We start from the raw sequence: 41,060 nt of genomic DNA on the forward strand, positions 1-41,060 counted from the left end.
CTTCTTCTGGAGGTATGGCCATGTAAGACCGCACAGCGCACTGGGAGGCAAAACTCCCCATGAGGTCTACACTGAGACCAAACCCTGTTCTTCCCGCCCGGGGTTAACGATGTCAGGGGCCGAATCTGTCCAATAAAAGCCATCCACCTCATGCAGCGTGGAGCCCAGAGAGTTTCTGCCGGCAACTCTCAGTTCCTAGGCTGAACCGAGAGCCCATTGGAGGAACTGAAGCCTGATTCTTACTGGCCTCATTGGCGTCCCTGATCATGCGCTCCTGAGGTTTCCTCAGCGACCGAGAGCCATCGACGAATCAAGCTGCTCCCTGCGACTCCTTCACCGCTCCACTGATTCACTGCTCCACTGCTGGAATCGCGTGGCCAATGGAAACGAGAGAAGCCAATGACCTCTGTGATCAACAGCAAGAGCAAGCTTGCAGATGGTCTGAGCGATTACCTTCGCATGGTTGGGCGTATCCCGTTACTCACCCCCCCTGAGGAACTCCATCTGGGCGGAATCGTGCAGGAGTGGCTGTCGCAGTCCAACGCATCGACAGCGCTGAGGCGAAGCGGGGCCCGAGCACGCAATCGCATGGTGTCGGCCAATCTGCCCCTTGTGGTGATGATCTGCCGCCGCTACCAGAATCGAATCGGCAATCTCCAGCTCGAGATGCTCGATCTGTTGCAGGCCGGCAACCTCGGACTGGTCACAGCCGTTGAGAAGTTTGATCCCAGCAGGGGCTACAAGTTCTCGACCTGTGCCTTCTGGTGGATCCGGCATGGGGTGAGGCACTGCATCCATGAACTCGGGAACGGCATCCGGATACCGAAGCCCCTGCTCTCACTGGCACATCGTGCCGAGTCCCTGCAGGCCTGCGCCGCGGGGACTCTCTCCGACCAGGCGATGGCCGAAAGCCTGGGGGAGGAACCGCAGCGAATCGAGAAGGCCCTGCGGATTGTGGGCCAGTGTCGCCTCGTCTCCCTGGACAAGCCGGTTGGCGCCCTCGATGATGGGCCCTGCCTGTTGGATGTGATCCAGGACGAGCACACCCTCAGCCCAGAGGAAGATTATCGCTGGTTGCATCGGCAGGTTCAGACCCTTGAAGCGCGCGAACAGCAGTTGCTGAACCTGCGCTACATCCGGCAGGAGCCCTGCTCCTTTTCTCAGGTGGCCCAGATCATGGGGGTGAGCAAGAACTACACCCAGAGCCTGGAGCGGAGAACCTTGCGCAAGCTGCGCCAGCGACTGAATCCCGTGCTTGTCCCCGTCCAGTCGGCCTGATCGATCCGCGCTCCGGTGAGTCAGGGCATCCCCCTTCCTGCTCCGAGCTTCCCCCACGGGCTCTGGACGTAGCGTTGTGGTGGCCGCACGGTCGGAGCAGCCCATGAGATCAGTTCTGGCGGTCCTGCTGCTGACACTGCCGCTCACCGTCCTGTCCGGCTGCGGCCTCAGTTCGCAGGAGTTGCGTGGAACGGCCTATCTCGCCATCAGCGTCGAAGGCGACCAGCCGCTGACCAAAGCGATCCTGCAGGAGGAGGTGCTGCAGGCGCAGACGATCGTGGCGGCCTATCGCCAGCTGCATCCGCACGTGGCGATTGAAACGAATCTCTTTCGCGAAAGCACGTTCATCGATGAGGTGCGCCGTCGCCAGGCTGCGGGTCTCGGCCCGGACCTGATGCTGGTGGCTGGCTCCACCGCCCGCAGCCTGGTGGAGGCCAACCTGGCCCGGAGCATCACGATCCCGGAGGGCACCCGCAGCCAGCTGGACCCGGATTCCCGCGAGCGGCTGAAGCTCTCGCCCCGGGACCTGGCTGGCCTGCCCATCCTGAGGCGACCGCAACTCGCCTGCTACAACCGCAGCCGGCTGGCCACCAGCCCTGCCAGCACCGGCGCCCTGATCAACCAGGCCCGCGGGGGGCTGCGGGTGGGGCTGGCGGTGGAATCACGCAGCCTCTTCTGGAGTGCCGGCCCGCTAGGCGCCGATCGCGGCATCATCACCGCCGCTGCAGGCCGCCCCCTCACCGCCAGCGAACGCCAGGGTCTGCAGCGTTGGCTGGAGTGGCTCTCAGCCGCCAACTTCAACCAGCAGATCTTCATCAAGCCAAGCCAGGAATCCCTGGTTCAAGGTCTGCTGGCGCGGCGTCTGGATTGGATCCCCTGCAACAGCGGCAACCTCAGCCGGCTGCGCCGCACCCTGGGGGTCGAGCTCGGGGTGAGTGACCTTCCCAGCGGTCCCTACGGGCCCCCCACTCCGATCACACGGCTGCGGGTGCTGGCCTTTGGCACCGGGTCGACGGCCCAGCAGCGACGCCTGGCGGACTCCCTGGCGCTGTTTTCGCTGAACCCCTGGATCCAGAGCAGCCTCACCACGGACAACCAGGACATGCTGCCCACCAATCGCTTCGTGCCGCCCTCGGCGATGGACACCCCCGTGCTCAAGGCGATGCAGCGATCCGTCCAGCAGGCCGACGCCACCGATGACATCTCCAGACTGCTGCCAGCTGGTGACCCGCGCGACCATGCCCTCAGTCGCCTCGTGTCGGCCGTGGCCTTTGGTGAGCTCACCGCCACGGAGGCAACCGGAGCCGTGATCCGGGCCCTCGCTCCCGCGCCATGAACGACCTGCTCAGTCAGATCATGGGCTGGTTGCCGATGCTGAGCCGGCCCCAGGTCCTCGTCCAGCTCGCGCTCGTGGCCCTCACCATCGTGGGCTCTCGCCTGGTGACCCACCGCTACGGGGGCATGGTCACGTCCTGGCCACTGGAACTCACGGCCACGGTGGTGGTGGGAGGCCTGGGCTGCGGGCTGCTGGCCATCGCCCAGCAACCGATGGCACTGGCCGTCCTGCTGCTCAGCGTTCTGGCCTGCCTGCAGCTGTCCGAGCTGCTGCTGCGCCAGGGTGCGCGCTGGCTCCCGGAGGATCAGATCCAGCCGCTTCGCCATCTGCTGATCCGTCCGTTCCTGGTCGGTGTGCTGCTGTGGTGCCTGATCGAACTGCTGGACACCCGCGACGAACTGGCGCTGATCCCCCTGGGCCACTGGATGGGGGCGAACGTCAACGTGGGCGACATGACGCGCCTGGTCGTGGTGCTGTATCTGCTCATGGTCTCTTCAGGGCCGCCCTCGCTGGGTGTGGCCTGGCTGCTCAAGCGGGGCTTTGCCCTGGAGCGCGTCAGTGTGCGGGCCATCGGCTTGATGGTGCGCTATGCGGTGATCACGCTCGGAACCGTGGCCGTGCTGGAGACGATCGGCTTCAACAGCACGGCCCTGTTCGCCATTGTGGGCGGCCTGTCGGTGGGCCTCGGCTTTGGCGTCAAGGAGGTCTTTGGCAACTTCGTTAGCGGTCTGTGGTTGCTGTTCGAGGGCTCCCTCCGGCCGGGAGACATCGTGGCGCTGGATGGCGATTTCTGTGAGGTGCGCCGGCTTGGCCTGCGGGCAACCCGGCTGTGGCGCGAGCGGGACAATGCCGAGCTCGTGATCCCCAACCAGACGTTCTTCAACACGAGCACGGTCGAATTCGGCGTCGGCCGCACCCTGCTCCACACCCAGATCACCGTCAGCGTTGATCCGAGCCAGCCGATCAGCACCATCAAGGCCCTGCTGGAGGAGATCGCCGCCGCCGTTCCCGGCGTTGATGCCGACCACCCCCCCAAGGCCCACATGCTGGGGATTGGGGACTGTGGAGCCGACTACATGCTGAAGTTCTGGATTCACAGTCCATTCGAGAACCGGACGCTGTGCGGCGCCGTCTTCCAGGCCGTCGTGGAACGGTTCCAGGTGCTGGGCATTGAGCTGCCCAACCCCCACATCGTGGTGGAACTGCCCAGCGATCAGACCTCCACCTGAGCCTCCAGTTCACCATCCGCGATCGCCGCGACGAGACGTTGATGATCGGCACGGGTCTGGTCGGCGTAGGCCAGGGCGAAGTCGGCCAGGGCGTCATCGGCATCCCCCTGGGACTCCAGATGGGCGGCGATGGCCTCGCCCCTGCCCGAGCGGGCATGGGCCTTCGCCAGCACGGCCGCACAGAGGGCTCCATAGTCGGCCAGCGAGTCTGGATCCAGGTTGTCCAGCGGAACCACGGCCTTCCAATCGCGGAATTGACGCCAATAGGTGGCCACGCCACCGGGGGAGGGCTCAACCCAGCCAAGGAAACTGTCACTCACCGTTTGGATCAGCCGCTGGCCGCGCACCACGCGCTCGCCAGGTGAGCCCGCCGTGCTGGGACCCAAGTGGGCCTCAAGCACGGAAGCTCCCGCCTCCTTGATCTGGAGGATCAGCAAGTCGTCCTCGTCGCGACCCTGCAGGAGCGCGATGGCGCAGCGGGTGCCCACCGATCCAACGCCGACGGTTTTGAGGGCATAGTCGAGAACCGTGTAGCGCCCCAGCAGCCACTGCATCTCCGGCCGCAGGGAGGCGCCGTACTGCTCGATGGACTGCTGCACGAAGCGGCGCCACCGACTGGGGTCAGCGGCCTCGGTCGCCAGTGACTCCAGACACCAGAGCAAGGGCGGGTCATGGCGGAAGCGGAGCACGCCAGCGGGGTCCCGCTGACAGAGCTTGCGGGCTGCCCGGCGGTTGTCGTTGTGCTGGGCCTGCTCGGCGATGGCATCGAGGGACTCCCGCAGGGGCCGGTGTTTCACCCCCTCCCGGTAGGCCGCCACGTCGACACGGTGGTACCAGAGGTCCAGGTAACCGAGCTGGATGAGGTCCGAGATCGTGTGGCGGTAGCGGCGAGCGCTCCGGCGCACGATCGAACGGGCGTCATCCCGCTCGAGGCCAAGACTCTCCGCCGCCAGCATCACACTGGCCGCGAGCCGTTTCAGGTCCCATTCGTAGGGGCCCGGCAGGGTCTCATCGAAGTCCGTGAGGCCGAACACCAGCTTGCGCTCCGGGGAGGCGTAGAAGCCGAAGTTCATCAGGTGGGCATCACCACAGAGTTGGACCATCACCCCCGAATGGGGCTGCCGGGCCAGATCGAGGGCCATCAGGGCCGCTGCGCCTCGGAAGAAGGCCAGGGGACTTGCCGCCATCCGGCCGTGGCGAATCGGCAGCAGCCAGGGCAAACGGTGGGCTTCCTGCTCGCGCAGAACGGCGAGGGGATCGGGACGCTGGCTGCTCATCGAAGTCCCTTTCAGGTGGCCGCACTGGAAGGCTGGCAGGACCCAGGGCTGAAGATGTCCGGCGGGGCCGGCCAGAGTCGATGCTGATGCCGTTGCCGTTGCGTCCGAGGCTGCCTAATGACTAGGCACACCGCCCCGGTCACGGACATGCGCTCCTTCATGAAGAGTCGTTGCCAGACGTGAACAGTCCTGACGTTCGCGCCGGGGCCAGAGAACCCAGAGTCAGCGTGATGCCATGGGCGAGACGCCAGACGTACCCAGATTGGGCACCACGCTCCAGGCCGATGGCGTGAGCTTTCGCGTCTGGGCACCCAATGCCGAGCAGGTGTCTGTCATCGGCAACTTCAACGGCTGGAACGGCGCCACCGATCCGATGACAGCCGACGGGCACGGCTACTGGCAGGCCACGGTAGCCTCCGCCCAGGTGGGTGATCACTACAAATACCAACTCACTACATCTGCAGGTGTGCTGCAGCGAATTGATCCCCACGCACGGGAAGTGACCAGCTCGGTGGGGAACGCCGTCATCCATGACCCAGCCTTCGACTGGAAGGATGATCAGTTCTCCATGCCTCCCTGGAACCAGCTGGTGATCTATGAGCTACATGTAGGCACCTTCAACAATGAGAACGCCGGCCAGCCAGGCCAGTTCATCTCGATCACCGCGCGACTTGAGCACCTCAAGCGGTTGGGAGTGAATGCGATTCAGATCATGCCGGTGGGCCAGTTTGCGGGCAGCCGCTCCTGGGGCTACAACCCATCCCATCTGTTCGCTGTCGACTCCGACTACGGCGGCTCCCTGGGCCTGAAGCGATTCGTGAAACGGGCCCATCAGGCAGGTATCGCCGTGATCCTGGATGTGGTGTACAACCACTTCGGCCCCAGTGACCTCGACCTCTGGCAGTTCGATGGCTGGTCGGAGAATGGCAGAGGCGGCATCTATTTCTATAACGATGATCGGGCTATCACGCCCTGGGGGGAAACTCGTCCAGACTATGGCCGCGGTGAAGTAAGGCAGTTCATCCTCGATAATGTGTTGATGTGGCTGGATGAATACCACATGGATGGCCTGCGTTTCGACAGCACGCTCTACATCCGCCACTACGGCGATAGCGGCAACGAGGAGCTGCCCGATGGCTGGAGCATGCTTCAGGCCATCAATGAAACAGTGGCGCGCTCACGCCCGGGTCGGCTCACCATCGCCGAAGACCTTCAGGGCAACGACTGGATCACCAAGGGGGTAGGGGCCGGTGGCGCTGGCTTCGGCAGCCAGTGGGATCCCAACTTCGTGCAGCCGATTCGCGAGGCCGTGATCGCTACCCAGGACCAGAGCCGTTCCCTGAGCAGCATCCGTGACGCGATTCTCTACCGCTACAACGACGACGCCTTCGAGCGTGTGATCTACAGCGAATCCCACGATGATGTGGCCAACGGGCAAGCTCGCATTCCCCAGGAGGTGAGTGGCAGCGACCCCACCGGATGGTATGCGCAGAAGCGCTCCACGATGGCTGCCGCCATGGTGTTCACAGCCCCGGGCATTCCGATGTTGTTTCAGGGGCAGGAGTTTCTCGAAGGTGGCTGGTTCCGCGACACGGTGCCTGTGGACTGGGATCAGAACGCGACGTTCTCCGGCATCGTGCGCCTGTATCGGGACCTGATCGGCCTACGCCTCAATCAGCAGGGGATCTCCCAGGGACTGTGCGGGCAGTTCACTCAGGTGTACCACCTCAACGAGGAGCGCAAGCTGTTGGCCTTTCACCGCTGGGACCAGGGCGGCCCCGCGGATGATGTGGTCGTGGTGGCCAACTTCCTGCATCAACCCCAGGACGGCTACGTGGTGGGCTTTCCTGCCGCTGGCCTTTGGAAACTGCGCTTCAACAGTGATTGGCAGGGCTACAGCACCAGCTTTGAGGGCTACCAGAGCAGTGATACGGAGGCAGGACCGGGCTCGTGCGATGCACTGCCCTGCTCAGCATCCGTGTCGATCGCGCCCTACAGCGTGTTGATCTATTCGCAATAACGGGCGAAGCCAGCCGTGGGTCCGTGGGGGTCCGATCCAAGCTGCTGGGCCACCAAGTTGAGGCCTGGGCTACCACCTGGATGGCGCCCTTACAGATTTCCCCCGAGAATCGGGGCCATGGTCCCTACCCCGCCCCAACCCGAAGCCCAGGCCCGCCAACGCACCGACCCAATGCTCCAGGCCGCAGGGTGGGCCGGGTGGGAGCTGCCCGCGAGGATCCATGCCCACCAGCCTCCTAGGAAGCGGAGCCGTCGCTTCCCCTAGCGTTCCACCCATGACCCAGGAACGGCTGCTGGGCGACGACGATCCACCGGTGTTCCGCATTGAGCGCCCCGACGGCCGCTCGTCTGTCCTGATCACCTGCGACCACGCCGGGCGTGCGATCCCCCGCCGCCTCAACCGGCTCCAGCTTTCGGAGGAGACCCTGTCGACCCATGTGGCCTGGGATCTGGGGGTGGCCGAACTGGGACGGCGCCTGTCGCTGCGGCTCGATGCCTTCCTGATTCAGCACAACTACTCACGGCTGGTGATCGATGCGAACCGACCGCCGGGTGCGGCCGACTCCATCCCCGTGCTCAGCGAGCGCACCCGGATCGCCGCAAACGAGGGCCTTTCGGCCCAGGGCAGACGTCAGCGGCTGGAGGAGGTGTTCACTCCCTACCACCGGCGCATCGGCAGCGAGATCGACCGGCGCAACCGGCAGGGCAGCCCCAGCGTGCTGCTGGCCCTGCACAGCTTCACACCCATCTACCTGGGAGAGGAGCGGCCCTGGCATGCCGGCGTGTTGTTCGGCCGGGATCCACGCCTGGGACGGCTGATGCACAGCCGGCTCAGCCAGGACAACTCCCTGCTGGTGGGCGAGAACGCTCCCTATGCCGTGAGCGACGACACCGACTACACGATCGTGGTGCATGGGGAGCAGCGCAAGATTCCCCATGTGGAACTGGAAATCCGTCAGGATCTGCTTCAGAGCGACGCCGGGGTCGAGCACTGGAGCGAGCGACTGGCCCAGGCACTCGAAGTCACCCTGCCGCAATTGATCGGGCGCAGCTGATCGGGCGCAGCTGAAGGGGCTCAGCTCCACTGGGGCGGAGCGGCGGCCAAGCAGGCGCTTCGATGCCTGTGGCTGAGCGAACGTCTAAGCTGAAGCCAAGGAGGAGAGAGATGCTCAGGGTAAACAATTCACCGATCCGACACGTCTTCAGCTTTTTCAGTCAAGCCTCAACTGCCAAGCTCTGCGTGCAAATACTCATCATTGAGAGCCAATATCATGGGGCCAGCTTTGAACTGCAGAGACGTGATCACTGAGCGAAGCTTGGCCGATCGAATTCCCAAGAGGTTTTGATGGTAAAGATCAGAGTGGGCTACGAGTTGGTGTATCGCTGTCCAAAGCCCACGCCAATGATCGTCACCCTCAGCATCAACTACATCCGGGTCTCCGACATCATCGAGCCCGACCATCTGATTCTCACTCCGTCGGTTCCGGTGAGGGCCTATCGCGACTCTTATGGCAACTGGTGCAGCCGCTTCGTGGCTCCGACAGGGCTGATCACATTGAGGGGCAAAGGCGTGGTGGCCGATAGCGGCGAGCCCGACCCCTTTGTACCCTGGCTGGAAGAGCGAGCAGTTGACGCGCTACCGGATGAAGCGCTGCTGTTCCTGCTCGGCAGCCGCTACTGCGAAACCGATCTGCTCTCGCCCATCGCGTGGGAGCTGTTTGGAACGGCACCCACAGGCTGGGGACGCGTGCAGGCGATCTGTGACTATGTGCACCACCACATCCGCTTTGGCTATGGCCATGCCAACCCGACGAAATCGGCGTATCAGGTTTTCCATGACCGCGAGGGTGTCTGCCGTGATTTCGCCCACCTCGCCGTTGCCTTCTGCCGTTGCATGAACATTCCAGCGCGCTACTGCACGGGTTATGTGAGCGATATCGGCGAGCCACCGCCTTATTCTGAGATGGACTTCGCCGCCTGGTTCGAGGCCTATCTAGGTGATGGCTGGTACACCTTCGATCCACGCAATCACAAATCACGGATCGGCCGCATCCTGATCGCCCGAGGCCGGGATGCCGCCGACGTGGCCCTCACCACAACCTTCGGACCCACAACGCTGGAATCCTTCAAGGTGTGGACGGATGAGCTGACCGGCAGCGAGGATGCCATGACCAGCGGACCGCCACCACGATGACCTATTGCGTGGGAATTCTGCTGCGCGATGGGTTGGTACTCGCTTCCGATTCCCGCACCAATGCCGGCGTGGACGACTTCGCCAAGTTCTGCAAGATGACCACCTTTGAGCGGGCCGGCGATCGGGTGATCGTGCTGCTGAGCTCCGGAACCTTGGCAGGCACCCAGGCAGTGGTGAGCCTACTGAAGCAGCGGGCGACTGTGAGCACAGGAGCCAACACGATCTGGACGGCAGGAACATTGTTCGATGTGGCCATTCTCGTTTCGGATGCGATGCGGGATATCGAGCAACGTGATGCGCCATTCCTGGAGGCAACACCTGTAAAGTTCAACGCCTCCTTCATCCTGGGAGGGCAGATCAAGGGGGAACCGCCGCGGCTGTTTAGAATCTATGCGGAAGGAAACTTCATAGAAGCCGGCGAAGACACGCCCTTCCTGCAGACCGGCGAAGCGAAATACGGCAAACCGATCATCGACCGCGTGATCACGCCCACCACCTCACTTGAGGAAGCCACGAAATGCGTTCTGGTTTCGTTTGATTCCACGATGCGCAGCAACCTGTCGGTCGGGATGCCGATCGACCTGCTCTGCTACGAACGGGACAGCCTGCAGATGCTCAAGAAACGCCGCTTTGAGGAAGGTGACAGCTACTTCGCCACGATCAGCGCCGGCTGGAGCGCCGGCGTCCGCCAGGCCTTCCGGGAGTTGCCTGAGTTGGAGTGGTAACAGCTGGTGGGACGTGGACCCCTACAACCGGACCAGGGTGAATGAGAGTCCTCAACCGGCCAGACTGGGCCGGGGACTCCACCAGGAACAACACCAGCTCACCATCCCAAAGACCATGCGGCAACAGCTTGGCTTGGCCCGCGGCAGTCACGTGGGCTTTGAGCTTGGGGGAGATCATCTCGAAGTGCGCCCCTGCAAGCCAGAACGGGCCACGCCCAGCAGTGGATTTGGTCTTCTCACCAGTCGCCGCCACCCGGTCCCCGTCGACTTTGATTCCGCCAGCCTGCTGAACCTGGGGTTGGGCTCGACACGAACGTGCTGGCCCGTTACGTCGTGGCAGAGGAGGGCGACGATGACCGCGGCATCGCGCGACGGATCCGCCACCTGAACCTCCCACCACGGGTCATTGCTCCCCACGACTACGCAGGCCAGCCAGAGTTGGTCATCCAGATGGTCAACAGCATGCGGCAGGTCACCGTGGCAGAGGCCAAGGGGCCCAGCTCTCCCGCCTGCACGATGTGGTGGAAATGGGCGAGCCCGTGGCGATCACCCGTCGCGGCAAGGCCATCGCCGAGCTTGTGCCCCGTCAGTGTCAATCCGTTCGCGATCTCCTGCCCCAGCTTCAAGCCCTGGGTGAGGCGTTGCCCCAGCAGGCCACCAGCAGTGTCGACACCGTCCGCGCCCTCCGGGATGACGCAGGCGGTTGATGCTTTACCTCGATACCTGCTTGCTCCTGGCGGTTCTCACGCCGGAAGCCCACACGGCCGCCGCCCTGACCGTTCTCGAGCAGGCCCCAGCGCCGTTGGCCATCAGTCCCTGGAGCACCGCGTGCTGCCGATGCCCTCCACCTGGCGATCGCCTCCGGACGCGGTGCCACCCTCTGCAGCCTGGACGCCCCATTCGTGAGGGCAGCCCAGCAACTGGGCCTCGCCGCCCACCTGGTCGGCTCCGAGCCGCCCCCACGCACGCCCGGAACCACTCCATGAGCGCCGAAGCCAGCCGCATCGTCCAGAAGCTCTGGAGCTACTGCACCGTCCAGCGCGGAGCAGTGGGTGACCCTCAGCCCCGACATCAAGGGCGATGCCGACGAGGGCCTGCTGAAGCGCAACGCCCAGGACAGCCAATTCGGCGCCTGCCAGTACTTCCCACCTCGGCCGATGATCGAACCCGCCTGCGGCACCGGCGAGTTCCTGATCGCGATGTTCCTCACCATCGTGGAGCACTTCGCCGAGATGCCGCGGGAGCAGCGCGATCACCTGCACCATCACGCCCTGCACGGCAGCGACATCGTCCACGGTGATCCCGCTCGGCGCCATGAACATGCTGCTCCACAACGTGGGGCCATCGCCGAGCGCTAGCCGACCTGGGCAGCGCCCTCGAGCAGATGGAGGCGAACCTGGGAGGTTCTGCAGCTGACTGGCCCACCAGGGGCCTGAGTCCAGCCGTAACGAGACTCAGGGCCTCAGCTCACTCCTCCTCGTCGCTGCCGCCGGCGGGGATCAGGCGGATCTGCTTCTTGCCCAGCTTGATCTCGAACTCATCGCCGGGCTTGAGGTCCAGCAGGGCCGTGTAGGCGTTGCCCACCAGCAGGTTGCCATTGAACTGCACCTTGGCCACATAGCTCAGGGAGCGTCCCCCTTTGCCCTTGCCCTTACCGCCAGACTCACCAAGGCTCACGCCCTTGGCCTCCAGCAGCGCCTCATAGAAGGCGGTGAAGTTGAGGCGCTCGCTGCCGTCCTTCTTGGTGCTCACGTAGCCGGCGGCCCGCACCAGATCGGACTTGGAGGCATCGGCCAGCTCCTTGACCTTGGCGAGCAGATCGGATCCTGTGAGGGCCATACTCAGATGATGGGATGCACGCACAACCTACAGGCTCAGTTGCTAGCCGCAAGGCATTGTGCCCTGATCTGACATCATCCTGGCGATGCACCTTCCCGGAGGCTTCCCCAATCCTGGCCATCCTGGCCTGGCGCGTAGGATCCCCACAGGATGTCCTGGGTGATCCACCCAATCCCACCCCTTCCAGCCATGCCCCTGCTACCCCGCTGGCGCTTCATGACCGATGAGGCAAAGGCGCTCACGAAGCGCACCGCGGCCTCTGCTGCGATTGTCCTTGTGGTGTTGCTGCTCTTCCGAGCACTGATTCCTTGGGTGGTGCTGGGTCTGGTTGCCTGGTGGATCTGGAAGGCAGTCAGCAAGTGAGCGCGGCCGCCACCCTCAGGACTTCGTCGTCCAGATCCGCTCCAGTGACTGCCTGAAGCGTTCCGTCTGGGATGGTGCTCCCAGCAGGTGCCTGCGGAACAGGGCCGTGATGCGCCAGAACTTGAGCCCAGCGGCGATGGCAAAGAGCGCCCAGGGTGCCAGCATCCAGAGCGGTTCCATGCTCGCGTCCTCTTGCCCAGTCAGTCTAGAAAGAAATAGGTGAGGTGGACGCCCTTACCCACATACTCATGCTTGTAGCCGCCTTCGTAGTAAGTGCCCCTGTAGAATGCAGGAATAGATTTGTCTTTGCCGCTGGGGGTGAGAATCCTGGCGTTGCAGGTCCTTACCTTGTCTGAGGTGTCCTTGCATGACGCCTCGTTTCGCACGACTTCATAGACCGTGTGATCCGCAAAGGTGATTGCGGTGAGGGTCTCAGTCTTCTTGCTGGCGTTGTCCATTGGCGTGATGGCGCAGTAATCCCTCTTGCCGTTTCGTTCGCAGTTCGGCGAATACTGGGCCATCGCCGCGCTTCCCAGAGCAGTCACCACTCCGCAAAGCACTCCAGCGGCGATGAGAACCATTGATCCATGGCAGCTCGTTCGTTGATTCATTGCTGGCTCATCCCAAGGCCCACCATCCGCGTGCCCAATGCGCTGCTCCTGTATCCATGCTAGGGCCTGTGACCGTGGTCGAAAGCACTGCACCACGGCTGCTGAAACACTTCAGGGCTCTGGCTCGTTTCACCCCATCGCCAAGTCACAGGGCCCTTGTGGCCGTCCGATAGCAGCCGGGATGCCTGGCGCAATCAGCTCTCTGATGCCCGGGCATTCATTCCCTACCGGTTCTCTAGCCCCTTGAATTCCTTGAGGAGGGAGCGATTGAGATTGTCGTCACAGCCCACGATCATCTGGGGGTAGATCGTCCCATCTTTGTAGGGTGCATAGGCCTTCTCGCAGACTGCCCTTGTGGCGTCCTGCCATTGCTTGAACAGTTGCCTGGAGATCTTCCTCTGCAACTGCGCATCGGACTGCAGTACGGACTTCTCGGCGCAGTAGCGCATCTCCACCGTGTTGTTGCCAGGGCAGCGGATTGCGGGTGCTTGGGCATGGGCAGCGTGCACGGGCGCCAGCATCACGGCAACGAGAACCAGGCGCTTCATGGGTCTTCTGCCTCTATAGACAGCGTAGGCGTGATCTTGGGCCCTGGCAGACGGACCTGCTGCTCCATCCAGTCCGGGCTGACCACCAGGGCGTGCATCTGCCCAGTTGGCCTCGCCGGTCATCACCAGCTCAGCCGGGTCTCCTGATCAGCTGGGCTCCAGGGCACCGTGGTGTGGCGGCTGGGTTGGCCTGTGTGACTCAGCCGCTTCGAGTTGGAGTGTGCTCTTGCGGATGCCCAGCTCGGCCAGGCGGTGGCGCGCCTGGGCGAGAACCTGATCGGCGTCGAGGCCGGGCTGGATCCGGTACTGAATGTGGGCGGTGAGGGCAGTGCGGGAGCTGCTCACTCCCCAGACATGCAGCTGCTCCACCGCCACCACACCCGGCAGATCGAGCAGCACCTGGCGCACCCGCTCGAGTTCGATGTGCCGGGGAGCGGCGTCGAGATTGACGGCAATGGCTTCCACCAGCAGGCCCCAGGCGCTCCAGATCACGGCGGCCCCGACGCCCATGGCGGTGAGGGCGTCAAGCCACAACCAACCGGTGCTCGCCACCAGCAAGGCGCTCACCAGCACCGCCACAGACACGGCCGCATCGGTGAGCAGATGCAACACCGCAGCCCGCTGATTGAGGTCGTGGTGGTGGTGGTGGCCGAACAGTCGGGCGGAGAGCAGGTTGACCACGATTCCGGCGGCAGCGGCCCAGGCGACTGGGGCGGCGATCAGCGGCACCGGATCGAACAGGCGCTGGATCGCTTCCACCACCACCACCACACCGGCGGAGAAGATCAGTAATCCGTTCACCAGGGCGGCCATGTGGGTGGTCCGCCCATAGCCGTAGGTGAAGCGCCCTGAGGCTGGACGCTGGCTCAGGCGCTCGGCACCCCAGCTGAGACCCAGGCCCACCACGTCGCCGAGGTTGTGGAGGGCATCGCCGATCAGCGCCAGGGATCCGAAGCCGAAGCCAACGACCAGCTGCAGCGCTGTCAGGCCACTGTTCAGCAGGATGCTCCAGCGAAAGGCCCCAGCCGAACTGCCGCCGTGGTGGCTGGGGTGGTGGTGGTCCTCGTCAGCGTGGTGATTGGAGTGGTGATCACGACCCACGGCTCAGCCCTCCCGGTGGGCCGCCAGATAGGCCGCGATCATGTCGGCCATTCCCTGCTGGGTGCGCCCGTGGGGCCGCAGCCCCTTGGCGGCCCAGATCCGATCGAGTTCCATGCGCAGCTCCAGCGGAATCCAGCAGGAGAGCATCACCTTCCCCTCCCGGCTTGAACTGCAGCGTCCTGAGCCCATCGCACGCTCCCAGCATCTTGAAGTAATGTACACAATTACTTCGTGGCCCTGGACTTGGCGCTGGCTGGGCCGTTGCCATGGTGCGCACCGTCCAGGCCCACGGCCCTAGGGTGCCATCTCCTGTAACTGGAGTCTTATGGGGTTGACGGCCGTGGCCATGAAGATCGGCGAGGTCGCTGCACGCTCCGGCCTCTCCGTCAAGACCATCCGCTTCTACTGCGACGAGGGACTGATCCACCCGATCGAGCGCAGCGACGGGGGCTACCGCCTGTTTGACGAGACGGTGTTTGAGGAGCTCCACCTGATCCGCACCCTCAAGGCGATGGAGATTCCCCTTCAGGAGATCGCGCAGATCCTGGAGGCGCGCCGCTCAGGCGTCTGCACCTGTGAGTCGATCAAGGGAACGATCAGCGCCAAGGCCGGAGAAATCGAGCAGAAGATCGCGGCCCTGCGCAACCTGCATGGGGAACTCCACAGCCTGCTGGCGCGTTGGCAGGACTGCGGCGGAGTCAAGTCTCCCGATCTCGATGAACATCGGCATGTCTGAGCTTCTGCGCCTTGCCATCCTCGGCAACTCAGGTTCCGGCAAGTCCACCCTGGCCCGCTGGGTTGCCGATCAGCGCGGCGCCGCCCTGCTGGATCTGGACACGGTGGCCTGGGAACCCGACCAGATCGCCGTTCCCCGCGATGCAGGCGCAGCCCAGGCTGATGTGCTCGTCTTCTGCCAGTCCAACGCCCAGTGGGTGATCGAGGGCTGCTACGCCTCCCTGGTGGCGACTGTCCTGCCCCTGGGGCCCCGGCTGTTGCTGCTCAATCCCGGCGAGGAGCAGTGTCTGCAGAATTGTCGATCGCGCCCGTGGGAACCCCACAAGTACGCCTCCCGCGAGGAGCAGGACCAGCGGCTGGCTGGTCTGCTGGCCTGGGTCAGCGACTACTACCGACGTGACGGTGAGATGTCCCTCGCTGGACACCTGGCCCTCTATGCCGCCTATTCCGGGACCAAACGCGAACTGACAGCCCAGCCCAGCCTGGAATCGCCCCCTGACGAGCTGCTCGCCTGGCTGGGCTGAGGGGGTTGGCCTGAGCGCCAGGCGGAACTGCCCCGCACGCATCCTGGGCTACAGGGCCTGGTCAGCAGAATGGCTGCATGAGCCAGCCCCCCCCTGCTCCCCTTGCACGCCTGCTGGTGGTGGAGGACGACGACACGATCCGCGAGACGGTGAGTGAGGCCATGGAGCTGGAGGGCTTTGCCGTGAGCGCCGCCGCCAATGGACAGAGCGCCTGGGAGTTGCTCAGCAGCGAGCACTTTGATCTGCTGCTGCTCGATCTGATGCTGCCCGGGCTCCATGGCCTCGATCTCTGTCGGCGTCTGCGCCAGAGCCCGGGGGGCCCGATGATCCTGGTGGTGAGCGCCCGCGACACCGAAACCGACCGGGTGCTGGGCCTTGAAGTGGGCGCCGACGACTATCTGGTCAAGCCGTTTGGCATGCGGGAGCTGGTGGCCCGCTGCCGTGCCTTGCTGCGGCGCAGCCGCCAGCAGGAGCTCCCCCCGCTGGATGGACCGCGGCGGCCGGAGCGGATCCGCAGCGGAAACCTGGAGCTGTTTCCAGGCGAATGCCGTGCCAGCCGTGGGGGCCAGGAGCTGAAGCTCTCCCCCAAGGAGTTCAGGCTGCTCGAGCTGTTCATGCTCCACCCCCGCCGCGTCTGGAGCCGGGAGCAGCTGATCGAGCGGGTCTGGGGGATCGACTACATCGGCGACAGCAAGACCGTGGATGTCCACATCCGCTGGTTGCGCGAAAAGATCGAGGACGAACCCTCCAACCCCGTGCGCCTGGTGACCGTACGGGGCTTCGGCTACCGCTTCGGGTAAGGCCATGGACAGCCGTTCCGCCCTCAGCCTGGTGCTGCCCCTGGCCGTGGGTCTCTCGATCGGCTGGCAGGCCCGGGGCCGCCGCGCGCGCCTGGAGGCGCGGTGGCGGCGACGCCCCCAGCCCGGCGCGCCGAGGGAGGTGTCGGATCAGCAGCTGCGCGACTGGATCGAGGCCATGCCCCAGGGCTGGCTCGCCATCGCCCCAGACCTGAGCATCGCCAGCCTCAATCCGCGGGCCGAAAAGCTGCTCGGTTGCGTCAGTGGTACGGCGCTGTTGGGTCAGCCGATCAACGCCCTGGAGCCGAGCGATGAGGTGTTACATCTGATCCAGCTGGCGCGGGAGAAGGGCACTCCCCAGCGGGGCAGCTGGCCGGTGCGCAGCGACACCCTCAACTTCCTCGTGCTGCCGGGCCTCGATGGCTGGGTGGGACTGCTGATGCAGGGCCGCAATCCCCTCCAGGCCCAGCTCGAGCACCAGGAAGGCTGGGTGAGCGATGTGGCCCACGAACTCAAGACGCCGATCACCGCCCTGATGCTCGTGAGCGACAGCCTGGCCCAACGGGTGGACGGGCACCAGGCGGTGCTGGTGGGACGGCTGCAGAAGGAACTGCGTCGCCTGCAGCACCTGGTGAGCGATCTGCTGGATCTCTCGCGCCTGGAGAACACCCCCCTGGCCGAAGGCAGCCCTGGTGATGTGGATCCCCACGCGGTGCTCGCCGCTGTGTGGGCCACCCTGCAGCCCCTGGCCAGCAGCCGGGGCATCGATCTGCAGGTGATCCATGGCTCTGGGGCTCCCTGCATGGCGGCCGTGGAACCGGCGCGGCTGCACCAGGCCCTGGTAAACCTGCTCGACAATGCCCTGCGTTACAGCCCCGATGGCAGCAGCATCGCCGTGGAGATCCGCCAGCGTGAGCGCTGGTGCGCGATCAGCGTGCACGACCAGGGGCCGGGCCTGAGCGAGGAGGATCTGGAGCGCATGTTCCAGCGCTTCTACCGCGGCGATCCCTCCCGCTTCAAGGGGCCCAGCACCGGCAGCGGCCTGGGCCTTTCGATCGTTCAGCAGATCGCCCTCTCCCATGGCGGGCTGGTGCGGGCGGAGAACCACCCCGAGGGTGGAGCCGTTCTGGAGCTGCTGCTGCCGCGCTCCAGGGCGTCCTAATCGCGCGACCTAGTCGCGGGGCAGGTGGCTCACCACCAGCTGGCGCTGGCCGTCCAGCTGCAACCAGCCCTCCTCCCGCAGCATGCCCAGCACGCGGGTCACCGTCACCCGGGTGGTGCTGAGGGCGGCGGCGATGTCCTGATGGGTGAGGCGCAGGTTGAGGCGCAGGCCCTGCTCACAGGGCTGGCCATACTCCTGGGCCAGCAGCTCCAGGAACCCCCGCACCCGCTCCTCCACCCGGCGCAGGCCCAGCAGGGCGATCAGCGCCTCCGACTGGCGCATGCGGCTGGCCATCGCCGTCACCAGGCTGCGGGCGATGTGGGGGGTCTCCTCCACCTCATCGAGGGGGATGCACAGCAGGTCGCTGTCGCAGAGGGTGGTGGCCTCGTAGAGGTCGAGGTTGGTGAGGGGCGCCCCAAAGGGCTCATTGGGTCCCGCCAGCCCCAGCACCAGGTCGTCGCCCTGCTCGGTGATGCAGCTGAGTTTCACCATGCCGCGGGCCACCAGCCAGAGGCTGTTGCGCAGCAGGGGCACCCGGCTACCGGCGCTGAGGTGCACAAGGTCACGGCGTTGGTAGGTGTCTTCGAGGGCACTGCGAAAACCCTGCTGACCACTGGAGGCGTAAACCATGGACCCACTGTGCGGTGGAGTTCACGGAACTGTATGGAGGATCACTGCTCGTTGAGCAAAGCAGGGGTAATGGCCGGGTTAAGGGTGGATTAGCCCTTGCCGAAGTCTTCGCATCGGCCCAGGGCCGCGTCGATCCGCGGCCGCGTCGATCCATCAAAAAAGGGGGCCGAAGCCCCCTGAGTGGATGAATGGAGACAAGCCGTAGCGATCAGCGCCCGATCAGGAGCCGATCTTGCCGACGGCAGCCTTGGCCTTCTTGAGGATGTCGCCGCGCAGGGGCACGTAGCCGAGGTTGTCGGCCAGGCCCTGGGCCTTGTTGCCCAGGATGTAGTTGAAGGCCTCGCGCAGTTCAGCGGCCTTCGGGCCGTTGCCCTTCTCGAAGGCCAGGATCCAGGTGAGCGTGGTGATGGGGTAGCTCTCGGCACCGGCGGGGTTGGGATCCTCACCGGCCAGGCGCGCATCCAGACGGATGTTGTTGAGGGCAGCCGAACCGCTCTTGAAGCCGGGCTTGACGAACTTGCCAGCCTTGTTCTGGAGGGCCGCCGCCTGCAGGGGGGCCTTCACGAAGGACTGGTTGACGTAGCCGATCGAACCGGGGGTGTTGGTGAGGATACCGGCGACACCCTCATTGCCCTTGCCGCCGACGCCGACGGGCCACTTGACGCTCTTGCCCTCGCCCACCTTGCTCTTCCACTCGGGGGAGAAGGACGAGAGGGAGTTGGTGAAGGCGAACGTGGTGCCGGAACCATCCGAACGGTGCGCCACGGAGATCTTGCCCTTGCCGCACTTGAGCTGGCTCCAGTCGCTGATGGTGCCGAGGAAGATGTCGGCCACCTGCTTCTGGGTCAGCTTGAGGTCGCAGCCAGGCTTGTTGTAGGCGACGGCAATGGTGCCGCCAACGGCAGGGAACTGCACCACGCCGCGGCTCACCTTGGCGGCTTCGGAATCCTTGATCGGCTCATCGGTGGCACCGAAGTCCACGGTGCCGGCGATGTACTGGCGCACACCGGCGCCGGAACCCACGGACTGGTAGTTGACCTTGGCGCCGCCGCTGGCTGCCAGATCCTGGAACCAGCGCTGGTAGATGGGAGCGGGGAAGGTCGCGCCGGCGCCATTGAGGGCGGGACCGGCGGAGGCGACCGTTCCCATGCTCAGGACGGCCAGGGCGGAACCGGTCAGGGCCTTCGTAGCGAAGGTCATTGAGCCAGACATCTGGGTGCCCCTAACCTCTAATCAACAGAGGAACCCCCCGTCGTTATGGCTTCGTTAAGAAGCCGTGAAGACGGGGTTAGCGACTGGCTCACCGGGCCTGCCCGCTTGGCTGGCCGGCGACCGCTCGGGGCCTCAGCTGCCGGCCCCGTAGAACCGCCTGCGCAGCCCCAGCGACAGATACACGAGGCTGACCAGAACCGGCACCTCAATCAGTGGGCCGATCACGCCCGCCAGCGCCTGGCCCGAACTCACCCCAAAGAGGCTGACGCTGACCGCGATCGCCAGCTCGAAGTTGTTGCCCGCCGCGGTGAAGGCCAGGGTTGCCGTGTCCGGATAGCTCAGCCCCTGGCGAACGCCCACGGCGAAGGCCACGCCCCACATGATCGCGAAGTAGCAGAGCAGGGGCATCGCGATCCGCACCACGGTGCCCAGCTCGGACGTGATCGCCTGGCCCTGCAGGGCGAACATCACCAGGATCGTGAACAGCAGGCCGTAGAGCGCCAGAGGGCTGATCAGCGGCAGAAAGCGCTGCTCATACCAGCGGCGGCCCTTGACCCGCAGGCCGATCCAGCGGGTGAGAAAGCCCCCCACCAGCGGGATGCCCAGAAAGATCAGCACCGCCCGGGCGATCTCGGCGGTGGAGATGGCCACCTCCTGGCGATCCCAGCCGAACCAGCCGGGCAGAACCTGGAGGTAGAAGCTGCCGAGCAGGGCATAGAGCAGCACCTGCAGGATCGAGTTGACGGCCACCAACAGCGCCGCGCCCTCGCGATTCCCCTGGGCCAGATCAATCCAGATCAGCACCATGGCAATGCAGGGGGCGATGCCGATCAGCACCAGACCGGTGCGATAGGCGGGCTGATCGGGCAGAAACAGCCAGGCCAGGGCGAACATCAGCGCCGGACCCAGCAACCACACCAACAGCAGGGAGAGGCGCAACAGCTTGCGGTCGCCCCGGGAGGAACCCATCTGCTCGTAGCGCACCTTGGCCAGGACCGGGTAGAGCATCAGCAACAGGCCGAAGGCGATCGGCAGGGAGGTCTGGCCGACCTGCACGGCATCGAGCCAGCCCTGCAGCCCGGGCACCAGCCGGCCGAGCAATAACCCGCCGGCCATCGCCAGCAGGATCCAGACCGGCAGAAAGCGATCGAGCAGGGACAACCGCGCCCTGAGGGGATCGGGGGGCGGCTCCTGGGGGCGGGTGATCGGCATCACAGGCAGGGGGGTGCGGGGGTGCGGCAGTGGCCGGCCAGGCCACCCAGCCACTGCTGGAGCTGCTCGATGGCCTCACTCCGGAGGCGGTAGTAGGTCCAGCGGCCCTCCTGGCGGTCGGCCAGCAGGCCCGCCTCCTTCAGCACCTTGAGGTGGAAGGACAGCTTCGACTGGGCCAGGCCCAGCTCAGCCGTGAGGTCACAGACGCAGCGCTCGCCGCCAGCCAGGACCTCGATCACCTGCAGGCGCAAGGGGTCAGCGAGGGCCTTGAGCCGGGCCCGGGCCTGCTCGGGGGCGATGGGGTGATCCAGAACACGCATGGCATCAAGTTTAATTGATTCATCAACTGGACTTGATCGGGGCCCCGCGGGGGCCCAGCCCGGTCCGTGATCCGCAGCAAGCCCTTCCCATGAAACTCGGCATCAACGGCTTCGGTCGCATCGGCCGTCTCGTGTTCCGCGCCCTCTGGGGCCGCCCCGGCATCGAGATCGTGCACATCAACGATCCCGCCGCCGATGCCGTCGCCGCCGCCCACCTGCTCGCCTTCGACTCGGTGCATGGCCGCTGGCACCACGACGTGGCCGTCAGCCCCGACCGACCGGAGGCGTTCACGGTGGCGGGCCAGACGATCGGCACCAGCCGCCACGCCGATCCCACGGCCGTGCCCTGGCGAGAGGCCGGGGTGGAGCTGGTGCTCGAGTGCAGCGGCAGGTTCAAGACGCCCGAAACCCTGCAGCCCTACTTCGATCAGGCCGGCCTGCGGCGCGTCGTGGTGGCCTGCCCGGTGAAGGGCGTGATCGCCGGCGCCGAGGCCCTCAACGTGGTGTTCGGCATCAACCACCAGCTCTACGACCCCGCCGTCCATCGCCTAGTGACCGGGGCCTCCTGCACCACCAACTGCCTGGCGCCTGTGGTGAAGGTGGTGCACGAGAGCTTCGGCATCCGCCACGGCTCAATCACCACCCTGCACAACATCACCAACACCCAGGTCGTCGTCGATGGCTTCAAGGGCGACCTGCGCCGGGCCCGCTCCGCCAGCCAGAGCCTGATTCCCACGACCACGGGCTCGGCCAAGGCGATCGGCCTGATCTTCCCCGAGCTGCAGGGGCGCCTCAACGGCCACGCCGTCCGGATACCGCTGCTCAATGGCTCCCTCACCGATGCGGTGTTCGAACTGGAGCGCAGCGTCAGCGTGGAGGAGGTGAACGGTGCCTTCGCGGCCGCCGCCGCCGGCCCACTGGCCGGAATTCTCGGCTACGAGACCCGACCGCTGGTGTCCATCGACTACGTGAACGATCCCCGCAGCGCCATCGTCGATGGCCCCTCGACGCTGGTGGTGAATGGCACCCAGCTCAAGGTCTACGCCTGGTACGACAACGAGTGGGGTTACAGCTGCCGCCTGGCCGACCTGGTGAGCCACGTGGTGGCGAGCGAGCCCACCGGCGAATCCGCCCCAGTGGCGAACTGAGCCATGGATCAGGGCAACTCCCAGCGCGATTCGCGCGTCAGCCTGCGCCAGCCACTCTCGGCGCTGCAGCAGTACATGGTGGTGACCGGCGCCTACTGGGCCTTCACCCTCACCGATGGCGCCCTGCGCATGCTGGTGGTGTTCCACTTCCACCAGCTCGGCTACTCCACCCTGGAGATCGCCTTTCTGTTCCTGTTCTACGAATTCTTCGGCATCCTCACCAACCTCTATGGCGGCTGGCTGGGGGCGCGCTTCGGCCTGCGGCTCACGCTCTGGGCCGGGATGGTGCTGCAGATCCTGGCCCTGTTGATGCTGGTGCCCGTCTCGGCCAGCTGGCCCAAGCTGACGTCCGTCGTCTACGTGATGGCGGCCCAGGCCCTCAGCGGCATCGCCAAGGACCTCAACAAGATGAGCGCCAAGAGTGCCATCAAGACAGTGGTGCCCCAGACCCCCGGCGAGGAGCAGCGCGGCGAGCAGCAGCTGTTCCGCTGGGTGGCGATTCTCACCGGTTCCAAGAACGCCCTCAAGGGCGTGGGCTTCTTCCTCGGCGGCGTGCTGCTGGCCAGCCTCGGCTTCGCGGGCTCCGTGGCAACGATGGCGGCGGGGCTGTTCGTGGCCCTGCTGGGAACCCTGGTGCTGCCTGGCGAGATCGGCAGGATGAAGCAGAAACCGGGATTCGCCTCAATCTTCTCCAAGAGTGAGGGGATCAATGTGCTGTCGCTGGCGCGCTTCTTCCTGTTCGGCGCCCGCGATGTTTGGTTCGTGGTGGCGTTGCCGGTGTTTCTGGAGGCGAGCCTGGGCTGGCGGTTCTGGGAGGTGGGCGGCTTCCTGGGCCTGTGGGTGATCGGCTACGGCATCGTGCAGGGCTCCGCCCCGGCCCTGCGCCGTGCCTGGGGCCAGAGCGCCCCGCCTGGCCCCGCGGCCGTGCAGTTCTGGAGTGCGCTGCTCACCGCCATCCCGGCCCTGATCGCCGTGGCCCTCTGGCGCGAGGTGGCCCATCCGGGGGTGGCGATCGTGGTGGGGCTGGCGGCCTTCGGGGCTGTGTTCGCCATGAATTCCTCGATCCACAGCTATCTCGTGCTCGCCTACACCGACAGCGAATCGGTGAGCCTGAACGTGGGCTTCTATTACATGGCCAATGCCGCCGGACGGCTGCTGGGCACCCTGCTCTCCGGTGGCGTGTATCTGCTCGGCGGAATGCAGGCGTGCCTGTGGTGCTCAGCCCTGCTGGTGGGCCTGTCGTATCTGAGCAGCCGGCGCCTGCCGGCGCTAAGGCAGGCGGCAGTGAGCGCGGCCTGAGCGGGACCTAGGCGACGCCCTGCCCGCAGTCGCCATGATGGCGCTGGCTGGTGACGGCCCGCCGGCTGGGCCGGCGTTTGCAGCTGCGATCCGCCCCTGAGATGGTGTCTTCCCCTCCCCTGCCCGCCGACCTGCAGGAATCCGGGACTTCGGCCGGCGTGACTGGGTTTCCCGCCATTCACCGCACCGCCCTCACCACCCTGCAGGTGAACCTGGGCTACCAGTGCAACCAGGCCTGCAGCCATTGCCATGTGAACGCCGGGCCCAGCCGCACCGAGCGGATGGACGACGCCACCCTGGCGCTGATCCCGGCGGTGCTTGCGGCTCGGGGAATCGGCTGCCTGGATCTCACCGGCGGCGCCCCCGAACTGCACCCGGGCTTCCGCGGCCTGGTGCGGGCCGCCCGCGCCCAGGGCGTGGAGGTGATCGATCGCTGCAACCTCACCATCCTGTCCGAGCCAGGCCAGGAGGATCTGGCGACGTTTCTGGCGGAGCAGGGCGTCACCGTGGTGGCATCACTGCCGTGCTATCTCGAGGCCAACGTCGATCGCCAGCGCGGGGATGGCGTGTTCGCGCGCAGCATCGCCGGGCTGCAACGGCTCAATGCCCTGGGCTATGGCCAGCCGGACTCGGGCCTGGAGCTTCACCTCGTCTACAACCCCCAGGGGCCGGTGCTGCCCCCACCCCAGGCCCAGCTGGAGGCCGACTACAAGCGGGTGTTGGCGGCCGAGTTCGGCATCGTCTTCAACCAGCTTTATGCCCTGGCCAACATGCCGATCCAGCGCTTTGGCGCCGTGTTGCGGGCCAGCGGCCAGCTGGAGGGCTACCAGGCACTGCTGCGCGCCAGCCACCGCCAGGTGAATCTGGAGCAGGTGATGTGCCGCTCGCTGATCAGCGTCGACTGGCAGGGCCAGCTGTTCGACTGCGACTTCAACCAGCAGCTGCAACTGCCCCTGGCCGGTGGAACCGCACCGAACCATGGAGCTGCCCAGCTGCGGGATCTGCTGGAGTGCGATCCGCAGGGGACACCGATCCACGTGGGCGAGCACTGCTTTGGATGTACCGCAGGGAGCGGCTCCAGCTGCGGCGGGGCCCTGGGCTGAGGCAGTGTTCAGCAGGTCAGCGGCTCGCCAGCTGCCGCAGCTCGCCCTGCAGGCTGGCGAGGTCGGCCGGCGTGTCGATGTCCACCAGGGGCTCCTGCTCATGCCAGGAGCAAGCGGCGGTGGCCAGGCGGCGGCGCGTTTCGGCCAGGACCGCCGGCGTACTCCAGGGCATGGCCGCGAACAGGCTGGACTCAAAGCGCCGCAGCCCCAAGAGGGCATAGCCCCCATCCCGCGTCGGCACCAGGGCCGCATCGTGGTGCAGCAGCTGGGCGGCGGCGACCCGCAGCTGGGGCACCCCCAGGGCAGGGCAGTCCATGCCGATCAGCAGCACCGGATCGCCGCCTTCAAGCGCACGGCTGGCGGCCCGCGCCATCCGCTCGCCCAGATCCCCCTCCCCCTGCGCGCTCCAGGCCAGGCCCGGGGGCAGCTGGAGCCGCCGCCAGATGGACAGCTGCAGCGCGGGGGCCACGCACAGCTCCACCGGCCCCAGATCGGCCGCGATGGCGGTGGCCGCCGCCCGCTCCAGCATCGCGGCCGCCAGGGCCGCCGCCCCCTCCGGCCCCAGGGCGGGGATCAGGCGGGTCTTCACCTGGCCGGGTAGCGGTGCCTTCGCCATCAGGATCGTGCGGCACTGCAAGGGCGATCCGGGGGCATGAACCGCCAGGCTGGCATGGGGATCCTTCCGCCCCTGCCCTCCCGTCTCCGCCATGACCAGCCTCACCAGCGCCGTTCAGGAGTACTACGGCTCCACCCTCACGGGCACCGCGGACCTGCGCACCAGCGCCTGCTGCGATGCCACCAGCGTGCCCGAGGCCCTCAGGCCCCTGCTGGCCCGCATTCACCCCGAGGTGCTGTCGCGCTACTACGGCTGCGGCCTGGTGGCACCGCCGTTGCTGCAGGGGGCCCGGGTGCTGGACCTGGGCTCTGGCAGCGGCCGGGATGTGTACCTGCTCGCCCAGCTGGTGGGGGCGAGCGGCGAGGTGGTGGGCGTGGACATGACCGCCGAGCAGCTGGCGGTGGCCGAGCGCCACTGCGCCTTCCACGCCGAGCGCTTCGGCTACGCCAATGTGCGCTTCCTGGAAGGCGCCATCGAGCGGCTGGAGGAGCTGGATCTGGAGCCCGCCAGTTTCGATCTGGTGATCTCCAACTGCGTCGTCAACCTCTCTATTGACAAGCTCGCCGTGTTGCAGGGGGTAAGGCGGCTGTTGAAGCCCGGCGGTGAGTTCTACTTCGCCGATGTCTACGCCGATCGGCGCATTCCCCAGGCGCTGCGCGACGATCCGGTGCTCTACGGCGAATGCCTGAGCGGCGCCCTCTACTGGAACGACTTCCTGCGGCTGGCGCGGCAGGCCGGCTTCGCCGATCCCCGGCTGGTGAGCGACCGGCCCCTGCAGGTCACCGACGCCGATCTGGCCGCCCGCACCGGCACGATCGGCTTCCATTCCGCCACCTACCGGCTGTTCCACATCGACGGCCTGGAGGACGCCTGCGAGGACCACGGCCAGGCGGTGATCTATCGCGGCACGATCCCCGAGCACCCCCACCAGCTGCCCTTCGACAAGCACCACCTGATCGAGACCGGCCGGGTGTTTCCGGTGTGCGGCAACACCTACCGCATGCTCGCCGAAAGCCGCTTTGCGGACCATTTCACGTTCATCGGCGACTTCAGCCGCCACTACGGCCTGTTCGCCGGCTGCGGCGGCTCCCTGCCGTTCGACACCACCACGGCCGAGGCCTCCGCAGGCGGCTCCTGCTGCTGAGCGCTCCTCAGCGGTAGAGGCGCACCAGGACGGTGGCGGGCACCCCGAGCCAGTAGGCGAGCCGCAACCCCCACATCAGCAGGATCGTGCGCCAGACGCCGTGGCGTTCCCAGCGACGCCCGGAGGTCAGCACCGGCGACCGCAGGCAGACGGGTGGGCCCAGGCGTTTCAGCCGGGCAGAGAGGTCGATGTCCTCCATCAGGGGTTGATCCGCAAAGCCACCCACCTGCCCGTAGGCCTCCCGGGTCATGAACAGGGCCTGATCGCCGGTGGCGATGCCGCTGAGCCGGGAGCGCAGATTGATGGCCCAGGCCACCACGGCCAGCAGGCGACGCTCGCTGTCGATGTGCACGTCGAAGCGGCCCCAGCAACGGGGCCCCTGCAGTCCCTGGTGCACCAGCTCCAACCCATTCGCCGGCAGGCGGGTGTCCGCGTGCAGGAACAGGAGGATCTCGCCCCTGGCCCGTGCGGCCCCGGTCCGCAGCTGCCGGCCCCGCCCCCGCGGCGCGGCGACCACCCGCAGGCCAGCCTGCTGCAGCAACGCCACGGTGTCGTCATTGCTGCCGCCATCCACCAGCAGCACCTCGGCGCCACTGGCTTCCAACGCCTTCCAGCTGGCGCCGCACTGCCGCACCGCCTGGGCCTCATTCAGCACCGGGATGATCACGCTGAGGCGCGGTCTGCGGCGGCGACGCACCGCCTGAATCTGGCCCTGGATCTCGGCCTGGAGTGCGGCCAGGTCCGCGGACCAGTCGATGCTGCGGGAGCTGGGGATCTCCAGGCGGCGATCCTCCAGGGCCGCCTCGCGTTCGCCCGCCTGGGCGTGGCGTTCCAGGCAGGCGTCGCGCTCCTGCAGCAACGCCGCGATCACGGGCCGGTAGAAGACCAGGAAGTGGGTGAGCCAGCGGCCCAGGTGGGGATCCAGGCGGCGCGGCTCCGGGGCAGATGCGCCGGCGGACAAACCATCCGGCACCGGGAATGCAAACCTCTCGAGTAGCGGCAGCGTCTCGGCGGCAGGCAGCCAGGCATCCGCCGCCACCCAGCGGTTGAGTGTGAACAGGCCAATCGGCAGGCCCCTGGCATCGAGGCTGATGCCGATCAGGTGGGTGAGCTCCGCCCCTGGGGCCGCCGGCACGAACAGATGCAGGTGGCCGTGTTCGCCGCCATCGCGATGGCAGTGGTAATAGAACTGGGCGCCCGAAGTTGGATCGCGCCCATCGCCCTCGGGGTAGTGGCGCTCCGCCACAACCGTGCCGCCCCCCGTGAGGGCGACGACCACGGAGCCGTGGCGCTCGGTGAGGCGTAGCCAGAGGCGCAGGCTTCGGCAGGCCGCCCGGTAGCGCTGCAGCGCCCGTGGATCGATACCAGAGCCGCTCAGCGTCCTTGAGCTGCAGGAGAGGGACAAGGCTATCGGCCGCAGCGCCCCCGACCCAGCGGCTGGTTGCCAAGTTTGGGACCCATGGCGTTAACGTTCCGCCCCAGCTTGCGGCGGACACAGCCATGGCCCCCAGGGCTCGCCGGATCGCGGTGCTGATGCTCGTGGCGGGCTGGCTGCTGGCGTTGCTCCTGCACGGACCCAGCAGCGTCCGCGCCCAACCGGCGCCAACGCCTGGCGCCTCGGTGCCAGCCCAACCCGCCCCCGCGATCGAGCGCACCGAGCTGCGCGGCGTGTGGCTCACCGCCAACGACATGCCCACCCTGCGGGACCGCGAGCGCATGCAGGCGACCGTGGCCCAGCTGGCCGCGCTCAACTTCAACACCCTCTATGCAGTGGCCTGGAACGGGGGGCATGCCTATTACCCCAGCCCCGTGAGCGAGGGGCGCGGGCTGCAGAGCTTCAGCTACCGCGGCCTGCAGGGCCAGGACGTGCTGGCCGAACTGAGCGAAGCGGCCCACCGGCACGGCCTGCTGCTGATCCCCTGGTTCGAGTTCGGCTTCATGACCCCCCCCGATGGCGAGCTGGCCCGGCGCCATCCCGACTGGCTCACCCGCAAGCAGGACGGCGGCCGCACCTCGATCAGCGCCGCCGGGGAGGTGGCCTGGCTCAATCCCTTCCGGCCGGAGGTGCAGCAGCTGATCACCGACCTGGTGCTTGAGGTGGTGGGCAACTACGACGCCGATGGCATCCAGTTCGACGACCACATGAGCCTGCCGCGGGAGTTCGGCTACGACCCCTTCACCATGGCGCTCTACGCCAAGGAAACCGGCAAGCCGCCACCGGCCAACCCAGCCGATGCCGCCTGGATGAAGTGGCGCACCGAGAGGATCACCGCCTTCATCGGCCGGCTCAGCCAGGCAGTGAAGGCGCGCAGACCCGGAGCGATCGTCTCGGTGTCGCCCAACTATTACGACTTCGCCCTCAAGCTGCAGCTGCAGGACTGGCTGGCCTGGGTGCGGCGCGGTCTGGTGGATGAGCTGCTGATCCAGATCTATCGCCCGGATCTGGAGAGCTTCGTGCCCCAGCTCGACCGGCCGGAGGTTCAGGAGAGCCAGCGCCGCATCCCCACGGCGATCGGAATCATGAGCGGCCAGCGCACCCGGCCGGCGCCGATGGCGCTGATCCAGGGCCAGGTGCAGGCCGCCCGCGAGCGCCAGCTGGGGGTGGCGTTCTTCTACCTCGAAAGCCTCTGGGCCCTCAGCGGCGAGCCCCGCGAGTCGCGCCTGGCCGCCCTGGCCCAGCTGTTCTCCTTGCCCGCCAGGCGCCAGCGGCCACCCTCTGGCCCTGGGCCCGGGTCCCCGGCACCGGGGCGCCCCGCTCCACCCCTGGCTCCGCCCCCGCTACCGCCCCCGCCGGGTCCCTAGACGCCGACCCAGGGCAGAACCCAGCACCACCAGGCCCAGGCCCGCCCCCAGGCTCACCAGCAGCACCGCCAGGGCGGCCGGGGTGGAGCCCCGCCGCAGCGCCTCAGCCAGCTGCAGCATCCAGGAGGAGAAGGTGGTGAGCGAGCCGCAGAAGCCGATGCCGGCCCACAGGTAGAGCCGTTGCGATCCAGGCGGCTGGGCGGTGAGCACGCCGATCAGCAGACAGCCGATCAAGTTGGCCAGCAGGTCCGCGGCCGTGAGGCCCCGCATGCCACCCACGGCCTGGTGGCCGATCAGCTCCAGTTGCCAGCGGAGCAGGGCGCCTGGGATCGCACCGGCGGCCACGAGCACCAGATCGCGCACCTCGCCCCGCAGCAGCGGCTTCCAGGGACCCGGGCTCATGGCTGCTCCCCCAGGGCCAGGCCGGCCGCCATCGCCACCAGCCCCCCAGCCACCGACCCCCCCGCCAGCAAACTCGCCTCGCGCCAGTGGCGAGTCGCCAGGACAGCCCGCAGCTCGGCGATGAAGGTGGAGAAGGTGCTGAAGCTGCCGAGAAAGCCCGTGCCGAGCAGCAACAGCACCCGCTGGCCAGGGCCGCAGCTGCGCTCCAGGCCCACGAGCAGGCCCAGCGCAAAACAGGCAATCACGTTCACCCCGAAGGTGCCCCAGTGCTTGCGGGGCAGCATCGGCTCGAAGTGGTTCACCACCCGGAAGCGAAGCCAGGCCCCGGGTACGGCCCCCAGCGCCACCAGCAGCGGATCGGAACTGGCCATCGGAGCCCGGGCGGAACAGTCCAGGTAGTTTCGATGGCCGCAGCTGAGCCACCCGTGACCGCCAGCGACCACCTCACGGCGCTCAGGGCCGACTTCGAGCAGGACGCGCGCCTGAATGAGGTGTTCCTGGTGCTCAGCGTGGGCGCCAGCCTGATCGCCATCCTCGGCCTTCTGGCCAACAGCACGGCTGTGGTGATCGGCGCCATGGTGGTCGCCCCCTGGATCTCGCCGCTGCGCTCGATGGCCTTCGGCATCCTGGAGGGGCGCTTCGCCCTGGTGGGCCAGGCCCTCGGCACCCTGGCCACCGGCGTCGTGAGCACCACGGCGATCGCGGCCCTGCTGGGCAGCTTCTCCGGCTTCCCGAGCTTCGGCAGTGAAGTGCTCAGCCGCACGGCTCCCAACCTGCTGGATCTGGGCATTGCGCTTGTGGCCGGCGGCATCGCCACCTACGCGCGGGTGCGCAGCGACGCGGTGTCGTCGATTGCCGGCACCGCCATCGCCGTGGCCCTGGTGCCGCCGATGTGTGTGGTGGGGCTACTGCTCTCGGCCGGCCTGTGGGAACCGGCCCTCGGGGCCGCCCTGTTGTTCGCCACCAACCTGCTGGGCATCCTCAGCGGCGGCCTGGTGGTGCTCGCGATCCTGGAGCCATCGCTGCGGTTCCGCTTCTGGCGCAGCCGCGTGGGGCTGGTGAGCCTGCTGCTCACGGCCCTGCTGTTGATTCCCCTGAGCAGCAGTTTCCTGCGGCTGCTGGATCAGGCCCGGCGCGACGCGGCCCTGCAGCTGGTGGAGCGCGCCATCGCCACCAACCTCAAGCGGGAGACGGTGAGCCTGGGACGGGATGCCGACGTGGTGGGTGTGTCCATCGACTGGACGCAGAACCCGCCCCTGATCCGCGCCTCTGCGCGCGTGACCAACCCGCAGCTGCCAACGCCGAAGCAGGTTGCAGCCCTTCAGGACTACATCAACAGCAAGCAGCCGATCAACTTCCGGCTGGTGGTGCAGCGCTTGTCCACCGATGTGGTGGGCCCCGAGACCGATCCCAACCCGCCCCAGGTTCAGGAGAAGCTGCGGAAGGGGAGGCTGAACCCGATTCCCGAACTGCCCCCGCTGCCGGAGCCCGCGGCTGCGCCAAGCGGCGAGCCTGCTCCGGAAGGCGAGGCCAAGCCTGCGGCACCCGCCGGGACCTAGACCAGCCGTTCGCGCCACTGGGCCAGGTAAGCGATCGCATCGGCCTCGGCCAGGGGCCTGGCAAACAGGTAGCCCTGGCCGATGGTGATCCCCTGCTCCAGCAGCCAGCGGCGCTGGGCCTCCGTTTCGATGCCCTCGGCCGTGGTGGAGAGGCCCAGGCCCTGGCTGAGGGAGATCACGGCCTCCAGCAGGGTGTTGCTCGGCCGTTCCGGATCGTTGATGCAGCGCACAAAGCTGCCGTCCACCTTGAGGGAACGGAACGGCAGGGTGTGCAGCCGGCTCAGCCAGGAGTGGCCGGCGCCGAAGTCGTCGAGGGCGATTGTGATGCCGCGCTCCGCCAGCTCCAGCAGGAACTGGGCCAGGGGACCCTGGCCGTTGGAATCGCGCAGGTCGTCCTCGAGGATCTCGAGCTGCAGGCTCCAGTGCGGCGGCAGGGGATTGGCCGCAAGCACCTCCAGCAACCGCGCCCGCAGGGGCCTCTGCTCCAGCACCTGGGTCGAGATGTTGACGCTCAGCAGCATGGGCCGACCGGGCAGCTGACGGGCCAGAGGCTGGGCAACGGCCAGGCCCTTGGCGATCATCTGCAGGTCCAGTTCCGCCGCCAGGCCGGCGCGGTAGGCCAGGGGCACAAACCGATCCGGTGGGATCCAGGCGCCACTGGCCAGCTGCCAGCGGGCCAGGCATTCGAAGCCGATCGGGGCGCCACTGGCCAGATCCACCAGGGGCTGCACGTAGGGGAGCAGCTGCCGCTCATGCAGCACCAGCCGGAGCTGCTCCTCCAGGGCCACCTCCGCTTCGGCCCGGGCCCGGATCACCGGATCCACAAAGCAGTGGTTGTTGCCGTTGCCCGCGCGGGCGATCCCCAGGGCGATGCTGGCATCGGCGAGGAGGGCCGCAGCCGACAGGGGACGATCCGCGCCGGAGGGTGCGATGCCGATGGCGATGCCCACTGAGATGGTCTGCTCCCCCACGACAAGGGGCGCGTCGAGGGCGACGATCAGCCGATCGGCCACCGCGGCGATCCCCTCGCCCTGGTCCGGGCCCGACAGCAGCACCAGCAGCTGCGAGTCGCCGTAGCGGGCCGCCAGGGCGCCGGCGGGGAGGGCCGCTATCAGCCGCTCCACAAAGGCCTCCACCACCCGTTCAGCCAGGCGATCGCCGTGGATCGCGGCGATGCGACCCAGCTTGCGCAGGTGGCAGCGCAACAGGGCCAGGTGGGGGGGCTGCGGCTGGCCCAGCCTGGCCTCCAGCTGGACGTGGAAGGCCTCCAGATCCAGGAGCGGCGACCCGGATCGCCTGGGGTGCACCAGGGCGACGGGCAGGGAGCGGCAGCTGCCCCGTACCCACTCGTGCTCAAACAGCCGGGCCGTTTGGCGAGCCAGGCGCTGCAGGGCATCGACCTGCTGGGCCCTCAGCTGGCGGGGCTGGGGATCCAGGGCCCAGAGGCTCCCGGCGGTGTGGCCGCTGGAGAGCAGCAGCGGGAAGCCGGCCACGAAGCGTGCCTGGGGGGCGGCCGTGCTGATCGCGCGCTGGCGCAGCGGTCCCTCAGCCTGGAGATCCCCCAGGATCAGCGGTTCGGTGCCGGGGTCGCTGTCGAGCCAGAGAGGGCCGAGGTCAGCGGGAATGCCGGGGCAACCAGCCGCGGCGTGGAACAGGGGATGGCGATCCGCCACCAGCTGAATCAGGCCGATGGAGGTCTCCGCCAGGGCGCGCGCCAGCACCGCCACATCCCCGAAATCCTGAAGTCGGTCGTCAACGGCGAGCCGGCCGGAGGCGGGCATCGGATCTGGTGCGATCACCATGGGCAAGTCATCCACCTGATTCTGAGAATTTAATTGCTGGCGATCAGCCCAACAGAGGTGGATGTAGCCCCACACACATTCTTGGTCTGCTGCATGCTGCTGTGGATTGATTGGTAGAAGGTGAGCCCATCCCCTGACGTACATTCCTCTAAACTTGCACCAGAGATGGCCCAAGCCCAGCCCCTGCTTGCCGGCGCCCGTCCCACCCCCCAGAGCCGTCTGCTGGTGATGCTGTTGGCCCTGGTGGCCGCCCTGGTGGTGGGCGTGGTGGGTTACGGCTGGCGCCAGAGCGCCCTGGCGCTGGTTGGGGTTCTGTTCGGCATCAGCCTTTACCACGCCAGTTTTGGCTTTGCCTCCTCCTACCGGCAGCTGCTGCTGCGTGGCGATGGCCGCGGGGTGCTCGCCCAGGTGCTCATGCTCAGCGTGGCCACCCTGCTGTTCGCTCCGCTGCTGATCGCCGGCGTGGGGCGGGGCGCCGTGGCGCCGTTGGCGTTGCAGGCGGTGATCGGCGCCTTCCTGTTCGGGATCGGCATGCAGCTGGGCAGCGGCTGCGCCTGCGGCACCCTCTACACGATCGGAGGGGGCAGCGCCATGATGGTGCTCACCCTGGTGAGCTTCTCGGGCGGCTCCTTCGCCGCGAGCCTCAGCACCGAAGCCTGGGCCGTCCTACCTCGGCTCGACCCCGTCTCGCTCCTGCAGCGCTGGGGCTGGGCGGGTGCCGGCCTGCAGCTGCTGGTGCTCGCCATCCTGGCCCTGGCGCTCTGGCGCTGGCAGCGTCCCCGGCTGGCGGAGGAGGGCTTCTGGCCGCGCACCCCGGGTTGGCGCAACCTGGCACTGGGCCCCTGGTCGCTGGTGGGAGGGGCGGTATCGCTGGCCCTGCTCAACGCCCTCACCGTGGTGCTGGCAGGGCGGCCCTGGGGCGTCACCCGGGGCTTCACGCTCTGGGCCGCCAAACTGGCCACCCTGCTGGGCTGGAACCCCGATACCAGCCCGATCTGGAGCCAGGGCCCCTTCGCCACAGCCCTGCAGGCCAGCCTGTTCGCCGACGTCACCTCGGTGATGAACCTGGGCATCGTGCTGGGTTCGGCCACGGCGGCGGCCCTGGCGGGACGGCTGAGCGTGCGCACGCCACCGTCGGCGGCGGCCTGGCTGGCGGCCCTGCTGGGCGGCCTGATGATGGGATACGGCGCCTGGCTGGCCTTCGGCTGCAACGTGGGCGCCTACTTCAGCGGGATCGCCTCCACCAGCCTGCACGGCTGGCTGTGGATTGCCTTTGCCCTGCTGGGCACGGCCGTGGGGGTGCGGCTGCGCCCCTGGTTCGGCCTGCCCAGCTGAAGGCGACACGGCCGCCCACCACTCAGGGCTGGCTCGCCGGGCACTGTTGGGTCTCGAAGTTGCAGCTGTAGATGGCCGGCTTCTGCCAGTTCAGCGGAATCTCCAGCAGATCCCGCGGGCCGCTGATGCCCTGGGCCAGAAACACCACGGCAGCAAGCACGTTGGCGCTCACGTGCAGGCGACGCCAGCGCAGGCTGCGGTAGATCTCGGGCTTGGAGGCCAGCGACAACAGGAGCAGGCCGCACAGGCCAATGCCTCCCCAGAAGTGCGACTGCCAGAAGGCCAGCTGGAAGGGGTTGTCGCTGAGGCGGTAGACCTCGCCCTGCAGGCCCAGGCCGATCAGCCCCGCCCAGGTGAGCAGGGCGAAGCTGGCCCGGTACACCGAGTCCCGGGCCCGCCACAGGGCGGCGAAGGCGGCCGTGGTGCCCACTACCACCAGGCTCAGCAGCCCCAGCCGGCTGGGTCCGCCGGCAAACTCTGCCAGGGGCTTGCTGGTGGCGATAACCACCACCAGGGCCACGAGCACCCCGAGCACCACCGCGCCGCTGAGAAGCCGGCCCAGGTCTGCATGGTCGCGGCCCACGGTGGCCGGATCCTTGCTGTGCTCGAGGCGGCGACGCCGGGTCTGGAGTGCCAGGCGCAGCACCTGGCCGAGCAGGGGGTAGATCACCACCACGGCCAGAACCGGGTGCAGCAACCAGAGCCAGTCAACGGTCTGCATGGCGGGAGCGGCAGAGAAGGGAACGAAATGGACAGGAGTAGTGGGCGTCTGCCATCAACAGGCGAGCAAGCCGACGCTCAGTGGCCGCCGTGGGCACCGCAGCCACCGGCCGGGCTGGAGGCGCCGCAACCACCGGCCTCCGAAGCGGAAGCGGCGGGCTTGGCGGGAGCCGCCTTGGGCTTGTTGCCCTTGGCGGCCGGGGTGGTGGCCTTGCCGGAGCTACCGCCGGTGCTCTGGGCCAGGGCTGGAGCCACCACGGCGGCGCTGCTGATCACAGCGGCGGCCAGGCCACGGGCCAGCCGGTCGGACAGGGAAGGCATGGAACCGAGCCAACGAGAGGAGACGGAACGACACGGGCCAGGGCGAGGACCAAGGCCGTGCACTGCGATCAAGAATGACGCGCACGGCGCCGCTTCGGTGCAGCGCTGATGACATGCCCCGGCCTGTGGCCTGGCCCACCGCCAATCGCCGGCCAGGTCTGCCAAGCTTCTGCCTCTGATCCGAAACGCACCCGTGGCGCGCCGCCATCCCCCGCTGCAGCGCATCCGGCGCATCCTGGAGTGGCTCTGGCAGCAGGAGGGCAGTGCCTCCCAGCGGGCCCGCGGGCTGGCGGTGGGGGTGTTCAGCGGCTGCTTCCCCTTCTTCGGGCTGCAGATCGTGATCGGCGTGGCCCTGGCCAGCGTGGTGCGCGGCAACCATCTGCTGGCGGCTGCGGGCACCTGGATCAGCAACCCCTTCACCTCCCTGCCGCTCTACTGGTTCAACTACCAGCTGGGGATCCTCCTGCTGGGCCCCGGCCCCAGTTTTCCCGAGCTGGACATGCTGCTCAGCGAGCGGTTCTGGCACCTGGGCTGGGGCTTCGCCAGCCGGCTGTTGCTGGGCTCCACCGTGGTGGGGCTGATCTGCGCCAGCCTGGCCGGGCTGCTCTACTGGCGCTGGCTGCACCGTCAGCCGGCGGCCCTGGGACCTGCGGCGCGCCGACCGAGGCGCTGACCCACGGCGCCAAACCCATGGCCCCACAGGCTCCCTGGGCTTGACTGGGGGGTCAGCTTGAACAACCCTCCGGGGATTGACGGGACACGGGTGGACTCGATCGGGCGGATGAGCGACACCATTGGCGCCCTCATCAGGGCCATCGGGGCCCTGGGCCGCTGGATCGCGGGACTGATCGGCTGGGGCGCTCCGGCCCGCCAGGCCACGGCCAAGCTGGGCGCCTCGGGCCGCACCCAGCGCAAGCCCCGCGGCACCGTGCTGGTGAATCCGCCGGCTGGCGAGCTCACCGACCACAAGGGCGGGCTCTGGCGAGCGGTCCTCTGGGATGTGAGTGAGTCGGGCATCTGCGTGGCGATCCGCGGTCGCCAGCCCCAACTGCAACGCGGCGCGGCGATGAGCCTGCGGCTGCACGATCCGGTGACGGCGATCACGCGCCGCTTCCGCATGGAGCTGATGTGGACCAAGACCGAGGGCCAGGACATCTACCTGGGCCTCAAGCTGCGCAAGGGCTCGGCGCCGATCCGCGGCAGCTTCCTGCAGCGCTATCTGCCCCATGGGGGCTCGTAGGGTCAGACCAGCCCCCCACAGGATTGATGGCTGACGGGAAACAGGCAGCAGACCCCCAGCCCACGCCGGGGGCGGCCCCGACTCCGCGCCGGGAGCAGCGCACCGTGATGCCCTTCCCCTCCGGCGCCATCCGCGTGGAGATCAGTCCCCCAAACGGTGACGCGATCCTGCACGGCAACCTCTGGGACCTGAGCCACGACGGCTGCTGCGTTGTGGTGGACGGCCTTGCCGACGAGCTGGTCCACAGCAACTGCGGGCTTACGATCAAGGATCCCGTATCAGGCTCCACGCTGGAGGCCCTGGCCCTGCTGGAGTGGTGCGACGACACGATCACGAACTGCTTCTGCGGCTTCCGCTTCGTGATGCCCGAGCAGCTCCCCAGCGGCAGCTTCCTCGATGACTACCTGCCGAAGCAGTCCATCCAGCCCCCTGAGGAACCGCTGCCTTCGCCCTGACGGCATCGGGCTCCATTCCCGCTCTTGGGTGGCGCAATCCGCATGGCCACGGCATCACGATCACGGCCCGGCTGGATCACCACCCTTGGCCGGCCGCCGTAGTCACCAGGTTTCCGGGGGCAGGCCGGCGCGGGCCTCCCGCAGCAGGTGGGAGGGCTTGACGTGGAAGCGCTGCTGAAAATCCACGCTGAACAGGCTCATCGAGCGGTAGCCGCAGGAGGCGGCGATACTGGCCACGCTGTCGCCCGGCTGGGGCTGCTGCAGGCGCTGGCGGGCCAGATCGAGCCGCTGGTTGCGGATCCACTGGGTGGCGGTGCAGCCCAGCCGTTTCTGAAAGGCATATTGCAGGGCGCGCCGGGAGTAGAAGCTGTGGGCCTGCAGGATCGAGAGATCCAGGGCCTGATCCAGGTTGGCGTTGATGAAGGCCACCAGCTCATCGAAGGCATCAAGGCCCTGATCGGAGCGGCGTCTGAGCCGATCGAGGGGACTGTCGAGCCGGAGTTCCGGCAGCACCATCGCCGCCATCACCCGGTAGATCTGCTCATCGAGCTGCATGCGCTCCACCAGCAGCTGGCTGTAGACGCTGAGCCGCTCGGCCCGTTCCACCACGTCCCGCAGCATCTCCTGCAGCGGTGCCACGGCCGGATCCGCCGGCAGCCAGGCCTGGCTCAGTTCCACCTGGTCGGCCCAGCCCTCCGGGCTCTGCACCAACCCTCCCATCTGCAGGGCCGTCTGCATCAACCGCTCCGGCTCCAGCTGCAGCGCCACCGTGCTCAGCAGGGAGCTCTCGCAGCTGGCGGCATCGCCCGAGAGAATCAGGCACCCATTGGCCAGGCATTCCACTTCGCCAGCGGACTGCTGGAAGGTCTGCTCGCCGGCGTAGCCGAGGATCAGGGTGAGGGTGTGATGCTTGGCGATCCAGAGGCGGGCGGGCGGCAGGATGCCCGCGCTCACAGCGATGCTGCCCAGGCGGCTGTGGTGGCCGTAGTGCCACCAGGGCTCCTGGGGACACGCGGGCACCAGCCGACGCAGCGGCAGCACCTGGCTGATCAGCGCCATGCTCTGCTGCGGGTCGTCGATCAGCTGCAGCCGCCGCCGGAAGGGGTTGTCAAGCTCCGCGGCCTGGGGATGGGCTTCAACGCAGGCTTGGCTGGCCTCTGACATCACCGGGGCGAGCGGTCTGGGAAGGGGGAGGCCGCCGGCAGTTCAACCCTACGTGCGATCTTCTCTTGCAGCTACGGCCGACGGGCAACCCCTCCGGGCCCTGGCGAAGCTCAGATGGCGGGCAGTGATGGAGAGCAGCCCCCAAACTCACTAGCGTGGTGCAGGGCTGGCCATCGAGGGGCGCGTGACACGACGACCGACCCGTAGGCGCGAGACAGCCGACGACCAACCGGGCAGTTCCCCAGCGGCAGCCCCCGAAGCGGCAGCCACTGAAACAACAGCCCCTGAAGCAGAACCCACCCCAGACGAACCCGACCAGGCCCCGGCTATCGCCGTCGCGCTGCGCCACCTGCTCTCACCCGGCGTGGATCTGGGCCTCGCCGACGCACGCCTGCGGGTGTGGATGCCTGGCTGTGGCGACGGCCTCGCGGTGTATGGCCTGGCAATGCAGCTCGCCGAACTGCTGGGCCATCCCGCCGATCTGGTGGACCGGTTGCGGATCTTCGCCACCGACCCGCTGGAAGACAACCTGGCCCGCGGCCGCCGCGCCACCTATCCGGCGGCGGAAGCCACCGCACTCCCGGCTGACGGGCGCCGGCGCTACGGCAGCGAGCGGCAGCAGCACCTCGTGATCGATGATCCCCTGCGCCGCTGCGTTGTGTTCGCGCGCCATGCCATGGGGGAGGATCCCTCCTTCCCAGACCTGGATCTGATCGTCTGCCTCAGCCGACTGGACGGCCTGGCGGAACCCCTGCGGGAACGGGTGCTGGGCCAGTTCCGCTTCAGCCTGCAGCGCGGCGGCGTGTTGGTGCTGACCCCAGGCGATGGCGATGGCGAACCGCCGCGCGGCTTCCACGCCGTTGCGGGCAGTGCGCAGACCTACCAAACGGCCCACCTCGGCGCTGGTCGCACACCCCGCCCCGGGGCCCCCGCAGCCAGTGCGCAGCCGGAGCCGGCCATGGCCCTGTCGCTCGGGCGCACCTCCGTGGCACCGTTCCGCGGGCTGGCGCCCCTGGCGGCGCGGCCGCCGGCAAGCCAGGGCGCCCTCGAACCTTCGGCGCTGCAACTGGAGCTACTGGAGGCCCTGGTGCGGCTGGTGGGCCCACCGTCCCTGGTGGTGGGGGAGCAGCACGAGCTGGTGCAGGTCATCGGCGATGTGACCCCTTACTGCCGCCTGCCCGAGGGGACAGCCACCGCCGCCGCCTACGCCTACCTCCACCCCGACCTGCAACCGCTGGCCCGTTCCCTGCTGCTCCAGGCCCGCGCCCGCGGACAGGCGGTGAGCAGTGAGGCTGCCAGCGGCACCCCCGACCTGCGCCTGTGTGCGCAACCCTTGCCCGTGGGCGGGCGCCAGTGGCTGCTGCTCAGCTTCCAGCGCGATGCCAGCGGGGCTGCCACCCCCTTCAGTCCACCAGCCACAGACGGCGCCGAGATCGAGCGACTGGAGCGGCAGCTGCTCGCCAGCCAGGACAGCCTGCGCCGCTCCCTGCTGCAGCTGGAGCAGGCCCATGGAGAGCTGCAGGCCTATGCGGAGGAGATCCAGGCCTCCACCGAGGAACTGCAGTGCTCCAATGAGGAACTGGAGGCCTCCAACGAACAGCTGCGGGATGCCAACGGCGAGCTCGACAGCCTCAACGAGCATCTGCGCGGCCGCAGCGAGGAGCTGGAGCGGCTCAACACCGATCTACGCGGCATCCTCCACTCCCTCAATCAGGGGATGGTGATCGTGGATGCCGATCTGCGGGTGCTGCGCTACTCGCCCCTGGCGGTGCTGCTGTTCGGCCTGATCGAAGCGGACATCGGCAAGCCGCTGCTGGATCTGCCCACGCGCCTGCCGCTGCCTGGACTACGCGAGGCACTGCAGGCGGTGGTAGCCGGAGCGGAGCGGCGCAGCCTGGAGGCCAGTGGCGACGACGTGACCTATCTGGTGCAGGTGCAGTGCCATCGGTACAGCGACGGCAGACGCCAGGGGGCCATCGTGACCCTGACCGACGTGAGCGAGCTGGCGGCCCTGCACTGGGCAGCGGAGGCCTCGCTGGCTGAATTCAGCGGCCTCACCGACACCCTGGAGGAAGGGGTATGGAAGCGCGACCACAGCCTCGGGCGCTTGCTCTACGTGAGCCAGCGCATGGCCGCGATCACGGGCTGGGCAGCGCTGGAGCTGTGCAACCACCCCGAGCTGCTGGATGCGGCGATCCTCGAACCCGACCGTGGGCGCGTGGCCGCCGCCCGGCGGGTCGGACAGGGAAGATGGTCGGTGCGCTATCGGCTGCGCGGGCGCAACGGCCGCCAGCTCTGGGTGCAGGAATCGGCCCGGGTGGTGGAACAGGACGGCGAGCTGGTGGTGATGGGGACCCTGGCGGATGTGACGGAGCTGGAGCAACTTGGCCGCAGCAACGCCGACCTGGCCGGACGCCTGGGGGCTCTGCTGACGAACCCGGGCCTGGCCGTGGCCTTCCTGGATGGGGACCTGCGGCTGGTAACCGCCAGTAGCGCCTTCTGCACGCTGGTTGGCACAGACCTGCGAGCGCTGGTCGGCAAGACCTACGCCGACTTCACTTCGGCGGCGGAAGAGCTGCGGATGCGGGCCAGCCTCGCTGCCCCGCCCCCATCGCCACCCGCCGCTTGGAGCGAGCGGCTCCAGGTGCAGCTGCACCCCCAGCAGGGCCCGTCCCGCCCCGTGGACCTGCAGCTGCGCTCCTATCGCGGCCACGACGGCACCATGGGTTTCGCGTTGCTGATGCAGCCCCGCTGACGGGCCTGACAGGCTTCTGCCCTGCCATGGCAATTTGTATAGCAGCCAGGCGCAATGGTGCATCGGAAGTGCGCGATTGGCTG

At 67.5% G+C, this 41,060-nt stretch carries 44 protein-coding genes and 1 pseudogene; 26 read left to right on the forward strand and 19 right to left on the reverse strand.

Features of this window, described 5'->3' with window-relative positions:
* Positions 1-399: 399 nt before the first annotated feature.
* The 4 genes and pseudogenes from CJZ98_RS19540 to CJZ98_RS11210 form a co-directional block, all read left to right on the forward strand.
* Positions 400-510: pseudogene (locus tag CJZ98_RS19540) on the forward strand (sigma-70 factor domain-containing protein); the annotation flags it as partial.
* A 78-nt stretch (positions 511-588) separates the two neighbouring features.
* Positions 589-1,278 (forward strand): sigma-70 family RNA polymerase sigma factor, encoded by a 690-nt coding sequence (locus CJZ98_RS11200; protein WP_198537726.1) that lies wholly within the window; start codon positions 589-591, stop codon positions 1,276-1,278.
* Positions 1,279-1,381: 103 nt separating this feature from the next.
* Entirely contained in the window at positions 1,382-2,614 is a 1,233-nt protein-coding gene (locus tag CJZ98_RS11205; protein ID WP_094591218.1) for a type 2 periplasmic-binding domain-containing protein, read from the forward strand.
* Positions 2,611-3,843 carry a mechanosensitive ion channel family protein gene (locus tag CJZ98_RS11210; RefSeq protein ID WP_094591219.1) on the forward strand — a complete coding sequence of 411 codons (1,233 nt, stop codon included), beginning with the start codon at positions 2,611-2,613 and terminating at the stop codon, positions 3,841-3,843. Before CJZ98_RS11205 ends, CJZ98_RS11210 begins: the two co-directional genes overlap by 4 nt.
* On the opposite strand, the gene CJZ98_RS11215 is transcribed toward CJZ98_RS11210, so the two are convergent.
* Entirely contained in the window at positions 3,828-5,120 is a 1,293-nt protein-coding gene (locus CJZ98_RS11215) for a DUF2252 domain-containing protein (protein ID WP_094591220.1), read from the reverse strand. The two genes, CJZ98_RS11210 and CJZ98_RS11215, sit on opposite strands and share 16 nt — an antisense overlap.
* A gap of 235 nt (positions 5,121-5,355) precedes the next feature.
* Between CJZ98_RS11215 and CJZ98_RS11220 the strand changes: the two genes are divergently transcribed.
* The 6 genes from CJZ98_RS11220 (at position 5,356) to CJZ98_RS11245 (ending at position 11,416) form a co-directional block, all read left to right on the forward strand.
* On the forward strand, positions 5,356-7,140 hold the full coding sequence (locus CJZ98_RS11220) for an alpha-amylase family glycosyl hydrolase (RefSeq protein WP_094591221.1): 1,785 nt from the start codon (positions 5,356-5,358) through the stop codon (positions 7,138-7,140).
* A 274-nt stretch (positions 7,141-7,414) separates the two neighbouring features.
* Positions 7,415-8,194 (forward strand): N-formylglutamate amidohydrolase, encoded by a 780-nt coding sequence (locus tag CJZ98_RS11225; RefSeq protein ID WP_094591222.1) that lies wholly within the window; start codon positions 7,415-7,417, stop codon positions 8,192-8,194.
* Positions 8,195-8,541: 347 nt separating this feature from the next.
* Positions 8,542-9,333, forward strand: coding sequence for a transglutaminase-like domain-containing protein (locus CJZ98_RS11230; RefSeq protein ID WP_232756411.1), 792 nt, complete (start codon positions 8,542-8,544; stop codon positions 9,331-9,333).
* Positions 9,330-10,058 carry a peptidase gene (locus CJZ98_RS11235; protein ID WP_094591224.1) on the forward strand — a complete coding sequence of 243 codons (729 nt, stop codon included), beginning with the start codon at positions 9,330-9,332 and terminating at the stop codon, positions 10,056-10,058. The genes CJZ98_RS11230 and CJZ98_RS11235 overlap by 4 nt, the downstream gene beginning before the upstream one ends.
* Positions 10,059-10,597: 539 nt before the next feature.
* On the forward strand, positions 10,598-10,765 hold the full coding sequence (locus CJZ98_RS11240) for a hypothetical protein (protein ID WP_198537716.1): 168 nt from the start codon (positions 10,598-10,600) through the stop codon (positions 10,763-10,765).
* 345 nt (positions 10,766-11,110) lie between these two features.
* Positions 11,111-11,416: a DNA methyltransferase family protein gene (locus CJZ98_RS11245; protein ID WP_094591226.1), complete on the forward strand. Its 306-nt coding sequence runs from the start codon at positions 11,111-11,113 to the stop codon at positions 11,414-11,416.
* Positions 11,417-11,525: 109 nt separating this feature from the next.
* Here CJZ98_RS11245 and CJZ98_RS11250 read toward each other — a convergent pair whose 3' ends face one another.
* Positions 11,526-11,897: an AbrB family transcriptional regulator gene (locus CJZ98_RS11250; RefSeq protein WP_094591227.1), complete on the reverse strand. Its 372-nt coding sequence runs from the start codon at positions 11,895-11,897 to the stop codon at positions 11,526-11,528.
* A 189-nt stretch (positions 11,898-12,086) separates the two neighbouring features.
* On the opposite strand from CJZ98_RS11250, the gene CJZ98_RS18830 reads away from it, so the two are divergent.
* Complete coding sequence (locus CJZ98_RS18830) at positions 12,087-12,260, forward strand: hypothetical protein (protein WP_198537717.1); 174 nt, start codon at positions 12,087-12,089, stop codon at positions 12,258-12,260.
* Positions 12,261-12,275: 15 nt separating this feature from the next.
* Here CJZ98_RS18830 and CJZ98_RS18835 read toward each other — a convergent pair whose 3' ends face one another.
* From CJZ98_RS18835 to CJZ98_RS11275, 5 genes are all read right to left on the reverse strand, one after another.
* Positions 12,276-12,440, reverse strand: coding sequence for a hypothetical protein (locus CJZ98_RS18835; RefSeq protein ID WP_198537718.1), 165 nt, complete (start codon positions 12,438-12,440; stop codon positions 12,276-12,278).
* A 20-nt stretch (positions 12,441-12,460) separates the two neighbouring features.
* The gene (locus CJZ98_RS11260) at positions 12,461-12,841 is read right to left on the reverse strand and encodes a hypothetical protein (protein WP_094591229.1); all 381 of its coding nucleotides are present in this window, start codon (positions 12,839-12,841) and stop codon (positions 12,461-12,463) included.
* A 254-nt stretch (positions 12,842-13,095) separates the two neighbouring features.
* A complete protein-coding gene (locus tag CJZ98_RS11265) occupies positions 13,096-13,419 on the reverse strand; it encodes a lysozyme inhibitor LprI family protein (protein ID WP_094591230.1) in 324 nt (107 codons plus the stop codon).
* 147 nt (positions 13,420-13,566) lie between these two features.
* Entirely contained in the window at positions 13,567-14,520 is a 954-nt protein-coding gene (locus CJZ98_RS11270) for a cation diffusion facilitator family transporter (RefSeq protein ID WP_094591231.1), read from the reverse strand.
* A 3-nt stretch (positions 14,521-14,523) separates the two neighbouring features.
* Positions 14,524-14,667 (reverse strand): hypothetical protein, encoded by a 144-nt coding sequence (locus CJZ98_RS11275; RefSeq protein WP_232756412.1) that lies wholly within the window; start codon positions 14,665-14,667, stop codon positions 14,524-14,526.
* Positions 14,668-14,866: 199 nt separating this feature from the next.
* Between CJZ98_RS11275 and CJZ98_RS11280 the strand changes: the two genes are divergently transcribed.
* From CJZ98_RS11280 to CJZ98_RS11295, 4 genes are all read left to right on the forward strand, one after another.
* Positions 14,867-15,256 carry a MerR family transcriptional regulator gene (locus CJZ98_RS11280; RefSeq protein WP_232756413.1) on the forward strand — a complete coding sequence of 130 codons (390 nt, stop codon included), beginning with the start codon at positions 14,867-14,869 and terminating at the stop codon, positions 15,254-15,256.
* The gene (locus CJZ98_RS11285) at positions 15,249-15,779 is read left to right on the forward strand and encodes a P-loop NTPase family protein (RefSeq protein ID WP_094591234.1); all 531 of its coding nucleotides are present in this window, start codon (positions 15,249-15,251) and stop codon (positions 15,777-15,779) included. The genes CJZ98_RS11280 and CJZ98_RS11285 overlap by 8 nt, the downstream gene beginning before the upstream one ends.
* A 77-nt stretch (positions 15,780-15,856) precedes the next feature.
* Positions 15,857-16,579 carry a response regulator transcription factor gene (locus CJZ98_RS11290; protein ID WP_094591235.1) on the forward strand — a complete coding sequence of 241 codons (723 nt, stop codon included), beginning with the start codon at positions 15,857-15,859 and terminating at the stop codon, positions 16,577-16,579.
* Between the two features lie 4 nt (positions 16,580-16,583).
* On the forward strand, positions 16,584-17,738 hold the full coding sequence (locus CJZ98_RS11295) for a sensor histidine kinase (RefSeq protein ID WP_094591236.1): 1,155 nt from the start codon (positions 16,584-16,586) through the stop codon (positions 17,736-17,738).
* A gap of 9 nt (positions 17,739-17,747) precedes the next feature.
* Here CJZ98_RS11295 and CJZ98_RS11300 read toward each other — a convergent pair whose 3' ends face one another.
* The 4 genes from CJZ98_RS11300 to CJZ98_RS11315 all read right to left on the reverse strand — a co-directional run bounded on the left by CJZ98_RS11300 (position 17,748) and on the right by CJZ98_RS11315 (position 21,112).
* Entirely contained in the window at positions 17,748-18,368 is a 621-nt protein-coding gene (locus CJZ98_RS11300; RefSeq protein ID WP_094591237.1) for a Crp/Fnr family transcriptional regulator, read from the reverse strand.
* A 219-nt stretch (positions 18,369-18,587) separates the two neighbouring features.
* Complete coding sequence (gene pstS, locus CJZ98_RS11305) at positions 18,588-19,568, reverse strand: phosphate ABC transporter substrate-binding protein PstS (protein ID WP_094591238.1); 981 nt, start codon at positions 19,566-19,568, stop codon at positions 18,588-18,590.
* 144 nt (positions 19,569-19,712) lie between these two features.
* Positions 19,713-20,792, reverse strand: a complete 1,080-nt coding sequence (gene arsB, locus CJZ98_RS11310; protein ID WP_094591239.1) for an ACR3 family arsenite efflux transporter — start codon at positions 20,790-20,792, stop codon at positions 19,713-19,715.
* On the reverse strand, positions 20,792-21,112 hold the full coding sequence (locus CJZ98_RS11315) for an ArsR/SmtB family transcription factor (protein WP_094591240.1): 321 nt from the start codon (positions 21,110-21,112) through the stop codon (positions 20,792-20,794). Before CJZ98_RS11315 ends, arsB begins: the two co-directional genes overlap by 1 nt.
* Before the next feature lie 89 nt (positions 21,113-21,201).
* Here CJZ98_RS11315 and CJZ98_RS11320 point away from each other — a divergent pair, with 89 nt between their 5' ends.
* From CJZ98_RS11320 to arsS, 3 genes are all read left to right on the forward strand, one after another.
* Positions 21,202-22,260, forward strand: a complete 1,059-nt coding sequence (locus tag CJZ98_RS11320) for an ArsJ-associated glyceraldehyde-3-phosphate dehydrogenase (protein WP_094591241.1) — start codon at positions 21,202-21,204, stop codon at positions 22,258-22,260.
* Positions 22,261-22,263: 3 nt separating this feature from the next.
* On the forward strand, positions 22,264-23,559 hold the full coding sequence (gene arsJ, locus CJZ98_RS11325; protein ID WP_094591242.1) for an organoarsenical effux MFS transporter ArsJ: 1,296 nt from the start codon (positions 22,264-22,266) through the stop codon (positions 23,557-23,559).
* Positions 23,560-23,660: 101 nt separating this feature from the next.
* Positions 23,661-24,662: an arsenosugar biosynthesis radical SAM (seleno)protein ArsS gene (gene arsS, locus CJZ98_RS11330; RefSeq protein WP_094591257.1), complete on the forward strand. Its 1,002-nt coding sequence runs from the start codon at positions 23,661-23,663 to the stop codon at positions 24,660-24,662.
* A 16-nt stretch (positions 24,663-24,678) separates the two neighbouring features.
* Here arsS and CJZ98_RS11335 read toward each other — a convergent pair whose 3' ends face one another.
* Positions 24,679-25,371 carry a TIGR04282 family arsenosugar biosynthesis glycosyltransferase gene (locus CJZ98_RS11335; protein WP_094591243.1) on the reverse strand — a complete coding sequence of 231 codons (693 nt, stop codon included), beginning with the start codon at positions 25,369-25,371 and terminating at the stop codon, positions 24,679-24,681.
* Between CJZ98_RS11335 and CJZ98_RS11340 the strand changes: the two genes are divergently transcribed.
* On the forward strand, positions 25,370-26,422 hold the full coding sequence (locus CJZ98_RS11340; protein WP_094591244.1) for a methyltransferase domain-containing protein: 1,053 nt from the start codon (positions 25,370-25,372) through the stop codon (positions 26,420-26,422). The two genes, CJZ98_RS11335 and CJZ98_RS11340, sit on opposite strands and share 2 nt — an antisense overlap.
* Before the next feature lie 7 nt (positions 26,423-26,429).
* Here the strand turns inward: CJZ98_RS11340 and CJZ98_RS18840 are convergent, their stop codons facing one another.
* On the reverse strand, positions 26,430-27,827 hold the full coding sequence (locus CJZ98_RS18840) for a TIGR04283 family arsenosugar biosynthesis glycosyltransferase (protein ID WP_198537719.1): 1,398 nt from the start codon (positions 27,825-27,827) through the stop codon (positions 26,430-26,432).
* 95 nt (positions 27,828-27,922) lie between these two features.
* Between CJZ98_RS18840 and CJZ98_RS11350 the strand changes: the two genes are divergently transcribed.
* The gene (locus CJZ98_RS11350; protein ID WP_232756414.1) at positions 27,923-29,224 is read left to right on the forward strand and encodes a glycoside hydrolase family 10 protein; all 1,302 of its coding nucleotides are present in this window, start codon (positions 27,923-27,925) and stop codon (positions 29,222-29,224) included.
* On the opposite strand, the gene CJZ98_RS11355 is transcribed toward CJZ98_RS11350, so the two are convergent.
* Both CJZ98_RS11355 and CJZ98_RS11360 read right to left on the reverse strand, forming a co-directional pair.
* The gene (locus CJZ98_RS11355; protein WP_094591245.1) at positions 29,201-29,626 is read right to left on the reverse strand and encodes a FluC/FEX family fluoride channel; all 426 of its coding nucleotides are present in this window, start codon (positions 29,624-29,626) and stop codon (positions 29,201-29,203) included. The genes CJZ98_RS11350 and CJZ98_RS11355 overlap by 24 nt on opposite strands.
* Positions 29,623-29,997, reverse strand: coding sequence for a fluoride efflux transporter FluC (locus CJZ98_RS11360; protein WP_094591246.1), 375 nt, complete (start codon positions 29,995-29,997; stop codon positions 29,623-29,625). The genes CJZ98_RS11355 and CJZ98_RS11360 overlap by 4 nt, the downstream gene beginning before the upstream one ends.
* A gap of 54 nt (positions 29,998-30,051) precedes the next feature.
* On the opposite strand from CJZ98_RS11360, the gene CJZ98_RS11365 reads away from it, so the two are divergent.
* Positions 30,052-31,185 carry a DUF389 domain-containing protein gene (locus CJZ98_RS11365; protein WP_232756415.1) on the forward strand — a complete coding sequence of 378 codons (1,134 nt, stop codon included), beginning with the start codon at positions 30,052-30,054 and terminating at the stop codon, positions 31,183-31,185.
* On the opposite strand, the gene CJZ98_RS11370 is transcribed toward CJZ98_RS11365, so the two are convergent.
* Positions 31,182-32,987 (reverse strand): GGDEF domain-containing phosphodiesterase, encoded by a 1,806-nt coding sequence (locus tag CJZ98_RS11370; protein WP_198537720.1) that lies wholly within the window; start codon positions 32,985-32,987, stop codon positions 31,182-31,184. The genes CJZ98_RS11365 and CJZ98_RS11370 overlap by 4 nt on opposite strands.
* A gap of 165 nt (positions 32,988-33,152) precedes the next feature.
* Here CJZ98_RS11370 and CJZ98_RS11375 point away from each other — a divergent pair, with 165 nt between their 5' ends.
* Positions 33,153-34,322, forward strand: coding sequence for a YeeE/YedE family protein (locus tag CJZ98_RS11375; protein WP_094591249.1), 1,170 nt, complete (start codon positions 33,153-33,155; stop codon positions 34,320-34,322).
* Between the two features lie 22 nt (positions 34,323-34,344).
* Here CJZ98_RS11375 and CJZ98_RS11380 read toward each other — a convergent pair whose 3' ends face one another.
* The gene (locus CJZ98_RS11380; RefSeq protein ID WP_094591250.1) at positions 34,345-35,043 is read right to left on the reverse strand and encodes a DUF4079 domain-containing protein; all 699 of its coding nucleotides are present in this window, start codon (positions 35,041-35,043) and stop codon (positions 34,345-34,347) included.
* Positions 35,044-35,120: 77 nt separating this feature from the next.
* The gene (locus tag CJZ98_RS11385; RefSeq protein WP_094591251.1) at positions 35,121-35,363 is read right to left on the reverse strand and encodes a hypothetical protein; all 243 of its coding nucleotides are present in this window, start codon (positions 35,361-35,363) and stop codon (positions 35,121-35,123) included.
* A gap of 193 nt (positions 35,364-35,556) precedes the next feature.
* Between CJZ98_RS11385 and CJZ98_RS11390 the strand changes: the two genes are divergently transcribed.
* From CJZ98_RS11390 to CJZ98_RS11400, 3 genes are all read left to right on the forward strand, one after another.
* Positions 35,557-36,036: a DUF2062 domain-containing protein gene (locus CJZ98_RS11390; RefSeq protein ID WP_232756416.1), complete on the forward strand. Its 480-nt coding sequence runs from the start codon at positions 35,557-35,559 to the stop codon at positions 36,034-36,036.
* A gap of 108 nt (positions 36,037-36,144) precedes the next feature.
* Complete coding sequence (locus tag CJZ98_RS11395) at positions 36,145-36,603, forward strand: PilZ domain-containing protein (RefSeq protein ID WP_094591252.1); 459 nt, start codon at positions 36,145-36,147, stop codon at positions 36,601-36,603.
* Positions 36,604-36,629: 26 nt separating this feature from the next.
* On the forward strand, positions 36,630-37,058 hold the full coding sequence (locus CJZ98_RS11400) for a hypothetical protein (RefSeq protein ID WP_157910962.1): 429 nt from the start codon (positions 36,630-36,632) through the stop codon (positions 37,056-37,058).
* Positions 37,059-37,160: 102 nt separating this feature from the next.
* Here the strand turns inward: CJZ98_RS11400 and CJZ98_RS11405 are convergent, their stop codons facing one another.
* Positions 37,161-38,222 (reverse strand): AraC family transcriptional regulator, encoded by a 1,062-nt coding sequence (locus tag CJZ98_RS11405; protein ID WP_094591254.1) that lies wholly within the window; start codon positions 38,220-38,222, stop codon positions 37,161-37,163.
* A gap of 364 nt (positions 38,223-38,586) precedes the next feature.
* Between CJZ98_RS11405 and CJZ98_RS11410 the strand changes: the two genes are divergently transcribed.
* Positions 38,587-40,977 carry a CheR family methyltransferase gene (locus CJZ98_RS11410; RefSeq protein WP_094591255.1) on the forward strand — a complete coding sequence of 797 codons (2,391 nt, stop codon included), beginning with the start codon at positions 38,587-38,589 and terminating at the stop codon, positions 40,975-40,977.
* Positions 40,978-41,060 lie beyond the last annotated feature (83 nt).

The sequence above is a fragment of the Vulcanococcus limneticus LL genome, assembly GCF_002252705.1.
Classification (GTDB): domain Bacteria; phylum Cyanobacteriota; class Cyanobacteriia; order PCC-6307; family Cyanobiaceae; genus Vulcanococcus; species Vulcanococcus limneticus.

What these genes read in the sequence shown, in the direction of transcription:
- CJZ98_RS11200 (WP_198537726.1), top strand. Translation starts at nt 589, where the DNA reads ATGGTGTCGGCCAATCTGCCCCTTGTGGTGATGATCTGCCGCCGCTAC.
- CJZ98_RS11205 (WP_094591218.1), top strand. Translation starts at nt 1,382, where the DNA reads ATGAGATCAGTTCTGGCGGTCCTGCTGCTGACACTGCCGCTCACCGTC.
- CJZ98_RS11210 (WP_094591219.1), top strand. Translation starts at nt 2,611, where the DNA reads ATGAACGACCTGCTCAGTCAGATCATGGGCTGGTTGCCGATGCTGAGC.
- CJZ98_RS11215 (WP_094591220.1), bottom strand. Translation starts at nt 5,120, where the DNA reads ATGAGCAGCCAGCGTCCCGATCCCCTCGCCGTTCTGCGCGAGCAGGAA.
- CJZ98_RS11220 (WP_094591221.1), top strand. Translation starts at nt 5,356, where the DNA reads ATGGGCGAGACGCCAGACGTACCCAGATTGGGCACCACGCTCCAGGCC.
- CJZ98_RS11225 (WP_094591222.1), top strand. Translation starts at nt 7,415, where the DNA reads ATGACCCAGGAACGGCTGCTGGGCGACGACGATCCACCGGTGTTCCGC.
- CJZ98_RS11230 (WP_232756411.1), top strand. Translation starts at nt 8,542, where the DNA reads ATGATCGTCACCCTCAGCATCAACTACATCCGGGTCTCCGACATCATC.
- CJZ98_RS11235 (WP_094591224.1), top strand. Translation starts at nt 9,330, where the DNA reads ATGACCTATTGCGTGGGAATTCTGCTGCGCGATGGGTTGGTACTCGCT.
- CJZ98_RS11250 (WP_094591227.1), bottom strand. Translation starts at nt 11,897, where the DNA reads ATGGCCCTCACAGGATCCGATCTGCTCGCCAAGGTCAAGGAGCTGGCC.
- CJZ98_RS18830 (WP_198537717.1), top strand. Translation starts at nt 12,087, where the DNA reads ATGCCCCTGCTACCCCGCTGGCGCTTCATGACCGATGAGGCAAAGGCG.
- CJZ98_RS18835 (WP_198537718.1), bottom strand. Translation starts at nt 12,440, where the DNA reads ATGGAACCGCTCTGGATGCTGGCACCCTGGGCGCTCTTTGCCATCGCC.
- CJZ98_RS11260 (WP_094591229.1), bottom strand. Translation starts at nt 12,841, where the DNA reads ATGGTTCTCATCGCCGCTGGAGTGCTTTGCGGAGTGGTGACTGCTCTG.
- CJZ98_RS11265 (WP_094591230.1), bottom strand. Translation starts at nt 13,419, where the DNA reads ATGAAGCGCCTGGTTCTCGTTGCCGTGATGCTGGCGCCCGTGCACGCT.
- CJZ98_RS11275 (WP_232756412.1), bottom strand. Translation starts at nt 14,667, where the DNA reads ATGCTCTCCTGCTGGATTCCGCTGGAGCTGCGCATGGAACTCGATCGG.
- CJZ98_RS11280 (WP_232756413.1), top strand. Translation starts at nt 14,867, where the DNA reads ATGAAGATCGGCGAGGTCGCTGCACGCTCCGGCCTCTCCGTCAAGACC.
- CJZ98_RS11285 (WP_094591234.1), top strand. Translation starts at nt 15,249, where the DNA reads ATGTCTGAGCTTCTGCGCCTTGCCATCCTCGGCAACTCAGGTTCCGGC.
- CJZ98_RS11290 (WP_094591235.1), top strand. Translation starts at nt 15,857, where the DNA reads ATGAGCCAGCCCCCCCCTGCTCCCCTTGCACGCCTGCTGGTGGTGGAG.
- CJZ98_RS11295 (WP_094591236.1), top strand. Translation starts at nt 16,584, where the DNA reads ATGGACAGCCGTTCCGCCCTCAGCCTGGTGCTGCCCCTGGCCGTGGGT.
- CJZ98_RS11300 (WP_094591237.1), bottom strand. Translation starts at nt 18,368, where the DNA reads ATGGTTTACGCCTCCAGTGGTCAGCAGGGTTTTCGCAGTGCCCTCGAA.
- pstS (WP_094591238.1), bottom strand. Translation starts at nt 19,568, where the DNA reads ATGACCTTCGCTACGAAGGCCCTGACCGGTTCCGCCCTGGCCGTCCTG.
- arsB (WP_094591239.1), bottom strand. Translation starts at nt 20,792, where the DNA reads ATGCCGATCACCCGCCCCCAGGAGCCGCCCCCCGATCCCCTCAGGGCG.
- CJZ98_RS11315 (WP_094591240.1), bottom strand. Translation starts at nt 21,112, where the DNA reads ATGCGTGTTCTGGATCACCCCATCGCCCCCGAGCAGGCCCGGGCCCGG.
- CJZ98_RS11320 (WP_094591241.1), top strand. Translation starts at nt 21,202, where the DNA reads ATGAAACTCGGCATCAACGGCTTCGGTCGCATCGGCCGTCTCGTGTTC.
- arsJ (WP_094591242.1), top strand. Translation starts at nt 22,264, where the DNA reads ATGGATCAGGGCAACTCCCAGCGCGATTCGCGCGTCAGCCTGCGCCAG.
- arsS (WP_094591257.1), top strand. Translation starts at nt 23,661, where the DNA reads ATGGTGTCTTCCCCTCCCCTGCCCGCCGACCTGCAGGAATCCGGGACT.
- CJZ98_RS11340 (WP_094591244.1), top strand. Translation starts at nt 25,370, where the DNA reads ATGACCAGCCTCACCAGCGCCGTTCAGGAGTACTACGGCTCCACCCTC.
- CJZ98_RS11335 (WP_094591243.1), bottom strand. Translation starts at nt 25,371, where the DNA reads ATGGCGGAGACGGGAGGGCAGGGGCGGAAGGATCCCCATGCCAGCCTG.
- CJZ98_RS11350 (WP_232756414.1), top strand. Translation starts at nt 27,923, where the DNA reads ATGGCCCCCAGGGCTCGCCGGATCGCGGTGCTGATGCTCGTGGCGGGC.
- CJZ98_RS11355 (WP_094591245.1), bottom strand. Translation starts at nt 29,626, where the DNA reads ATGAGCCCGGGTCCCTGGAAGCCGCTGCTGCGGGGCGAGGTGCGCGAT.
- CJZ98_RS11360 (WP_094591246.1), bottom strand. Translation starts at nt 29,997, where the DNA reads ATGGCCAGTTCCGATCCGCTGCTGGTGGCGCTGGGGGCCGTACCCGGG.
- CJZ98_RS11370 (WP_198537720.1), bottom strand. Translation starts at nt 32,987, where the DNA reads ATGGTGATCGCACCAGATCCGATGCCCGCCTCCGGCCGGCTCGCCGTT.
- CJZ98_RS11375 (WP_094591249.1), top strand. Translation starts at nt 33,153, where the DNA reads ATGGCCCAAGCCCAGCCCCTGCTTGCCGGCGCCCGTCCCACCCCCCAG.
- CJZ98_RS11380 (WP_094591250.1), bottom strand. Translation starts at nt 35,043, where the DNA reads ATGCAGACCGTTGACTGGCTCTGGTTGCTGCACCCGGTTCTGGCCGTG.
- CJZ98_RS11385 (WP_094591251.1), bottom strand. Translation starts at nt 35,363, where the DNA reads ATGCCTTCCCTGTCCGACCGGCTGGCCCGTGGCCTGGCCGCCGCTGTG.
- CJZ98_RS11395 (WP_094591252.1), top strand. Translation starts at nt 36,145, where the DNA reads ATGAGCGACACCATTGGCGCCCTCATCAGGGCCATCGGGGCCCTGGGC.
- CJZ98_RS11400 (WP_157910962.1), top strand. Translation starts at nt 36,630, where the DNA reads ATGGCTGACGGGAAACAGGCAGCAGACCCCCAGCCCACGCCGGGGGCG.
- CJZ98_RS11405 (WP_094591254.1), bottom strand. Translation starts at nt 38,222, where the DNA reads ATGTCAGAGGCCAGCCAAGCCTGCGTTGAAGCCCATCCCCAGGCCGCG.